Genomic DNA, 57,671 nt, shown 5'->3' on the forward strand with positions numbered 1-57,671 from the left:
AGAACCTGCGCAACCAGATCGACGTGGTGAAGGAGGAGATTCGACTCAACGTGCTGAACCGGCCGTACGGGGGGTTCCCGTGGATCCTCCTGCCACCGGTCCTGTTCCAGACCTTCCCGAACGCGCACAACGGCTACGGCGACTTCACCGACCTGGAGAACGCCACCGTGGACGACTGCGCCGCGTTCTTCGACACCTACTACGCGCCGGGCAACGCCGTGCTGACGGTGGCGGGCGACTTCGACCCCGAAGGGGCGAAGGCACTCGTCGAGAAGCACTTCGGTGACGTGCCCGCCCGTCCGGTGCCGCCCCGGCCGTCGTTCGCCGAGGCAGCGCCGAAGGGCGAGCTGCGCGCCGAGCACACCGACAAGCACGCGCCGATGCCCGCCATCGCCCTGGGCTACCGCATCCCGGACCCGGTGACCGAGGTGGAGGGCTACCTCACCTACCTGGTGCTGGCCGGTGTGCTGACCGACGGCGACGGGTCGCGGCTCCAGCAGCGGCTGGTGCACCGCGACGCGATCGTGGTGGACGTCGGCGCCGGGTGCGGTCTGTTCGGGCCGTTGGAGGCGCGCGACCCCGACACGTTCAGCATCACCGCGATCCACCCGCCGGAGGTCACCTCCGAGGACGTCATCGCGGCGGTGGACGAGGAGCTGCTGAAGTTGGCCGAGGAAGGGCCGACGGAGCAGGAACTGGCGAAGGTCACCGCCCGCTGGGTGTCCACCATGCACCGCGAGCACGACCGGCTGACCAGCCGGACGCTGGGTCTCGGGTCGGCCGAGCTGCTGTTCGGGCGGGCCGAGCTGCTCTACGACCTGCCGGAGAAGCTGTCCCGCATCACCACCGACGAGGTCGCCGCGGCGGCCAAGGCGCTGCGGCCGGACTCGCGCGCCGTCCTGATCCTCAACCCTGCTGACACCGCTGTTGACGGAGGTACCGAGTGAGCGCCCCGACCAAGCACCGCAGTGCCGAGGAGATCGGCCGCACGGCGCTCGGGCCTCGCCCGTTCCCCGAGCTGGGCGAGCAGCGGGCGGCCGCGGACCTGGACACCGTCGACACGACGCTGGCCAACGGCCTGCGCGTGATCGCGGTGCGCCGGTCGTCGGTGCCGCTGGTGGAAGTGCGGCTGCGGATCCCGTTCGGCGACCCGGCGTCGACCAGCGTCGGCTCGACGCACTCGGCGCGCGCCGAGGTGCTGGCGAACACCGTGCTCACCGGCACGTCGACCCGCAGCCGGGTCGACGTGGACACCGAGCTGGCGCTCGTCGGCGGCGAGCTGGACGCGGTGGTCGACCCGGAGCGGCTGGCGTTCTCCGGCAACGCGCTGGTGTCCGGTTTCGGCACCGTGCTGGACGTGCTGCGCGACGTGCTCACCGGCGCGACCTACCCGGTCGAGGAGGTCGAGCGGGAGCGGGCGCGGCTGGTGGAGCGGATCCGGCTGGCGCGGTCGCAGCCGAACGTGATCGCGCGGGAGGCGCTGCAGCGCCACCTGTACGGCGACCACCCGTTCGCCAAGGAGATGCCCGAGGCGGACGAGGTCGCGGCGGTGACGCGGGACGACGTGCTCGCGCTGCACTCGTCGGCCGTGCTGCCGCGCGGGTCGGTGCTGGTCGTCGTGGGCGACGTGGAGCCGGACGCGGCGGTGCGCGCGGTCGAGGGCGCGCTGGGCGGCTGGACCGGTGACGGCACCGCGGTCACGTTGTCGCCGCTGCCGGTCGTGCAGGGCGGCGACGTGCTGCTGGTGCACCGGCCCGGCGCCGTGCAGTCGCAGATCCGGCTCGCCGGGCGCGGCTTGGAGCGCACCGACGAGCGGTACCCGGCGTTGCAGCTGGCGAACCTGGTGTTCGGCGGGTTCTTCTCCTCCCGGCTGGTGGAGAACATCCGCGAGGACAAGGGCTACACCTACAGCGCCCGGTCGCACCCGGAGTTCACGCCGGGTGGGGCGACGCTGCTGGTGGACGCCGACACGGCGAGCGAGGTGACCGCGGCGGCGCTGCTGGAGACCCGGTACGAGCTGGGTCGGCTGGGCCTGGTGCCGCCGTCGGACTCCGAGGTCGACACCGCGCGCCGGTACGCGATCGGGTCGCTGCTGACCGCGACCTCGTCGCAGGGCGGGTTGGCGTCGTTCCTGGTGAACCTCGCCGGCCTGGGGTTGGGCGTGGAGTGGTTCCTCGGGCACCCGGAACGGCTGGCGCAGGTCACCGTCGAGCAGGTCACCGAGGTGGCGCTGGAGTTCTTCGCGCCGAGTTCGTTCACCGGCGTGCTGGTGGGCGACGCGGAACTGCTGGCCCCGCAGCTGCGGGCGCTGGGCGGTGTGACCCTGCCGTGAGCTTCGAGCTGGTGGAACTGCCGGCCCTGTCGAGGTTCACCGTGGACCGCCGGGAGCCGTTGCGCGGCGACGCGCAGCGCATCGCGCAGTTGTGGCCGAAGGCGCGTGTCCTCACGGTGGACGCGCACGGTCGGACGTTGGTGGCCGACCAGGCATCGCGCCTGGTCGACCGCCCCGCCACCGAGTTCGGTGACGGTCCGCCGGACACCGCCGTGCTGCTCGGCGAGCAGGACGGCGTGGCGTACTGGGCGGTTCCGCTGACCGAGGACGAGACGGACGTCTCGGCGCCCACCGGTCGGGCCTGGTTCAACCCGGAGCTGACGGACGAGCCGCAGTGGCTCGACCTGCGGGCGTGCGGCGCGTTGCTGGACGACACCGGCGCGGGCCTGTTCACGTCGGCGGTGTCGTTGTTCCACTGGCACCGGTCGGCGAGGTTCTGCGCGGCGTGCGGCGGGCCGACGGAGTCGGTCAAGGCGGGTTGGACGCGGGTCTGCGCGCAGTGCGGACGCGAGGAGTACCCGCGCACCGACGCGGCGGTGATCTGCCTGGTCCACGACGGCGCGGACCAGGTGCTGCTCGCCCGCGGCGAGGGGTGGCCCGAGGGGCGTTACTCGGTGCTGGCCGGGTTCGTCGAGGCCGGCGAGTCGCTGGAGGCGTGCGTGGCGCGGGAGATCGTGGAGGAGGTCGGCGTCGAGGTCAGCGGTATCCGCTACCTCGGGAGCCAGCCGTGGCCGTTCCCGCGGTCGTTGATGGTGGGGTTCGAGGCGGTGGCCGACCCGACCGACCCGTTGCGGCTCGCGGACGGTGAGATCGCCCAGGCCAGGTGGGTCAGTCGGGCCGACGTGCGGCGGGCGCTCGCCGAGCCGGGCAGCGTGCCGGACCTGCTGCTCGCGCCGGGGGCGTCCATCGCCTACCGGATGATCCAGTCGTGGGCCGCCGTCGGCTGACCCGGCTGGTCAGGCGGGTTGTGCCTGGAGCAGTTCCGGCCAGGCCAACCCGCGCACGAAGTCCGCGTAGCGGTGCCAGGTGATCTCCGGCAGTTCGGCGTGCAGCCGGGGTAGGTCGATGTCGGTGCCCACCTCGGTGAAGTAGCCGAACATCGCGGCCAGGTCCGCCGAGTAGCGCGCCACCACGTCCAACGGCGGGCAGTGGTGGCGGATCGGGTGGCCGATGGCGGCCGTCAGCGCTTCGGCCATGGCCGCCGGGGTGAGGGTTTCACCGGCCAGGTCGAGGCGCCTGCCCGCGAAGCGGTCGGGTTGTTCCAGTGCCAGGGCCGCGACGTCGGCGATGTCGCGCACGGCGACCAGGTGCAGTTCGCGGTCGGACGGCAGGGGCAGGTGGAACGTGCCCTCGCGGAGGCCGTTCAGCGTCCAGTCGCCGAACTTGTCGTCGATGAACGCCGCCGGTCCGAGAACCGTCCACCGCGGACCGGCGGTGACCAGGTGTTCCTCGATGCGCTGCTTGCTGTCGAAGTGCGGGATGCCCGTGCCGCGGTCGGCGTTGGACGCCGAGGTGAACACGATGTGCTCCACGTCCCGGGCGGCGTCGATCAGAGCGATGCCGTGGCGGGTCTCGGCGTCTGTGTCGGTGCCGAACGGTGTGGTGACGGCGAAGACCGAGCGGACGCCGTGCAGCGCCGTGCGCAGTGAGGTCGGGTCCTCGAAGTCGCCGTGCGCGATGTCCGCTCCCAGGCGCTGGAGTTCTTGTGCGGCAGGGCTTTGCGGGTTGCGGGTGAGGGCATGGAACAGCGGATCGAGGCCGTGGCCGGGTGTTCACTGCTCGAACACGAGGCCCTGTACCGGATCGACATGAACGGGCGCCTGCTGATGTCCGAGTTGTCGGACCTGCTCGCGGTCAGCCCCAGCGGTGTCACACGATTGATCGAACGGCTGGTCCGGCGCGGCTGGGTCGCGCGTGAGCAGCCGCCGGAGAACCGCCGGGTCGTGTACGCGGTGCTGACCGACGACGGGCGGCGGGTGTTGGCCGCCACGAGCGCCCCCGCGTACCGCGAGTCGGTGGCCGAGGAGTTCGCCGCGCCGCTGAGTGACCGCGATGTCACGGATCTGAAGCGCATCGGGCGGAAACTGTTGGAGGCGCACGGCAAATGGGACACCAAGCGGTTCGCGACCGACTAACGTCGGCAGTCCGACCCGCCCGTGTGGCGGCCGTGGTCCTACTCGCCCGTTGGGGGTCGCCGTGCACCGCAAGCTGACCGTGCGCGACCTGCGTGCCGGTAACCGGGCGCGGGTGTTGCGCGCGCTGTACTTCGACCAGCCGCGCAGCCGGCAGGAACTCGCGGGCATCACCGGGCTGAGCCAGGCGTCGGTCAGCAACGTCGTCGGCGAGCTCATCTCCGACGGTGTCGTGGTCGAAGCCGGACAGGTCGACTCGGACGGCGGGCGACCGCGCGTCCTGCTGCGGGTCAACCCGGCCTACGCGGCGGTGGTGGGCGTCGACGTCGGCGAGACGCACGTGCTGGTCGAGGTGTTCGACCTGACGTTGCAGCGCCTGGCGGAGGCGACGTTCCCGATGGTGCCGGACGTGCACTCGATCGACGACGTGGCGCGGCGCGTTCTCGAAGGGCTCGATCGGTGCCTCGCGGACAGCGGGGTCGGTGACGTGCTCGGGGTCGGCATCGGTGTGCCCGGCCAGGTCGAGCACGGGCTGGTGTACGCGCAGACCGTCGGCTGGCACGGCGTCGCGCTCGAACAGCTGCTCAGGACCGGCACCGACCTGCCGCTGTTCCTGGACAACGGCGCGAACACGTTGGGGCAGGCGGAGGTGTGGTTCGGCGCGGGCCGCGGCACGGGTGACGCGGTGGTCGCGTTGATCGGGTCGGGTGTCGGCGCGAGCGTCATCGCGGGCGGCGTGCTGTACCGCGGTTCGTCGGGCGGTGCCGGGGAGTGGGGCCACACGACGATCGCGTTGGACGGTCGCGCGTGCCGGTGCGGTGCGCACGGGTGCCTGGAGGCGTACATCGGCGCGTCGGGCGTGGTCGACCGGTATCGCGCGGTCAAGGCCGATGCGCCGGCCGAGCAGGAGGCGGCGTTGGCGGCGCTGGTCGCCGACGACTCGCCGGAAGCGCGGGACGTGCTCGCCGAGACCGCCCGGTACGCCGGGGCCGGCATCGCGAACCTGATCAACCTGTTCAACCCGTCGCAGGTGATCGTCGGTGGTTGGGCCGGGTTGTTGCTGGGCGCGCGGATCCTGGACGACGTGCGCGCCGAGGCCGCCCGCCACGCGCTGCACCGGCCGTTCGAGCAGGCGTCGATCAGCTTGTGCGAACTGGGGCCGGAGTCGGTCGCCCTCGGCGCGGCCACGTTGCCGGTCGCCGCGTTCCTGGCCGCGGGCGGTGTGCGCCGCCGCACGGCCAGTCCCGTCGTCTAGCGAGGTCGCGTACGACCGACTTCCGGGCGACCTCGCCGCCGTCTGCGGAGCAGCGGCCAGGTCACGGGTCGATGCGGTCCAGTGCCGCGCCGTCCCACGTCGTCTGCGTGCACGCCACACCGCGCCCGTTCTTGGGGCGCAGCACGTCGTAGATGTGCATGCGGGGGATCTTGTCGGACACGCCCCAGCCGCTGGGCCAGGTGATCACCCAGTCCATGTCGAGGTCCACGAGCAGGCCGAGCATGCGCGCGATGGTCGGGTCGTCCAGCCGCTCGAACGCCTCGTCCAGCAGCACCAGCCGCAACGGCGAGAACTCGCCGCTCACCGCGTCGTAGAACGAGGCCGCGGCGGCGAACAGCGTGACGTACGAGATCAGCCGCGTCTCACCGGACGACAGCTGCCGAAGCCGGCGTTCACGCGGTCCGCCGTCCGGGCCGGTGTCGGCGACCGTGACGGTGAACTGGTGCCACGTCCGGTAGTCCAGCGCGCGGGACAGGATTTCCGCGTAGTTGCCGGTGTGCGCGTCGCGTTCGGCCTCGATGCGCTCGGTGAACACGCGGCGCAGCGTCGCGTCCTGCTCGGGGTCGCGTTCCGCGTACGGCAGGCGGACCAGCGCCAACGCGTCGCGCGTTTCCTCGTCCAAGGCCGCCGACGGCTTCCACGCCAGCTTCACGTGCACGCCCTGGCTGGACCGCGCCCGGCCGAGCACCTCGTTCATCCGCTTGCACAGGTCCTCGGCGACGGCGATCTGCCCGCGCAGCCACTCGGCCAGGTCGCGGATCAGGTAGTCGGCGAAGATGTTCTGGTACTGCTCGTCCAGGAAACCGCGCTGTTCGGCCAGTTTCGCCGTCACCTGCCGTGCTGCGACCGCGACCGGCCGGGCGCCTTCCTCGCCGGTGACCGTGACGGTGAGCAGGCCGACGTGCTGCTCGGCGGCGATGTCGTGGCTGCCCGCCAGCGAGGTCTGCAACGCCTGGAGTTTCGTGATGACGGTCGCCTCACCCGCGCCGCGCCGGTCGGACGCCATCAGCGCCGCGCGGACCGACGTGACGTCCTCCGGCACGTCCGGCAACGCGGCCACGAGGATCCCCGGAGCCTGCACGGTCGCCTTGAAGTGCTCGGCCGCGCGGGCCAGGGCGTCACGGGCGGAGGTGAGTAGTTCGGCCGACGTCTCCAGTTGCGCGCTCAGCTTCGCGGCCTGTTCGCGTGCCGACGCGACCTCTTCGCGCACACCCCTGAGCTCGTCGCGCATCCCGCGCCGGGAACGCTCCAAACTGGACAGCTGGTCGGCGATTTCCCTTGCCTCGCCGCCGATCGCGTCGGTCAGCTCGGCCAACGTCGAGGCCTGCGACGCGTAGTCCACGCACCGCGCCTCGGCGTCGGACTCCGCCGCGACCCTATCCTCCACCGCCGCGTGGTACCGGTGGGTCGCGTCGGTCAGGTCGGTCACGGTGCTCTGGCACTGGCGGCGCAGCACGTCACCCAGCCGGTCGGCGGTGCGCTGGGCCTCGGCGGCGGCCTGTTGGGCCTGTTGCAGGCCCTCGGTGGTGGCGGGCAGGCCGGCGTCACCGGCTTGGCGCACGACTTCGGCGGCGGCGGCCTCGCCCCGGGCCTGGGCGGTGGCGAGTTCTTCGCGCAGCTCCTCGGCGCGGCGGGCGGCGCGGTCGGCGGATTCCTGGGCCGCCTGGAGGCGTCCGTGCCGGGCGACCAACTCGCGGTCGGCGGGGAAGCGTTCGAGGTGGGCTTCCCACTGCTCGACCAAGCCGTGCGCGGCGGCCAGATCGGCTTCCGCCACGCCGAGGTCCGCGCGCAGGGCGGCCAGTTCGTCCTCGAGTTCCGCGATCCGGCGCCGGCGGGCGGCTTCGCGGGCTCCGGCGCCGATGAACTCCGCCGCGTCCTTGCGCCACGCGCCCGCCAGCACGCCCGCCTGCCAGTGGCCGTCGGGGGACACCGCGAACGCGCCGGACTCCAGCGACACCGACGCCAGCAGGTCGGCCACCACCGCGGCGGACACCGGTGAACTCGGCTCAACGGCCGGTACCAGCACGGACGCCAGGGACGGGCCGTCCACCGGAGTGCCGGGCACGGTCAGCACATCGTGTGCTGTGTGCTCGCCGGTCGTGGTCACCCAGGCGTCCAGCAGGCCGGATGCCTCCAGCGCCGCCTCCAGACCCGCCCGCGCCGCGCCGTCCACACCGGGTTGGAAGTCGACCAGGCGGTAGAACGGCGCCCCTGACGAAGCATCCCGCGAAGCCGACACGAACCGGCCCGGCTCGGGCACCTGCGCCGTCCCCGACCGCAGCCCGGCCAGCTCAGCGTCCAACGCGTTGATCGACGCCGCCAACTCCGCCCGCCGCCGCACGACCGCGTGCGCACCGTCCCGCGCGGCCGTCACCAAGGGGCCGACCCACTCGCGCGCGGCACTCGCCAGGGACCGTGCCGCCGCGGGGTCCACCGACGCGGGCACCGCCAAGGGCGAATCCGGCCGGACCTCGGACAACGGCCCGGACGTGCGCCAAGCCTCCACGTCCGCGAGCCACGCCTGCGCGACCTCGGCCAGCTCCTGCGCCTCCTGGTTGCGCAACGCCGCCGCCTCGGTCGCCGCGTGCTGCGCGTCCCGCGCGGTCTGGCGGAGGGCGTCCACCTGTCGTTGCGCGGAGTCCAGCTCGGCCGCCTGCGCGGCCAGCGCGAGCGCCAAAGCCCCGCGCTGCCGCGCCGACGACGCGATCGACGACGTCCGCGCCACCGCCGGCTCCAACGCCATCTCCTCGACCGCGGGCGGCACGCGGCGTTCGATGGGCAACGGCTCGGCCTCGGGATCGGGCTTCGCCCGCACGGACTCCGTCCGAACCAGAGCATCCAAAGTGGACACACGCGGGACGTCCGGCACCGAAGCCGGGTCGAGGCCGGCCACCCGCAGGTGGTGGCGCAGCGGCTCGACCATCTCCTCCGCCGCGCCGAGGTCCTCGGCCAACCGCCGCAGCAGCCGCAGCACGCCGTCGACCGCGCCGTCCTCCTGCAACCGCTGCTTGTTCGCCATGTCCAACGCCGCCACGGCCGACGAACGCTTCTCCGCCACCAGCTTCTCGCGCGTCTGCAGGTCCTGGAGATCGCGGAACGCGGGCAGTTCCTTCAACGCCCCGATGGTCTCCTCGGCCTGCTGCTCACCGGCCTCCAACGACGTCAACGAGTGCTCCGCCGCCGCACGCGCCGCCAGCGTCTCCTCCAACGACGCCGACAACCGAGCCGACGCACGCTCCAGCTTCCGCACCCCGTCCTCGGCCGCGCCCAACCGATCGGCCGCCGCACGCAACCCGCCGAACGCGTAGTCCGAGTACGTCTTCAGGAACGTCCCCAGCGCCACGTCGGCCGACGACAGCCGCGTGATGTTCTCCCGGATCGACTCCAGATCGTCGAACGACGTCGCCAGCTGCTCGACGAGAGCCTGGTCCAACGGCGGCAGCGCGTCGGACAGGATCTGCTCCAGCTGCCCTTCCAGCACCTTCAGCCCGACGTCCGGGTTGCGCAGCGTGCGCTGGAGGTGCAGCAGGTCGCCGTACCGGGGCGCGGGCACGCCGTACACGGTCTCGGCCACGCGCGCCCGGAACGCGGCCTCCTCCAGCACGCAGTCCGCACCGATGAGGTCCCGCAGCTGCGCCGGCCCCAACGGCGTGCGGTCCGACCCCACCAACGCCAGGTCGTGGCCGACCCGCAACGGCGTGATGAAGCGCCACGAGTCGGTGATCGCCTGCGAGGTCTTGGACGCCTTCACGCCCAACCCGCAGGTCAGGTACTCGCCGTCACGGCACAGCTCCACCCACGCGTACCCGATGCGGTTCGGCCCGCCGTCGTAGTCGTCGAGCATGAGCCGCCGCAGCGACACCGTGTCGAAGCCCTTCGAACCGACCTGCCGCAGGTCGCCGTCCAGGCACAACGGCAGCAGCAGCTCCAGCGTGCGCGACTTGCCGGACCCGTTGGTGCCCTGGAAGATCGCGCGCCCACCGGAGAAGTCGAACGTCTGCTCGGTGTACTGCCAGATGTTGACGATGCCGCCCCTGTGCAGCCGCCACCTGTTCACGCGGTCTCCTCATCGAACAACGACCAGCTGGGCACTTCGGGCACGACGACCACCGGCTCGACCTCACGTTCCGGGTCGCCGTCGGGCGATGGCAGCCACCGGTGCGCGGCGGCGTTGAGCAGCCGACCGCCGTCCGTCGACACCGCCAGCCCCATGCGGCGCAACAGCTCCAGCACCTCGTCGGTCAGCCGGTCCAGGTCGTCGGTGAACTGCTTGGACCACGCGGTCGGGTAGTCCTCCACCAACCGCGAGCACACCGACCGCAGCTCCTCGCGGACGACCGGGTGCCGCCCGTCCGGACGCGGTTCCGAGGACAGCAGTTCCGGCAACGCCAGCAGCGCGATCCGCGCCACGGTGGACGTGCCGGGGAAGTACAGGTCGGTCAGGTAGTCCTCGGGATCGGCCGCCAGCACGCCCTCGACCCGGCACTCGGTGTACAGGCCGAAGCACGTCTCCAGCAGCGCGGACTCCTTGCGCTGGTTGCGCCGCAACCACTCCGCCTGCTCGGGCGGGAGGTCCGCGTACAGCACCACGGGGTTCTCCACCAGCTTGCGCCGCACGGCGTGCTCGACACCGCGCGGACCGGGCCGTGCCGCCAACTCCACCAGCCGATCAGGTGAAGAAGCCTCGGCCACCGGCCCGGTGAGCAACTGCCCGAGGAGGTCGGTGTCGATGGTGATCAACGCCTCGGCGTGCACGTCCACCGTGCCCTCGGTCTCGTGCAGCACACCCAGCGACACCAGGTGCCGCAACGCCGCCGTCAACGCGCGCCGGTCGGCCACGTCGTCCACGACGGTGATCCCGGCCTCCACCGCCGCCGCACGGATGTCCGCCACCAGCCGGGACAGCAACGTCTGCCGCCCGATCCCGGTCAGCACGGCCATCGTCAACGCCACGTACGCGTACCCGCGCGGGGACATGCCGAGCACGCCGCGCGAGTCGTCCCCACCCGGCCCGGACTTGTAGAGCCGGGCGAACCGCCGTTCCACCACCAGCCGGTAGCCGAGCACCCGGGCGAACAGGTCCTGCAACGCGGCCCGGTGCCGGTAGACCAGCGTCAACAGCTCGCCGTCCGGCCCGTCGGCGCGCAGCAACGGCCGCCGCAGCAGGGTGCGCGCGCAGCGCACCACGTTCGCCGCGTCGATCTCGGAGAGGTCGTCGAACATCAGTCGAGCACCAGCGCCGAATCGTGCAGGGTCAACGTGCCCGCGGCCGAGTGGATCCGGGTCGCCTTGCCCCGGGCGTGCTCGACGGTGACCCGCAGCCCGCGCACCGGGTCCGTCGCCGAACCCGAGTCGGACGCCGTGTCGCGCTGCGCCATGGCCAGCGTCAGCAGCTCGCACAAGACCCCGAGCGCTTCACCGGACAACGTCGTCTCGGCCAGCCGGGGAGCCGCCGCCGCCAGCTCGGCCACCGACGCCGCCCGCCGTTCGTCCGCTTCCCGTGCTTCGGCCAGCAACGACTGCTCGGTCATCGGGTCGTCCAGGATCCTCGACGTCCGCCCGCGCGCACCGCGGTCACCACGGCTGCGCACGCTCACCTGGACGTCCACCACCGGTCCGTCCCGCCACGGCGTGCGCTCGTTGTCGCTGTCGTGCTCCGGCGCGGGGGACACGTGCCGTGCCGAGAACAGCCCGAACGCCGCCGCGTACAGCTCGTGCGCCTGCGACCGTGACGCCGAGTCGAACCACCCGGCCAGTTTCAGCAGCTCCGCGCGCCGACTCGGCAGCAGCCCGCCGCCGGACGTGGCCCGCTTCACGCTGGCCAGCAGCGACCCGATCGCCCGCGCGGTCGCCTCGCGCAACGCCGTCACCTGGCTGGGACGTCCGGGGCGGTCCACGAACCAGTCGGTCAGCTCCTGCCAGTCCGGAGCTGTTCGTCCGCGTGCCCGCTCGACCTGTTCGCCCAGGTCGGCGCGCCCCAGCAGGCGCAGCAGCTCGGACCGCGCGGAGTTCACCCGCGCCAGGGCGTCCGCGATCGCCGGGGTGTGCCGCAGCACGTCCTCCACGACCATCTGGATGTACTCGACCAGCAGGTTCCGGAACCCCGAGATCTCCTCCGGCGCCAGGTGGTGCCGCGTCACGACCTGCCCCAGGTACGCGTAGAAGTCGCGCACGGTCGCGGCCAGCTCGGCGTGCTGCAGGAACAGCGTGGTGACCTGCTCGGCCAGCACCTCGCGCGGCCGGCGCGCACCGCTGATCAACGCCTCGGACAGCGACTGCCCCAGCTGACCCAGACCGCGTTCCACGGCCGGCAGCAGCTCCCGGGACACCTCCCGCGCACCCTCGGGCACGCGCAGCAGCTCGTCCACGTCGCGCTGCACCCGGACCGCGAGCTTGCTGACCTGGTAGCGCACGCTGCCGTGCTGGAACTCGGCGATGCTGGACGCCACCACCTCGCGCCTGCCCTGCACCAGGTTGCCCCACTCGACCAGCTGCCGGAGCCGGTTGATCACGTTCTCGATGCGCGACTCGCCCGGCTCGACCCGGCCCTCCCGCTCGGCGCCGGCCAGCGCGCCCGCGACCTCGCCCGCCGACAGGTCCGCCAGCAGCGTCGACGTGAACAGCCGCATGATCGCCAGGTAGGTGCGCTGGTGGTCGCGCGCGTCCAGGTACGCGTAGAGCTTGAGGCGGCCGGCTGGTTCCACGGTGGGCCACCCTAATGCTGCGGTCCGACACGTGCGGGTTACCGTGCCCGTGTGAGTCTGGGGCGCGCGGTGGGGTTGGTGCTGGGCGTGGCCGCTGATGCGGTGTTCGGCGACCCCGAGAGGTATCACCCGGTAGCGGGATTCGGACGTGCGGCGGCGGCACTGGAGCGCAGGCTGTACCGCGACCACCAGGCGGGCGGTGTCGTCCACACGGTGGTGCTGGTCGGCGGCACGGTCCTCGCCGGTGTCGCGGTGGAACGCCTCGGCAAGCGCAGCCAGGTGCTGCAGGCCCTGACCACGGCCGCCGCGACGTGGATCGTGCTCGGCGGGTCGTCGCTGGCCGACGAGGGCACCGCGATGGGCCGCGAGCTGGACGGCGGCGACCTCGACGCGGCGCGCAATCGCCTGCCCAACCTGTGCGGGCGTGAGCCCCAGCGGCTCGACACGCTCGGCCTGGCGAAGGCGACCGTCGAATCCGTGGCGGAGAACACGTCCGATGCCGTGGTGGCCCCGTTGTTCTGGGGTGCGGTCGCCGGCGTGCCGGGTCTGCTCGGCTACCGCGCGGCGAACACCCTGGACGCCATGGTCGGCCACCGCAACGAGCGCTACCGCCGGTTCGGCTGGGCCGCGGCCCGGCTGGACGACGTGGCGAACCTGCTGCCGTCCCGGCTGGCCGCGCTGCTCACGGCGGCGGGCGCGCCGGTCGTCGGCGGGTCGGCCGGCGAGGCGTGGCGGACGTGGCGGCGGGACGCGGCGGCTCACCCGAGTCCCAACGCCGGTCAGGTCGAGGCGGCGTTCGCGGGGGCGTTGGAGGTCCGGCTGGGCGGCCGCACGGTGTACGCGCACGGCGCGGAGGACCGGCCGGTGCTCGGGCACGGCCGCAACCCGGACGCCGGTCACGTGACGCGCGCGGTGGAGCTGTCGCGGGTGGTCGGCGCGTCGGCGGCGGCCGTGGCCGCGGTCATCGCGCTGGTGCGGCCTCGTCTTCGGCGAGCAGTTCGGCGACGGACTTCCGCCTGACCTTGGTCTTGCCGTCCGGGGTCTCGCCGTCCGGTTCGCGCAGCGCGCCGCCGGGGCGGATCTCGCGGACGGTGAAGTACAGCCAGCCGCCGAGCGCCATCGCGCCGAACGCGATCCACTGCAACGCGTAGGAGAAGAACGGTCCCGCGTCGAGCTTCGGCAGCGGCAGTTCCGCTTCGACGCCGGGCTGACCCTCGGTGAGCTGGAAGTACCCCGGTCGGATGTCCAGGCCCGCGGCCCGCCCGACCACGGCGGAGTTCACCGAGTAGACCTGGCGGTGCCGGTCTTCCTGGAACGCGTCGCGGGTGTCCGACTCGTCCCGGCGGACCAGCGCGGTGAGGGTCACGTCCCCGGTCGGCACGGGCTTCAGGTCGGGCACCTTGATGCCGTTGACCGGCCGCACGTAACCCCGGTCGACCAGCACGACGGGGCCGTCGACCAGCTGGAACGGGGTCAGCACCTCGAACGCCGCCTCGCCCTGCACGGTCCGCAGCCGTGCCACCGCCTGGCCCTCGGGCAGGTAGCGGCCGGTCAGCGTGACGCGCCGCCACTCGACGTCGGCGTTCGACCGGTCGAGCAGCGTCGTGACGGGGACCGGGTCGGTGCGGACGGACGAGGTGACCGCGTTGTTCTGCGCCTCGCGCTCCGCGTCGCGGCTGAACTGCCACGGCGCGAGCAGCGTGAAGCAGGCGCCCGCGAACACCCAGACCGCCAGCGTCAACGCCAGCCAGCCGGGCTGCAACAGGAACTTCAACCGCACGTGACCACGGTAAGCCCTAGGCCGTTGTGATCTGCACCCGGTCGAAACGCGCGGTGAAGCCGGGGCCGGTCGGTGCCGCCGCCATCACGCCCACCAGCACTTCCGCGTCGGGCGGGAGGTACGCGAGGCGCAGCATGGTCGTCGGCTCGGCGTCACCCACGCCGTAGCGGACGGTCACCGCGTCACCCTCGCGTGTGGCCGAGATCGTCACCCTTTGGATGGGGCCGCCGGGCACGACCGACCAGTCCGAGAAGTCGCGCGTCACGACGGTGCTGACCTGGAACTCGTCGTCCACCAGTTCGACGCCCGCCTTGATCCAGTTGCGGTCGTCGATCCACAGCGCGATGCCCGCCTGGTCGTACTGGGCGGCGTAGTCGGCGGTGAACGAGGTGGTGATGGTGAAGTCGCCGGTCACGGGGACGCCGAGGACGTGCCCGGAGTCGCGGACGTAGCCGTAGTGGGTGGTGCGCCAGAAGTCGGTGTCCGGGTCGCTGGTGATGGTCAGCCCGTCCTGGCCGCTCCAGGTGCCGGGCTCGTTGAGCCACCGCCAGTCGTCGCGGTCGAACACGGTGATCCCCATCTCGTCATCATGTCAGCGAACGAGCCGCCGACAACGCCTGTTGGGCGTAGCCGCGGCCGAACAGCGCGGCGTGCACGAGCACCGGGAACAGCTGGTGCAGCGGGATTCGTTCGCGCCAGCCGTCGGCGAGCGGGGCGACCTCGTCGTAGGCGGCGACGATGCGGTCCAGGTGGGGGCAGCCGAAGAGGGCGAGCATGGCCAGGTCGCTCTCCCGGTGGCCGCCGTGCGCGGCCGGGTCGATGAGCCACGCGCGGCCGTCGGCGGCCCAGTGCACGTTGCCGTTCCACAGGTCGCCGTGGAGTCGGGCGGGCGGCTCGTCCGGGGCGTCCACCGGCACTTCTTCGATGACGGCGGCTTCGGTGTTCGTCAACGCGCCGGCGTCGACGGCCAGGCGGGCGTAGTAGGCGATGCGGTGTTCCTTGAACCAGTCCGGCCAGGTCGTGGACGGGACGTTGCGCATGGGCGCGAGCCCGATGGCGGCGTCGGCCGGTCCGTCCGGCGGGGGAGCGCCGAACGCGGGGGCGCCGGTCGCGTGGAGGGCGGCGAGCCGGCGTCCGAACTCCTCGGCGGCGTCCGGTGTGGGGTGGCCGCGTTCGACCTGGTCCATCACCAGCCAGTTCCCGCCGTGGCCGCGCACTTGAGGAACCGGTGGTCCCTCCGGCTCGGCCAGCCACTCCAGGGACGCGGCCTCGGCGAGCACCGCGTTCGGGTCGTCGTGCCGCTTGACGACCACCAGGTCGCCGTCGGCCAGGTCCACCTCGTAGACCGAACCGCCGATCTGCCTGGTTTCGACCGCCGGCACGCCGGTCAGTTCAGCCGCCGCCTCCGCCGCTGTCACCACCACTCCTCCCTTGCCCGCTGCCCGCTGCCCGCGAAGCCCTTCTCGTGGCGCGACAGGACGGTCACACCCGCTCGCGCACCCACGCCAGCAGCCCCGGCACGGCGGCCTCCACCATCTCCACCACCTGGTCGAACCCGGCGTCGTCCCCGTAATACGGGTCGGGCACGTCGACGCCGTCCGCGTCCGGGTCGAACGAGCGCAGCAGCCGCACCCGCTCGGGATCGGTGACCATCCGCCGCAACGCGCGGGCGTGCCCGGTGTCCAACGCGACCAGCAGGTCCGCGTCCAGGTGGTCCTCGTCGACCTGGGCGGCGCTGTGTTCGGTCGGGTAGCCGTTGTCGGCCAACGACTTCGCCGCACGCGGGTCGGCCGGGTCGCCGACGTGCCAGCCGCCGGTGCCCGCGCTGGTCACCTCCACAAGATCACCCAGCCCGGCACGGTGCAGGTGCTCGCGGAATATGATCGCGGCTACGGGTGAACGGCAGATGTTGCCGGTGCAGATGAACGAGACGGTGAGCGTCACGGCAGGTGAGTCTGCCAGGTTGGGCGCTCCGGGTGAGGGCGCTGGACGGCGGCGCGCCACGCGCACGACCATCGAATCGACCGGCTCTCGTTGGGGGTATCCGCATGTCCGGGGTCGTGGTCGGTGTCGTCGTGCTGCTCGCGGTCCTGGTGGCCGCCGGGGCGGCGATGGCGCTGCGCCACCGTTCGTGGCCCGAGACGCCCGCGTTCGCCCGTCCCCGCCCGGTGACCTCGCCCGGCGGGCTGGCGCCCGACCCGAACGCCGGATTCTTCACCGACCGCGGTTTCCTGTTCCGGAAAAGGCATTTCTTCGTCGGCACGGGGTGTCCGCCGTCGCTCGTCGTCGATTTCCCGTCACTCGACGTGTCGCGTCGGGAACAGCCCGTGCGCATTGCCCGGCACGGCATTCGAGCGTGGTGGTGGTTCGAGGACGAGTTCTACCGCGAGGCGGCCGGCCTTGGCGCGGACGACGTGCTGGCCTGGGTGCGTGAGCGGGACCGGAGGCGGCGGGCCAGGCAGGACCGGGCCCGGCTGCTGTCCGCCGCGGAGGAGAGTCTGCGAAAGCGAGAGAACGGGTAACGAACGGGTCCGGAATTCCGACGCCAATACGTGTGGGGAATGTGTCGGGAAGGAATGTGAATGAGTCGCACATGTGTCGTGCGCCGGGTTCGTCCGTCCAATTCGGATCGAGTGGCGCCGGGTCGCGTCCGATCCGGGCGACCCAGGAAGGTCGGCGACCGGTGAACGAGCCTTCGCTGCGCCGGTTGGGCAGGTGCGAGATGCCCTCGCTCGCGCACCTGGTCGTCAGCTTCGCGCTGGTGTTCTTCGCGATGGCCAGCTCGATGGTCTAGCGATCTCAGCGCGCTCTCAGGTGCGACGCGGGACGATCACCGGGTGGCCACCGCGCAGTCGTCAAAGCAGTCGTCGAACCAGGGGCAGTCGGCCGTGCCGACCATGCCGGCGCTCGCTCGGGCGCTGCCGAGGGTCGAGGACGAGATCCGGGCCTTGGCGACGTCGTCGTCACTGCCGATCGTGAACACCTTCTCCGGCCGCATCACCGCGGCCGGCGGCAAGCGGCTGCGCTCGGTGCTGATCCTGTCCGGCTCGCTGGCCGTGGCGGGCACCATCACCGACAAGGCGGTCACCGCCGCCGCGTGCGTCGAACTGCTGCACGCGGGCTCGCTCGTCCACGACGACCTGATGGACAACGCCGAGGAACGGCGCGGCGTGCGCACGGTCAACGCGGACTGGGGCCCCGGCCCCGCCGTGCTGGTGGGAGACTTCATGCTGGCCCGCGCCAGCCAGGCCGCGCTGGACCGCATCTCGCCGTTCGCCGCGAGCAGGCTCGCCCGGACCGTGGCGGAACTGGTCGAGGGCCAGGTGCTGGAGGTCATGGACCTCTACGACGCGCACCGCACCCCGGACAACGCCCTGCGGTCCATCGAGCTGAAGACCGGCGCGCTGTTCGAGGTGGGCTGCGTGCTGGCCGCGCACTGCGCCGACGCGGACGAGGAGACCACCACCGCCATGGCCCGGTTCGGCGGGCTGTTCGGGGTGATGTTCCAGATCCTCGACGACCTGCTGGACCTCGCGTCCACCGCGCAGCGGCTCGGCAAGCCGGTCGGAAACGACATCCGCCAGGGCGTCTACACCTTCCCGCTGCTCCGGGCGTTGACCGACGACCAGCGCACGCTCCTCGCCCGACGCGGCCGCGACCTGTCGGACGCCGAGCTGACCGGGCTGCTGGCGGAGCTGCGGCAGACCAGCCTGGTCGCCGACACGCTCGCCCACTGCACGTCGCTGGCCGCGCGGGCGGTGCGCGCGCTGCCGGACCTGCCCGACTCGGAGGCGCTGGGCATCCTGCGCGAACTGCCGGGGGCCTACCTGGACTGGGCCGCCTCCCGGATCGCCTAGCGCAGATCGCCTAGACTCGCGGCGATGACCAGCCAGGATTCCGGCCGGGCGCTGCTGCGCCACCACGGGGACGTCGACGCCGCGCCCGGACTCGCGGACTTCGCGGTGAACGTGCGGATGCCCGCGCCGCCCGCGTGGCTGCGCGACCGGCTGGTCGCCGCGCTGGACCACCTCGGCTCCTACCCGGCCGCCGCCGCCGACGAACGCGCCCGCCGGGCCGTCGCGTCGAGGCACGGCCGCACCGCCGACGAGGTCCTGGTGCTCAACGGCGCCGCGGAGGGCTTCGCGCTGCTGCCCAACCTGCACCCGTGCCTGGCCGCCGTGGTGCACCCGTCGTTCACCGAGCCCGAGGTGGCGTTGCGGGACGCGGGCGTGCCCGTGCAGCGGGTGCAGCTGTGGCCCGAGGACAACTACGCGTTGCGGCCCGACCTGGTGCCCGACGACGCCGACCTGGTGGTGCTGGGCAACCCCACCAACCCGACGTCCGTGCTGCACCCGGCGGAGGTCGTCGCGTCGCTGAGCCGACCCGGTCGGGTGCTGGTGGTGGACGAGGCGTTCGCCGACGCGATCCCCGGTGAGCCGGAGTCGCTGGCGGGCCGCGCCGACGTGCCCGGTCTGCTGGTGCTGCGGAGCCTGACCAAGACGTGGGGCCTGGCCGGTCTGCGCGCGGGCTACCTGCTCGGCGCGCCGGAGCTGCTGGCCCGGCTGGCGCTGCCCCGTCCGCAGTGGCCGGTGGGCAGCCTGGTGCTGGAGGCCGTCACGGCGTGCTGCGAGCCGTCGGCCGTGGCCGAGGCCGAGGCGTTGGCGTGGGAGGCGCGCGAACACACCTCGCTCGCCGTCGCACGGTTGGGTGACCTGGTGGTCGTGCCGCCGGACGCGCCGTTCGTGCTGCTGCGCGTCCCGGAGGGTGAACGGGTGCGCCAGGCGTTGCGGGACAAGGGGGTCGCGGTGCGGCGGGGCGACACGTTCCCCGGCCTGACCGCCGACCACATCCGGGTCGCGGTCCGCGCGCCGGAGGAGTTCGCTTCGCTGGTGGACGCGCTGCGAGTCGTGCTGGAGGACCGGTGACCAGGGGATCGGCGACCAGGGAGCCGGCGACCACGCTCGGGGACGTGCTGGCCGCCCTGGAGGTCGCCTACCCGCCCGCGACCGCCGAGTCCTGGGACGCCGTCGGCCTCGTCTGCGGCGACCGCGCGGAACCGGTGTCCAGGGTGCTGTTCTGCGTCGACCCGGTCGAGTCCACAGTGGACGAGGCGCTGGAGGTGGGCGCGCAACTGCTGGTGGCGCACCACCCGCTCATGCTGCGCGGCGTCACGGGCGTGCCCGCGGACGACCCGAAGGGCGCGCTGGTCCACCGGCTCATCCGGTCGGGCGTCGCGCTCTACACCGCGCACACCAACGCCGACGCGGCCAACCCCGGCGTCTCGGACGCCCTGGCCGAAGCCATCGGCCTCACCGTCACCGGCCCGCTCACCCCCGCACCCGCCCGCAAGCTCGACGTGCTCACCACGTACGCGCCGGTGGAGAGCGCCCAGCAGGTCATCGACGCCCTGCACGCCGCCGGCGCGGGTGCCCTGGGCGACTACAGCGACGCCGCCTGGACCGTCGACGGCACGACCCGGTACTGGCCGCTGACCGGCGCGAACGCGGGCCGGCTCGAACGGCTGCCCGAGACCCGCATCGAGATGGTGCTCGACCGCCGCCGCCGTGCCGACGTGGTGGGCGCGCTGCACGCCGCGCACCCGTACGAAGAAGTCGCGTTCAACCTCAACGAGATCGCCGAACTGCCGTCGGACACCGGCATCGGCCGGATCGGCGAGCTGGGCCGGCCCGAACCGCTGCACGAGTTCGCCCGACGCGTCGCCGACGCCCTGCCCGCGACGGCGTGGGGCGTGCGCGCGGCCGGCGACCGGGACCGGCCCGTCCGCCGGGTCGCGGTGTGCGGCGGAGCGGGCGACAGTTACCTGTCCGCCGCGTCACGCGCCGGCGTCGACGCCTACGTCACCGCGGACCTGCGCCACCACCCGGCGGGCGAGCACCTGGCCGCGGGAGGTCCGGCGCTGGTCGACGTGGCGCACTGGGCCAGTGAGTGGCCGTGGTGCGGGCAGGCGGCGCACGTCGTGCGCAGCGCGCTCGGCGGTACGGTCGAAGTCCTCGTCTCGACCCGCCGGACCGACCCGTGGACCGTCGGCGTGACGAGCCGAACAGGAGGATCCCAGTGAAAGCCGATCCCGCCGTGCAGCGCAGGCTGCTCGACCTCGCGCAGGTCGACGCCGAACTGTCGCGCGTCACTCATCGGCGCCGCACGCTGCCCGAGATCGCGGAGATCGCCGAGGCGGAGAAGCAGTTCCGCGCCAAGCAGGACGCGCTGACCACGATCGAGACGACCCTGGGCGACCTGAACCGCGAGGTCAAGCGACAGGAGACCGAGATCGACCAGGTCCGCGCCCGCGAGGAGCGCGACCGCAAGCTGCTCCAGGCGGGCTCCGTGGGCGCCAAGCAGCTCACCGACCTGGAGCACGAGCTGGCCACCCTCGGCCGCCGCCGCGGCGCGCTGGAGGACGACCTGCTGGAGCTGATGGAACGCCGCGAGGCCGTCGAGGCGGACATCCAGCACGCCCGGGTCTCGCTGGACAAGGCCCAGGAGGCGCTGTCCGACGCGGCACGCCGCCGGGACAGCGCGCTGGCCGACCTGGAGTCGACCGAGACCAAGCGCACCGCCGACCGCAAGCTCATGATCACCCAGTTCCCGGCTCCGCTGCTGACGCTGTACGACCGGGTGCGCGCGCACAAGGGCATCGGCGCGGCACTGCTCCAGTCACGGCGCTGCGGCGCGTGCCGGATCGAGCTGGACCGCAACGCGTTCGCCAAGGTCAAGGAATCGGCGGCGGACGAGGTCATCCAGTGCGAGGAGTGCGACGCGATCATGGTGCGGACCGGGGAATCGGGTCTGTGAGGGTCGTCGTCGAGGCCGACGGGGGCTCGCGCGGCAACCCCGGGCCCGCCGGGTACGGGGCCGTGGTGCTCGACGCGTCCGGCGGGGTGCTGGCCGAGCGGTCCGAGGGCATCGGCATCGCCACGAACAACGTCGCCGAGTACCAGGGGCTCATCGCGGGGCTGCGGGCGGCGGCGGAGGTCGGCGCGTCCGTCGTGGACGTGCGGATGGACTCCAAGCTCGTGGTCGAGCAGATGTCCGGCCGGTGGAAGGTCAAGCACCCGTCGATGCAGCCGCTCGTCGCGCAGGCCCGCGAGCTGGCGCGGGCGTTCGAGCGGGTGAGCTACGAGTGGATCCCGCGCGAGCGCAACCAGCTCGCCGACCGGCTGGCGAACCAGGCCATGGACGACCAGGCGGGCGTCGAACGACCGGAGAAGGACAAACCCGCGCGGCCGGAGCCGCAGCAGCCGGACACGGCGATCACGTCACCCACGTCGTGGACCGGCGCGGTCGGCGAGCCGACCCGGTTCTACCTGCTGCGGCACGGGCAGACCGCGCTGTCGGTGGGCCGCCGGTACTCCGGGCGCGGCAACCCGCCGTTGACCGAGGTCGGACGCGGGCAGGCGGAGGCCGCGGCACGCCGGCTGGCCAAGATCGAGGGCCTGAGCGCCGTGGTGTCGTCGCCGTTGGGGCGGACGCAGGAGACGGCGCGGGCAGTCGCGGCGGCCACCGGCGTCGAGCTCTCGTCGGACGACGACCTGATCGAGACCGACTTCGGCGCGTGGGAAGGACTCACCTTCACCGAGGCCGCCGAACGGGACCCCGACGTGCACCGGCGGTGGCTCGGCGACCCGTCCGTGTCCGCGCCGGGCGGTGAGAGCTTCGACCAGGTGCACCACCGGGTGCGGCGGGCGCGCAACACCATCGTCTCCCGCTTCGGCGGCGCGAACGTCGTCGTGGTCAGCCACGTCACGCCGATCAAGTCGCTGCTGCGGATGGCGCTGGACGTCGGCCCGTCGCTGCTGTTCCGGCTGCACCTCGACCTCGCGTCGCTGTCGGTGGTCGAGTTCTACCCCGACGGCCAGGCCTCCGTGCGGCTGGTCAACGACACCTCGCACCTCGGCTAGCCGGCGGGCCGCAGCCGGGTCCGCTGGAACCGGGCGTCCTCGACGGCCGACGTGAACCGGTCCACCGCGCCGCGAATCGCTTCGGCGGCTTTCGGCGCGATGGTCCCGCCGTCGATGTCCGGGTCGAGCACGAATTCACCGCGCAACACCGAGTCCGCGCCTTTGCCCGCGAGCATGGGGTTCAACGCGTAGTCCATCGCGACGAGGAATCCCTGGCTGCCGCCGGTCGCCAGGGGCAGGATCACCCGGCCGCGCAACGCCTTCTTCGGCAACAGGTCCAACAGCGCTTTGACCAGTCCGCTGTAGGCCGCCCGGTAGACCGGGCTGGCGACCACGATGCCGTCCGCGCGCAGCACGGACGCGACCGCGTCACCGATCTCCGGGTCCCGCAGGTCCTCGGTGAGCAGCGGCAACGTCGGCAGTTGGCGGACGTGCAGGGTGCGGACCCCGTACCCGGCCTCGCGCAGCAGCCCGTCGACGTGCGAGACGACGACGCCGGTTCGGGAGGTCGGGGACGGGCCGCCGGAAATCAACAGAATGGAGGACATGGGGCACTGACACCTTTCGGTAAAAGGCTCGGAGTACGAGGTAAAAAGGGTCAGTGGCAACAGATGGCGGCGGCGGTCCGACCGAAGTCGACGTGCCGGCGGCGGGTGAGTCCCCCGATTCCTGCCATGGTTTCGAGTAGAGCAGCAAGCCCACATCACGACAAGGTTTCGCCTACCTGGTTCCACAGCCTGGGAACACGCCGGTATCCTAGGGGTGCGGATGAGTCGGCAGGGCGGCCGCGTCGACGGATTCGCGTCCGTCGCCGAGGAAAGTCCGGACTCCACAGGGCAGGGTGGTTGTCAACGGCAACCAGGGGCGACCCTCGGGACAGTGCCACAGAGAACAGACCGCCTCGGCGCGAGCCGGGGTAAGGGTGAAACGGTGGTGTAAGAGACCACCAGCGTTCCCGGTGACGGGAGCGGCTAGGTAAACCCCACCCGGAGCAAGGCCAAGAGGGTGCCTCAGGGCACCTGCGCAGGCGATCGAGGGCGGCCCGCCCGATGCCTGCGGGTAGGCCGCAAGAGCCTGTCGGCAACGGCAGGCCGAGATGGATGGCCGCCGAACGGGACCGCCGCAAGGCGCCCGGGAACAGAATCCGGCTTACATGCCGACTCATCCGCCCAGTTCCACCCGGCCCGGGTCCCCGGTCCCCGCTGCCGGCTCGCCCAGGAGCCGAACCGCTGCCGATGAGCGCTTCACAACTGCCGGCTCGCCGGGAGCCGAACCGCCACCCGTGAACGCATGAACGCATGAACGCTTCGCAGGGGTCCTCGCCAGGGGGACCCCTGTTCTTCATTCTGCCGGCGGGGTCCGACAATTCCGCTCGCCGCGTTTGATCGCGGCTGATCCCAGGGGATGCGTGCCGCCGCCGTGAGTAGTGGCGCGATGTGGGTCGTGACCCGTCCGTGGACACATGGGTCCGCCTGTAGATCCCTTGCGCGCCAACAGCGTTACACAAATGGGGCCGTTCGAGTGGTTCCTCGTATCAACCCGATCAGGTGGGAGTCCTCCCCGCAGACCACGGGCCTTGCCCCGAGGTACCACGAGGAGGGAAATCCATGTCCACCACGAGAAGGCGCGCCACCACCTGGCTCGCCCTGACCGGCCTGATGGGTGCCGCGGCGATCACGGGGTCCGCCGCCACCGCCACGGCCGCACCGGCGGAGCTGCCGGTGTACGAGGTCCGGTCCGCCGGCCGCACCCCGGACGAGGCCATCGCGCTGCAACGGGCGTTCGGCCTCAAGGACGTCCGACTCGCCGAGGACGGCTCGGTGTCGTTCGCCGACGAGTCGACCTACTTACGGGTTCCCGGCCTGGACAAGGGCGCGGGCAAACCGGACGAGGACGGCACCGAGACCACGCAGACGCTGCTCGACGTCGAAGCCCTGAGACGTCTGCGCGCCATCCCCGTCGAGGACGCCACCAAGAAGGCCCTCGAAAGCCTGCGCGGCGTCGGCCTGCTGCCCGACAACGCCACGCCGACCGCCAAGCAGACGACGTTCGAGATCGTCGACGCCGACAACAAGGCCGTGGCCTCCGCGCCGCTGGACACCGCCGTGTCGTTCGCCTTCACCCTCGACGGCGTGCCGCTGGAGGGTCCGGGCGCCAAGATCCGGATCGCGTTCGACGGCCAGGGCGCCGTGGCCGGTCTCACCCACAGCACCCGTGACCTGGTGAAGGCCGGCAGCGTGCCGGTGCTCGGCCTGGACGAGGGCAAGGCGCGGTGCGCCAAGGCGCTCGGCGCGAGCGTCCGCCCGACCGGTGTGTCGTACGTGTACGAGGCCCCACCGTTGTCCGAGAAGGTCGACAAGCTGGAGCCCGGCTTCCGCTGCGACGGCGTGAACACCGACGGCGCCGCCGTGCAGTCCGTCATCGTGGGCGCGGCCGTGGACGCGCAACTGCCGCAGCCCGGCCCGGTGCAGCCGCCGCGTTCGGAGAGCACCTTCAGCCCGCAGTGGACCAACCGGATCGACGTCGGCAGCGAGGGCACCGGCCCGTGCTCCGGCCTGCCGTGGACGGCGAACAACGTCGCGTCGTTCAACAACCGGTTCACCGCCGCCGGCGTGCCGGTGCAGTTCAGCTGGCTCGACGGCAACGCGTGGGAGCGGGACTTCAAGGACCCGGCGTTCCCCGGTGGCCAGGACCAGCTGTACGCGGACGACGTGGACATGACCTACTGGCAGGGGCACGGCTCGCCGACCGGCTTCTCGTTCGCCGGGTGCAGCAGCAACACCGACACGTTCCTGTCGAACAACGACGCGCGCTGGGGCAACCGGGACGTCGAGTGGATGAGCCTGTTCACCTGCTCGATCCTGCAGGGCACGTCGGGCGGGCAGAGCTGGGCGACGCGCTGGGGCAAGGCGTTCAAGGGGCTGCACCAGATCAACAGCTTCGACACGGTGTCGTACCACAGCGCCGTGCACGGCGGGAAGTTCGCGAACTACCTGCTGCGGACGCCGTACGGGTGGTGGAACAAGCCGATGAAGGTCCGTGACGCGTGGGCGCAGGCGTCGATCGACACCCAGCCGGCGTCGGTGACGTGGGCGACCATGGGGCCGATCGGCAGCGGCTGGATCGCCAACTTCGACGACTACTTCTGGAACAAGGGCCCGGTCGGCCCGGACACCCTGCCGACCGTCGGCTTCTGGCGTATCTCCGGATCCAGCTGACGCATCTCGTGTGACCGAGGGGTCCCTTCCGTCCTGGGGGTCGGGAGGGGCCCCTCCGCGCGCTTCACCCGACCCGCCTCGCCCGTCCTGAGCGTTGAATTCGGGGGTCCTGAACGTAGGACACACCCGTTCCGAACGTAGGACTCACGCGTCCTGAACGTAGGACACACCGGACTTGAGGGGGCGACTCGCGGGGTCAGGTGCGGCGGGAGGGGCGGCCGGGGGGCATGCGGAAGACCGGGCGGAAGGCTTCGCCGTTGTTGTAGCGGCGTTCGAGCTCGGCCACGTAGGCCGCTACGGCCGGGTTGACGATGTCGGCCAGGCTGCGGACGCCGGCCTCCGCCTCGTACGCCGCCAGGTAGGTGGCCGCCGCCCGCGCCCGCTCCAGCGTGTCCTGGTCGAAGTTGACCGTCCGCTGCACCCGCCGCCCGGTTTGCCGGTCCCCACCGGTAACCTGATCACTGCCCGAGACGGCCACGGAGACGGTGATTTCGTTCACTCCGGTGGCTGGTTCGGGCACGGCCTCGGGCGGCTGGGTCATCGGCGAGCCTCCTCGGCGTCGTCATTCCGGTGTGCGGACCATTCGGGTGCCTGCCGCTCCGCCGGACGGGGTAATCGGAGTGGCCGGCGGACAGAGGGCTGGAGGTCGTGCACACGGTGCGTGACCAGGGGGTTCGCAGTCGGGTGAACTATCTCAGCAATCGGGAGATTCCGGGGAGGTCGGTTCTCCGCCGGCTCCGCCCCAACCATGATGTCTGTGGCCAGATTAGACGTAATCGACTGCCAGGGGAACGGTTATTGATCTACCCACCGCTAGCCGATCGACACACCTCGTGACGAAGACGTGTTCTACTCGATAGCGCACCAACCGGACGGGCACCCCTCGGCTCGCCCGGCGAAGTCCTGCGTACTCAGGAGTACGAGATGACCGCCATGACCCTGGTAACACTCGCCCAGCAGCAGCCGCCCAACCTGGGCACAGGCGGGGTGCGCCAGTGGATCCTCGACAACCTGGTTCCCCTCCTCTTGCTGACCGTTGCCCTGCTGCTGCTCTGGCTGGGCGGCGGCAAGGGCGACAACGCCGGGGTCATGCGCCGCCTCGGCGGCGTCATCATCGCGTTGGCGATCATCGGGCTGGCCGTCGGCGGGAACGCGGGCGCTATCGGCTCGTGGATCGCGGGCCTCTTCACCGGCGGGTGACCCTTGCGGGTACGCACTGACGACGAGGTCTACCGGGTCGACGCCGTCTGGCTCGGCCCGCCCAAAGCGACCTTCCCGTGGCGTGCGAGGTACGTCGCGTGGGGTGTCGGCATCGTGGTGTTCCTGTTGGTGACGGCTGTCCAGCGGCAGGTGGGCTTCGGTTTCGACTTCATCAACACCGGCTGGGGCTTCGTGATCACGATCGCCCTGACCAGGTTCATCTGTTCGCGGATCAGCCACGAGCGCCCGCTGTCGTCGGTCCTGACGATGTGGGCGCGTGAGCTGACCTCGCCGCGCGAGACGACGTCGGGTCGGGGTGGCGCGGCCAGCGCCGCGCGGATCCGGGTCAACCAGCAGCGTCCCCGCAAGCGTCCCAAGAACAGGGCGGCGAAGCGCGAGAGCGCCGCCGCCCGGTCCCAGCACCGCAGGCAGCAAGACCGCCGTCAGAAGGAGGTGCGCGGTGTTCGGACGCCGGCGTGACCGTGACCGACGATCCGCTGCGCACGTGGCCCAGCACGCCGCCGCCGCGCGCGACGACCGGAAGGTCTACAGCAAGCGCGGTCGCCGCCTGCCGGGCGAGCAGGCCGTGCCCAACTACACACCGTCGATCTCCGCCCGCAGCATCGACGGGCACCTGCTGCGCACCGGCCAGGAGGTGTACGCCTGGTACCGGCTCGCGCCGCAGCGCTGGTCGTTCCGGTCGGACTCGCAGCGGCAGGACCTGATCGCGGCGATCGCCGGTCAGTACGCCGAGTTGCAGGGGCGCTGGATGCACCTGCGCGTGACGAACCGCCCGTACCCGATCCGGATGTGGGCCGAGGCGCACGTGCACAACGCCGTGCGCAGGCTCCCGGACACCCCCGGCACGCTGAGCTTCGACGACTACATGGTCGGCGAGCAGCAGCAGCTGATGGGCCGGTCGATGGCCGAGAAGGAGGTGTACCTCGGCGTCCAGGTGCAGACCCGCAACATGATGGACCGCGCGGTCGAACGCGCCGCTCCCGTGCTGCGCAAGGTGTTCCCGGACGCGGTGGACGCCGAACTGGTCGCCATCGAGTCGGAGATCGACCACCTCGACCAGGTGATCGGCTCCGCCGGTCTGGAGGGTCGCCCGGCCACGGCCGAGGAGATGTCCTGGCTGATGCACCGGTCGTGCTCGCTGGGCCTGCCCGCGCCGCGCAACCTGCCCGCCGTGCCCGGCGCGCCGTGGGAGCCGGAGGACCTGGCCAGCTTCACCGACGCGGCGGACTTCCACCAGGAGCCGTACTCGCCGACGGTCACCGTGCGCGGCCGCACGGGCTCGAACGCGGGCATCAAGCGGCACGTCGCGGTGCTCACCGTGGGTCTGATGCACGGTCTGCAGATCCCCGAGCAGGACGACCCGTGGGTGCAGCGCTCGGACCGGCTGCCGGCCGCCGTGGAGTGGTCGGCGCGGATCTACGTGCGGCGTCCCGAAGAGGTCTCCGGCGAGTTGCAGCGGCAGATGAGCAAGGTCCGCTCGCAGGTGCGGCACTACACCGACGAGCACGAGCTGGAACCGCCGCAGTCGTTGGCACGTCAGGCGTCGCGCGTGCTGGAGATCGACGACGAGATGACGTCGGGCTTCACCGCGCTGGGCACGCGGGTGCGGAGCTGGTGGCGGCTCGCGGTGTCCGGGCCGACCGAGCGCGAGGCGCTGCGGCTCGCCCAGGGCCTGCTCGACCTCTACAAGCCGAAGGTGGCCATCGAGCACCCCGAGGCGCAGTACGCGATCGCCCGCGAGTTCATCCCCGGCGAGCCGCTGTCGTCGTCGGCCTACCTGCGTCGCGGCTCGGTGCTGTGGGCGGCGTCCGCCGTCCCGACCGCCACGGCCGAGGTGGGCGACCGGCGCGGCATCCTGCTGGGCGAGACGGTCACCGCGACCCGCCGCCCGGTGGCGTGGGACCCGTGGATGGCGCAGGAACTCCGCGACTCGTCCGGCCTGACCGCGATGGTCGCGGGTCTGGGCGCGGGCAAGTCGTTCCTCGGCGGTGGCATCGTCTACAAGACGTTGCGCGCCGGGGCGCACTGGACGCTGCTGGACCCGTCGGGTCCGCTGGCCGCGCTGTGCGAACTGCCCGAGCTGAAGCCCTACGCCCGGCCGATCAACCTGCTCAACGCGCAGGCGGGCATCCTCAACCCGTACCGGGTGGTGGCCGAGCCGCAACTCGACCACTTCATGGACGAGGAGGACCCGGAACGGGCGTGGCGGCGTGAACGCGCTCTCGCCGCGGCCACCCGCCGTCGCCTCGTGCTGGACGTGCTGTCCGGCCTGGTGCCGTTCGAGGTGGCCCGGTTGCCGCAGACCCGGATCGTGCTGCTGCGCGCGGTCCGCACGGTCGGCGGCCGGCCCGACGCGCACCCCGGCCAGGTGTTCGAGGCGCTGCGGCGGGACGCGAGCGAGCACCACGAGCACGCGGTCGTCGTCGCCGACTTCCTGGACGAGATGCGGGAACGCATGTCGCTGCTCATCCCCGAGCAGGACGCCGACCCGTACAACGAGGCGCGCGACGACCGGCTCACCGTGCTGACCATGGCGGGCCTGAACCTGCCGAAGGACGGCGTCGGCCGCGAGCACTGGACGGACGCGGAAGCGCTCGGCGTGGAGATGCTGAACCTCGCCGCGTGGCTGACCCAGCGGTCGATCTACGAGCGGCCGAAGGACCTGCGCAAGGGCGTCTGGATCGACGAGGCGTTCTTCCTGTCCGAGGTGCCGACGGGCCGCGTGCTGATGAACCGGTTCGCCCGCGACTCGCGCAAGTGGAACGTCCGCGTGCTGCTGTCGTCGCAGATCCCGGCGGACTTCCTGAAGATCCAGGGCTTCGTCACGCTGCTCGACTCGGTGTTCGTCGGCCGGTTGGACGACGACAACGCGCAGGCCGACGCGCTGCGGCTGCTCAAGGTGCCGGTCGGCGCAGGCTACGAGCAGGTCGTGGCGTCGCTCGGCCGCCGCCCCGGCGGCGTCCGCAACAACCTCGAACGCGACCGCGCGCCCCGCCAGTTCATCTTCGGCGACGGCGCGGGCGGCGTGGAGCGGATCCGGATCGACTTCTCCGGACCGCACCTGGAGCACCTGCGCAACTCGCTGGACACCACGCCGGACGCCCTGCGCGAGGGCGCGGAGTCGACCGAGGTCGAGGTCTCCTCCCCGCCGCAGGACCCGTTCGCGTACGCCGAGCAGTACAGCGACGAGTACGACGACGAGTTGGCCGCCGACCTCGAAGTCGGCCTGACCGACGAACTGGTCGACTCGACACACGGCGAGGGAGGAAACCGCCGACCGGGCCGGGAAGGCGTCGCATGAGCACGCTCTTCCTCGTGGCGCTGGTCGCCGCCGCGCTCTACGCGCGGCGGCGTTTCAGACGCGCTCAGGAACACGCGGCGGCGCACGGCAAACCGGGTCGCGCCCGGTGGCGCGCGATGGCCGTGGTGGTCGCGGTCGTCGGCCTCCAGGTCGTCATCGGCGCCACGCCCGCCCAGGCCGCGCCGTGCGGTGAGGCGCCGAACCCGGAACGGCCGGGGTCGGGCATGGTCGGCGCGATCGACCCGCCGATCGGCAACGGCCTGCCGGACACGCCGTACCTGACCTACGGGTACGCGGGCATGGTCTGGCACACCTACCAGGAGAAGTGCTCCATCCCCAACGCCACCCCGGTGCTGGACACGTGGATGGGCAACGAGCTGTTCAACGTCGGCAAGAACATCGTCGGCGCGACGAACGCCCTGCACTACACGGTCGTCGGCCAGGGTCTGCTCCAGCCGCTGGACGAAGCGGTGAAGGACGGCGTCCAGAGGGTCTACGACAACGTCTACCTGCGCTGGTTCGGCCTGGTCGCGTTGATCCTGGCGGTGTTGATGTTCCGCCAGATCTGGCAGGGCGACCTGGCCTCGATCAGCAAACGCGGGCTGTGGGCGCTGGCCGCGATGTGGCTGGCGACCTCCACGCTGGCGCTGCCCCAGTTCTACAACCTGCTGGACAACACGCTGGTCACGAAGACCTCGGAGATCCAGGCCGGGTTCATCAGCGTGGACGCGGGCCAGGACCAGCTCGACGTGCTGCCGTCGCGGCTGCACGACTCGGTGGTCTACCAGTCGTGGCTGCGCGGCGAGTTCGGCACGCCGGAGGCGCCGCAGGCCACCCAGTTCGGGCCGCAGCTGCTGGCCGCGCAGGCGTGGACGGTGCAGGAACTCACCGAGCACAAGGACGGCGACCAGGCCGCGCTGAACGCGAAGAAGGCCGAGTACAAGAGCATCTACACCCAGCTCGGCCCCACCCAGGGCTACTTCACCGGCGACGACGGCGGCCGCACCGGCGCCGGGTTCCTGTCGCTGCTGCAGGCCGTGGCGTTCTCGTTGTTCCAGCTGTTCGCGAAGGCCGCCGTGCTGCTGGCCCAGCTGCTGCTGCGGGTGCTCACGCTGGCCGGGCCGTTGATCGGCCTGGTTGCCTTGGTGCACCACGAGTTGCTGCGCAAGGTCGCCCGCGCCGCCGCCGTGACGGTGTTCAACGTGCTGGTGCTGGCGGTGCTGGCGGGCGTGCACGCGTTGCTGCTCCAGGCGATCTTCAACGCGACCGGGCTGACGCTGCTGACCAGGACGCTGCTCGGGCTGATGCTCACGCTCGTCTGCTTCATGGTCGGCAAACCGCTGCGTCGGATGTGGCAGATGGTCGAGATGTCGGTCGGTTCGGCGAGCAACGCGTTGCCGATGCGCGGCGGAGTCCTGTCCAGGCTGCGCAAGAAGAAGGAAGGCCCCTCGCCGCAGGAAGAGTTCTGGGACACCGTGCGCGAGACGGATCCGGACGGCCCCGAGGTGCCGCAGCGGGACCGGCGGCGGGTGCGGCCGGAGGCGGCCAACCCGGTGGCGGCGACCGCGCAGCGGTTGGACCGGGCCGGGAACAGCGTGGGCGAGTTGGGCTCCGGTGTCGGCGGGAACGGTGTCGCGGCGCTGCCCGCGGGCGGGTACAGCGGGCCCGCGGCGTTGCCGTCCGGGCGGTCGAGGGTGGTCGACGCGCCGCCCATCGCCGACCGCAACTACGACCGGATGGACGACGCGGTGCTCGTGCCGTCCCGGGCCAACGGGTTCAACAGGGTCGTGGACACGCCGGTCGTGCCGGGGCCCAGGCGTGCTGAGACGGAGGTCGTGGCGGGACGGCAGGTCCACGTGATCTACCGGCCGTCACGCGGGCTCGAGGTCAGGGACAGCTGATGCCGATTCGGACCAACCGCGGCCGAGCGGCCGTGTACCGACGCCTGTGGGGCTGGCCGTTGCGGTCGCCGAAACACCTCGTCGCCACGATCGTCGGCGTGATCGTGGTCGTCACGACGATCAGCGTGGTGGTCCCGAACGCCGTCGGCCCGCGGACGAGCGGGGGCCAGGTGGGCGCCACGTCGTCCACGCAGACCCGCACGAGTGGGGGCAACCAGATCGGCGTGCTGCCGACCGCCACGACCTCGCCGTTGCCGACGAAGGCGCCGAGCCCCACGGCCGCGCCCAGTTCGGCCCCGGTGAACCCGGGCGCGCAGCTCGTCGCCGACGGGTGGGTGGACGCGTTCAGCTCCTACGAGCCGGGCAAGACGACCAAGGAGAAGTGGCTGGCGGGTCTCAAGCCCTTCACGTCGGACGAGCTGTTCCCCCGGTTGGAGTCGATCGAACCGGCGAACGTCCCCGTGGTGATCGACCAAGCGGTCAAGCCGATCAAGTCGTTCACCGATTCGGCGGAGTTCGAGGCGAAGCTCGAGGACGGCAGGCTCGTCGTGACCGTGGTGAAGCTCCCCGAGGGTTGGCGCGTGCACGAGTTCGACAAGGTGGGGTGACATGCTGAAGATCGGGTTGGTGGTGGTCGCGGTCGTCGCCGTGGTCGCCGTGGCCGTGGCCAACGGCGTGTCCACCGTGATCAACGAGAACACCCCGTCGGAGGAAACCGCCGGCATCCGCATGGCGAGCTGCAACGCCTCGATCGGCCCGTGGACGGGCGGCGGCGAGGAGAAGGGGCGCGGCGACGCGGACCGGCTCACCGAGGAGCAGCGCACCACCGTCGCGAACATCATCTCCATCGGCCGCGAGCTCAAGCTGCCGCCGTTGGCGTGGCAGATCGCCATCCAGGCGGGCATGACCGAATCGGGTCTGCGCAGCCTCGACTACGGCGACCGCGACTCGCTGGGCATCTTCCAGATGCGGCCGTCGATGGGCTGGGGCACGCCCGCCCAGGTGACCAACCCCGACTACGCGATCCGCAAGTTCTACGACGTGCTGCTGAAGCTGCCGAACTGGGAGGAGCAGCGGCCCGGCGACTCGGCCCAGGACGTGGAGCGGTCGGCGTTCCCGGACCGCTACCACAGGTGGGAGGCCATGGCCGCCTTCCTGATCAGCAAGGAAGGCGACGTCACCGACCCGGCGGGCTGCGGCGAGGGCGCCGGCGAGTACCTGCTGGCGTCGAACGCGGCGGGCACCGCGATCGACTTCACCAAGGAGCAGTTGGGCGAGCCGTACCTGTGGGGCGGCAACGGTCCGGACCAGTGGGACTGCTCCGGCATCCTGGTCAAGGCGTTCGCCAAGGCAGGCGTGAAGATCCCGCGGGTGGCGAACGACCAGTACATGGCCGGTGGCGCGTACCTGCCGGTGCGCGAGGCCAAGGCCGGTGACCTGATCTTCTGGGCGACCAACCCGGCGAACCCGGTCACCGTGCACCACGTGGCGATGTACCTGGGCAACGACGAGTACATCCACGCGCCGCAGACCGGTGACGTGGTGAAGATCAGCAAGATCAACTGGGATTACCACGAGTTGATGCCACTGGCCGTCCGGCCGGGCGTGTAGGGGAGGCACGACGGTGTTCAACCACGAACCCATCCAGCGCCCGGCCGGGCCGCCCGCGTCGAGCACGCCGACGCGGGACTACCTGAACACGCGGCCGCCCGGCACCGACCAGTCGTACGCGGTGCTGCCGCGGTCGCTGGTCGAGGCGATGCCGCTGCCCTGGCAGCAGCAGATGGCGCACCTGCTGGCCGATTTCCACCGCACGTTCGCGCACCTCAACTGGCCGGTGTACCGGGTGGTGCCGTCCCGCATGGAACGGCTCGTCGACCTGGACGAGGACCAGTTGGCCGAGGTCGGCGCGATCGTGGAGATCGACTCGGACGGTGAGCTGGTGTACCGGGACCGCAGCGGCGCGCTGATCACCGACCCGGAGCACAAGACGGTGCTGGTGTCGGTGCTCGACCCGATCCCGGGCGACTTCGCCAACGCCAACCAGAACACCCCGCCGCGCGGGTTCCCCCAACCGCCGATGGTGCCGCAGCCGACGTACCCCCAGTCGGGCCCGCTACCGGTGCAGGCGCCACCCGTGCAGGCGCCACCGCCACCCCAGTGGTGAACATGACATGCGCTCCCGCGCATGGAAACCTTGACTCATGGCTGCTGATCCGAACGCGTGGTACTACTGCCTGACGCACCGCACGGTCGAGCACGGCGTGGGCTGCCGGGGCGCGGACCGCATGGGCCCCTACCCGGACGAGGCCACCGCCCAGCGCGCGCTGGACTTGGCGCGCGAGCGGACGAAAGCCGAGGACAAAGCCGATAAGGAGTGGGGCAAGCGCTGAGGCCGGCTTAGGGTTCAGCACATGGTGATCCGCACCGGTCGAGCGGACCTGGACTTCGGCGGCATCCGGACCGAGTTCGGCCTGCCCGAGGAGTTCCCGGCCGCCGCGCTGGCCGAGGCCCAGGCCGCGGTGTCCGGCGACGTCGGCCGGGAGGGCCGCGAGGACGCGACCGCGCTGCCGCTGGTGACGATCGACCCGCCCGGTGCGAAGGACCTGGACCAGGCCCTGCTGGTGGAACGGGTCGGCACGGGGTTCCGGGTGCACTACGCGATCGCCGACCTCGGCGCGTTCGTGGTGCCCGGCGGCGCGCTGGACACCGAGGTGCGCAAGCGCGGCCAGACGCTGTACCTGCCGGACGGCAACGTGCCGCTGCACCCGCCGGTGCTGTCGGAGGGCGCGGCGAGCCTGCTGCCAGGTCAGACGCGGCCGGCGGTGCTGTGGACGTTCGACTGCGGCCCGGACGGCGAGCCGGTCGAGGTGCGGGTGCGCCGGGCGGTGGTGCGCTCGACCGCCCAGTTCGACTACGAGGGCGTGCAGGCGTCGTTCGACGCGGGCACGCCGCACCCGTCGATCGAGGCCCTGCCGGACTTCGGCAGGCTGAGGCGGGAACGTGCGGCCGACCGCGGTGCGGTCGAGCTGCAACTGCCGGAGCAGGAGATCGTGCCGAACGGGGACGGCGACTGGAAGCTCGTGGTCCGCCCGCGCGCCGACGTCGACTCGTGGAACGCGGAGATATCGCTGCTCACCGGCATGGCGGCGGCGAAGATCATGCTGACGGCGAAGGTCGGTGTGCTGCGCACGCTGCCCGACGCGGACGACGGCGCGGTGGACGCGTTGCGGCGGTCCGCGCACGCTTTGGGCGTCCCGTGGCCGGAGGGCGTGACCCCGTCCCGGCTGCTCGCGGGCCTGGACCCGAGCCGGCCGGAGGCGCTGGCGCTGTTCGTGGACGCGACCCGCCTGCTGCGCGGCGCCGGCTACACGGCGTTCAACGGCGAGCTCCCGTCGATCTCCACGCACGCCGGCCTGGCCGCCCCGTACACCCACGTGACCGCACCCCTGCGCCGCTTGGTGGACCGCTTCACCACCGAGGTCTGCCTGGCCGTGACCGCGGGCCAGGAGGTGCCCGAGTGGCTGGCCAAGGCGCTGCCCCTGCTGCCGGGCCTGATGGGCGGTTCGGACGCGCTGGCGAGCAAGGTCGACCGGGCGTGCCTGGACCAGGTCGAGGCGTGGGTGCTGGCCGACCGGGTGGGCCACGAGTTCGAGGCGATCGTGCTGCGCGCCGATGCGAACGGCGCGGACGTCTTCGTAGCCCAACCGCCCGTGATGGGCCGCTGCACGGGGGAGAACCTGCCGGAAGGCGAGCGCGTCGCCGTGCGGCTGGTGGAGGCCGACCCGGAGCGCCGGAAGGTCGTCTTCGAACGCCTGTGACCCGGACAGCCCGCGGGAGCGGCCGGGTTCCGGCGGGTGTGATGTGATGGCTTGGTGACTGATATTCGTGAGCTCACCGTCGGGGTCCTGGGTGGTACCGGTGCGCAGGGCAAGGGGTTGGCGGTGCGGTGGGCCAAGGCGGGTTTGAAGGTCGTCATCGGGTCGCGCAACGTCGAACGCGCCGAAGCCGCGGCCGAGGAGGTGCGGGAGCTGACCGGGGTCGGGCACGTCAGCGGCGCGGACAACGAGGGTTGCGCGGAGCAGGCGGACGTGGTGCTGATCGCGGTGCCGTGGGACGGGCACGCGGACACCGTGGCCTCCCTGCGCGAACCGCTCAAGGGCAAGATCGTGATCGACTGCGTGAACCCGCTCGGCTTCGACAAGCAGGGCCCGTTCGCGCTGCCCGTGCCGGAGGGCAGCGCCGCCCAGCAGGCCGCCGCGCTCCTGCCGGACTCCCGCGTCACGGCCGCGTTCCACCACGTCTCCGCGGTCAACCTGGCCGATCTGAGCATCGACGCCGTGGACAACGACATCCTGGTCCTCGGTGACGACCGCGAGGCCACCGACCTGGTCCGCGCGCTGGCCGAGACCATCCCCGGCTTCCGGGGCGTCTACGGCGGACGGCTGCGCAACGCCCACCAGGTGGAGGCGTTCACCGCGAACCTCATCGCGATCAACCGCCGGTACAAGGCGCACGCCGGCCTGAAGATCACCGACATCTGATGCTGCCCGTCGACGACCTCGGTGAGCCGGTCCCGCTGCCCGGACCGCCGAACCGCGTGGTCAGCCTGGTGCCTTCGCTCACCGAGGCGCTCGCCGAGGCCGTCGACCCGGCGGTGCTGATCGGCGCCACCGACTACTGCACCCACCCGCCCGACCTGGACGTGGCGCGGATCGGCGGCTCGAAGTACCCGAAGGTCGACCGGGTGCTGGCGCTGCGGCCCGATCTGGTCGTGGCCAACAGCGAGGAGAACCGACCCCAGGACGTGGAACGGCTGCGTGCCGACGGCATCCCGGTGTGGGTGACGGCCGCGCCCGCCACCGTCCCCGCCGCCCTCGGTTCCCTGCGCCGCCTGTTCGGCACGGCGTGGGACGTGGAACCGGGCTGGCTGGTCGAGGCGGAACGCCTGTGGCGGGACGTGACGCCGCCGTGGGCGCGGGCCGTGGTCCCGGTGTGGCGCAAACCGTGGGTGGTGCTGGGCCGCGACACGTTCGCCGGTGACGTCCTGCTGCGCCTCGGCGTGGTCAACGTCTTCGCCGACCACACCGAGCGCTACCCGCGTCCGAAGCTCGACGAGCTCCAGGACGCCGACATCGTCGTGCTGCCCGACGAGCCGTACCTGTTCACCAAGGACAACGGCCCGCAGTTCTTCCCGAACCTGCGCCCGGTGCACGTCTCGGGCCGCTACCTCACCTGGTACGGCCCGTCGCTGGTGCACGCACGGAAGTCGCTGGAGACCGCGCTCAGACCTTGAACCGGTCGGTCGCGGCCAGCAGCGCCCGCAGGGTCCCCGGCTCGTCGAACGCGTGCCCGGCGTCCGGCACCATCACCAGCTCCGACCCCGGCCACGCCCGGTGCAGGTCCCACGCCGACGTGGCCGGTGTGGCGATGTCGTACCGGCCCTGCACGATCACGCCGGGGATGCCGGCGAGCTTGCCGGCGTCACGCAGCAGCTGCCCTTCCTCCAGCCACCCGGCGTGCCGGAAGTAGTGGTTCTCGATCCGCGCGAACGCCAGCGCGTACCGGGGCTGCGCGAACGCCTCCACCAGCTCGGGCCGCGGCAGCAGCGCCACCGTCGACCCCTCCCACACGCTCCACGCCACCGCGGCCGGTTCGTGCACGGCGGGATCGGGGTCGTTCAGCAGCCGGGCGTAGGTCTCGATCACGTCGGCGCCGTCCGGCACGAGCGCCGCCACCCGCTCCCACAGCTCCGGGAACAGGAACCCCGCCCCGCCGCCGTAGTACCAGTCGAGTTCCTTGCGGCGCAGGGTGAAGATGCCGCGCAGCACCAGCTCGGTGACCCGTTCCGGGAACGTCTCGGCGTACGCCAGCGCCAGCGTCGACCCCCACGACCCGCCGAACACCTGCCACCGGTCCACGCCCAGGTGCTCGCGGACCTTCTCCAGGTCCGCCACGAGGTGCCAGGTGGTGTTCGCGGACAGGTCCGCGTTCGGCTCGGAGGCGTGCGGGATCGACCGCCCGCAACCACGCTGGTCCACCAGCACGATCCGGTACACGGCCGGGTCGAACAGCCTGCGGTGCACGGGCGCGCAGCCGCCGCCGGGGCCGCCGTGCAGGAACACCACGGGCTTGCCGTAGGGGTTGCCGCAGACTTCCCAGTACACGCGGTTGCCGTCGCCGACGTCGAGCAGGCCCTGGTCGTAGGGCTCGATCTCGGGGTACATGCGCACCACTCTGCCCGAGACCGGCGGCGAGTGGATCAACCCCGAAGCCGGGAGCCGCGTCAGCCGGTGATGTCCACGTCGCCGTTCAGGGTGCCCGTCTGCAGGACGCCACCGGTCACCGTGCCGCCCTCGGCGATGGTGACCGTGTTGACGGTGTTGTTGACCACCGACTGGACCTGCTGGTCGAAGGACGCCGTGTGGTAGCCCGCGTTGCGGAGGATCTCCGCCACGGCCAGGGTGACGCGGGTGCGCAGGAGGTGCGTGTAGCGCTCCACGTCGGCCTGCTGGAAGTAGCTGTGGAGTTCGACGTCGGCCGCCATCTCGCGCAGGGTGAGCAGCGAGCCGTACCGGTCCGCGTTGACGCGGCCGCGGTCACGGGGGAGGGCGCGCGGGTGGGTGGCCAGGCGCACCGCGCGGGACAGCGTGCTGGCGGGCAGCAGGACCAGGTCCTTGACGGCACGGCCCACCGGGACCCACGCCGAGGCGGGTTCGGCGTCGACGGACTTGAGTTCGGCGCTGATGGGCCGCAGCACGCACGGGGTCCACTCCAGGTAGAGGGTGGAGTCGTCCATCGCCACGTGCACGAAGACGGACAGCACGAGGTCGTGGTCCCAGGTCTCCAGGGAGAAGCGGCGGTAGAAGCGGGACCATTCGAGCGGGCTGTCGCGGAGTTCGCGCGCGTGCCGCACGGGCACGTGCGTGTACGGCGGCTCGTCGGGCCTGCGCAGGTAGGGCCTCGACGTCACGTCGGACAGGTGGTCCACCAGGCCCTGGGCGGCGACCACCACGTAGTCGTCCACCCGGAGGCCGCCCAGCCGGCCGCTGGGGGCGAGGAGGGACGCGGCGCGCAGGTCGACGACCTTGGACGTGATGCCGTCCAGGAGCATCGCGGTGTCGAGGGAGCCGTCGGTGGCCGGCGCGTCGGGCCGCCGCTCCAACGGCACGGCGATGGTCCACGGTTCGTGGATGTCACCCGCGCCCACGAACGGCTTGTAGCCCCGGTGCACCAGGAGCGGGACCAGATCGTCCTCTTCGGACACACCGGGAGCGAGGCGCATCGCGGTGCCGTGGTGCTCGTCGATGCGCTCGGCGAGGCCGGGGGCCAGGCGCAGCAGGACGCGGTCGACGGGAGGCGAGGCGCTGCGGCGCAGCGGGCCGAACCGGTCCGTCACGTGGTGGGCGATGACCAGGCGGTTGGCCAGCAGGACGACCAGCGCCACCGCGAGCAGCACGAGTCCGGTGACGTTCTCGAACGCGTCCTCGGCGGTGCCCGTGGTGTCGGCGTCGGTGCCGATCGTGCTGATCAGCGGCCCGACGGAGAACACGATGGTGAGGAGGGTGACCACGGTGCGGATGGGACGGACCGGGCGCGTGGTGCCGAGCCGTGTCCGCATCGCGAGCCAGAACCGGATGAGCTTCGGCAGGCTCAACAGCAGGGCGACCGTGATCCACAACACGGCCAGCGACATGGCGAAGTAGAAGGTCAAGCCCAGCAGTACCAGCACGAGCACGTCGACGACGTTCGTGCGGATCCGGGCGGCGAGCGCCTCGGTGAGCACGGCCGAGGTGTCCACGTCGGACGCGGGCGCGGCCGGGCGGGTCGGCTCCACCAGCAGTTCCCGCAGTGCCGCGTCGGCGAAGTCGCGGCTGAGGTGGGCCGCGGCGCACAGGTGGCGCGTGCCCTCGGTGCGGTCGGGCTCGGTGTGCCGGCGGGACCGCGCCCACCGCGTGTCGGCCAAGAGCATCTCGGGTGTCGCTCCTCAGGGGGTTCCGCTGTGTTCGATCATCGTGTCGAGCAACTGCGAGGCCTCGTACCAGCGGTTCGGCGGGGCCGCCACCAGCAGGACGTACTCGATGCCGCCCACCCGCCAGTGGTGCGAGCGGGACCGGCGGGTCTCGCCGTCCGGGGTCGCGTACTCGAATTCCCAGTCCACGGCGTCGCGGTTCCCGTGCTCGGTGCGTTCCAGCGCCAGTTCCCGGTAACCGGGCTTGCCTGCCGCGTCGCGGGCGTGCCGGGAGATCGTCTCGAAGAGGCCGTAGGGCTCCGGCGCGGCGCCACCGAACCGGACCTCGACGTCGTCGTCCAGCTGGTTCCTCGCCGTGACGGTGCCCGTGCTGCGGGGCTCGACGACCGCGAACGAGTTGGGCAGCACGGTGACGAGGTCTTCCGGGCCGGTGTAGCGGAAGAACCCGGCCGGCGTTCCGCTGGACGTGGTGCGCGTCGTCGTCGGGTAACGGGTGGTCGTCCACGACGGCGGCGTCGTCGTTCCGGACGGCGGGGGGCTGGTGGTGGGAGGGCTCTCCAGCAGTTCCGGGACGTAGATCGTGCCCAGACCGAGGCCGAGGCTCGCCGCCAGGCAGGGCACCGCCACCGCCGCGGCGAATCCGAGTGACCCGGGCGCCGAAGGGCGTTGCGCCCTTTTGGGGCCCGACTCGCGCGGACGGTGCTTATCGCCGCCGTCCTCGGCTATGTTCGCGCCGAGCGGATCGCTCATGGAAACCTTCTCCCGAACCGATAATCGGAGGTCGACGTGGGGAATCGGATCGACTTGGCGGTCGCCGAGCGGTGGGCCGAGGTGGCCGGGGCCGAGCGGGACGTGGAGGCATCGCCGTCGCCGGAGGCCGTCGACCGGCTCGTGGAGCGGCTGCTCGCGGTCGCGGACGCGTGCCGGTCGGTCACGCGCGACGACGACCTGGAGATCACCAGCGCGGCCCAGTTCGTCGAGTGCGCGAAGGCGGCCGAGCGCCTGGCCGGGCTGGAGCCCGCCGACGCGGACCTCGCCCGGCGTGCGCGGGCGCTGGTCGAGCAGGTCGAGGCCGGACGGGCTTTCCGCTGGTCGGACCCGGTGCGCACGTCGGCGCTGTGCACGGCCGCCGTGGTCGTCGCCTTCGGCGGGGCGCTCCTGGGTGCCGGCGCCGACGACGTGGCGTTGGTCGTCGTCACGGCGGTCGTGGGCAGCGTGCTGCTGTTCGCCACCGTCCTCACCGCCCGGCGGCCGGTGTGGCGGACGCGCGCCGAGCTGATGGCGCCGATGGTCCGCCGGCACGGGCTCTGAGCCCGACGGGCGGGCCGGGGTGCGACCGCTCGTCGCTCGACAGCATTCTCGAACCGCCCCGAATCCGCGCGTGGCCATCGCTTTTCGCCGCGATGGTGGCACACGCGCACGGCGGTCGACCCGCACAAATTCGGACAGCGCCGAAAACAACCCGAAAGCGAATACCGCTCGCTCTGATTACCGGCGAACGGCTCGGGGAGGGAATTCGAGTGGGCGGGAGGCCGCCGCGCCGACCGAGGGCCCGCGCGGCGGCCACACGATCAGGTGATCAGTGGAAGGTGTGCTCGGGGCCGGGGAACTGGTGGCCCTTCACCTCGGCCGCGAACTGCTCCGCCGCCGACTTCATCACGCCCGCCACGTCGGCGTACCGCTTCACGAACCGCGGCGCGCGGCCCCGGCGCAGGCCCATCATGTCCTGCCAGACGAGCACCTGCGCGTCCGTGTCCGGACCGGCGCCGATGCCGACGGTCGGGATGTGGAGGTCGTGCGTGATCTGCTTGGCGACCTCGCCGGTCACCATCTCCAGCACCACGGCGAACGCGCCCGCGGCCTCGACGGCCCGCGCGTCGTCCACCACGGAGTCGAACGCGTCGTTGCGGCCCTGCACCCGGTAGCCGCCGAGCTGGTGCTCGCTCTGCGGGGTGAACCCGATGTGCGCCATGACCGGGATGCCCGCCCGCACGATGGCCTCGATGTGCGGTGCGAAGTGCTTCCCGCCTTCGAGCTTCACCGCGTGCGCGCGGCCTTCCTTCATGAACCGCACCGAGGTCGCCACGGCCTGTTCGACCGAGACCTGGTACGAGCCGAACGGCAGGTCGGCCACGACCAGCGCCCGCTTCACGGACCTGGTCACGCCCCGGACCAGCGGGATCAGCTCGTCCACGGTGACCGGCAGCGACGTGTCGTAGCCGTAGACGTTGTTGGACGCGGAGTCGCCGACCAGCAGGACCGGGATGCCGGCCTCGTCGAAGAGCTCCGCGGTGTACATGTCGTAGGCGGTGAGCATGGGCCACGGCTCGCCGCGTTCCTTCATCTCCCGCAGGTGGTGGATGCGCACCTTCTTGCCAGTCGCGGCGGCGTTCTTGCCTGCCCCGCTGCCGTAAGGCGCGGCTACCTCGTTGGATGCCTCGACAGAGGTCATCGTCGACCGTCCTCCCTCGGGGCCTGCCTCGTCGCGGGTCCCCGGGCCTTGTTGCACGGTTACCGGACCAGCGTGACACCGGGAGGCCATCGAACCCACCGAGTGCGAGCGGCTTCACATCCCCGACCGGACTTCACATCCCCGACAGGGCGTTCCGCACGGCCAACGCCACCGCGTCCGGCCGGTCCACCGGCAGCATGTGGCGGCTGCCGGGCACCAGCACGTTGCGCCCGACCGGCGTCAACGCGGCCAGCGCCACGTGCGCCGGGAACTCCCGCCGCCCTGCCGTGAGCACGGTGAACGGCACCGGCGGCAGCGGCCGGAAGGCGCGCAGCCGCTCCACCGCGCCCACCTGGGCCGGGTACGACGCCAACTCGTCCAGCACCGCCCGCGTCACCGACCCCCGCCCGTACACCGACCGCAGCACCGCGGCCGACGCCGGATCCCGCCGCCCGAGCGTCGAACCCCGCACCGCCCACCGCCGCAGCCGCAACCCCTGGACGGCCACCAGCGGGTCCAGCCCGGTCCGCAGCACCCACCGCGCCACCAGCGCCGACAGGTCGAACGGACGCCCGGCGCCCGGCAGCTCCGGATCGGGGTCGACCAGCACCAGCCCGCGCACCCGCCCCGGTCGCAGCCGTGCCCACGCCTCCACGTGCAGCGACGCCATCGAGTGCCCCACCAGCACCGCCGACGGCACCCCGGCCAGCACCGCGTCCAGCACGGCCACCTCACGTGCCAGCGACGCCGGTGCCAGCGCCGCGTCGGACAACCCGGTGCCCGGCCGGTCGAACACCAGCACGTGCGCGTCCGGCAGCAACGCCACCACAGCGTCCCAGTCGAACCACGCCCCGCCCAACGCCGAGCTCAGCACCACCACCGGCCCGTCGACACGTCCGGATGCCTGGACGTGCACGCGACCGGCAAGTGAGGCGATCATGGTTGACAACCGAATCCCCTTGGAGCGTGTCGTGGCGGTGTCCAGGTGGAAGTGGCGGACGGCGGGAGTCGTCGCCACGGTCGTGCAGCTCGCGGCCCTGGCGTCGATTCTCCTGTTCGCGATCGACGAGGAGTCCGACCTCGCCCGGGGCATTTTGAGGGTGTCGTACCTGCTCGGCCTACCGGTAGAGGCGAACCTGTTCATCGCCCTGGTGCTGGTCGTGCTCGGCGCGGCCCTGCGCCGGCGCAAGAGAGCCGCGCTGTGGACCTTGCTGCTGTTCGAAGCGCTCAACGCGGCCTGGGTGCTGCTCCTCCTCGTCCGCTTTTGGATCGATCCGGAACCGTTCCTCGGCGGTGACGAGTCACCCGATCGGCTACAGGTGGCCATCGATCTCGGCAGTTTCGTCGTCTTCACGGTCGCGGTCATCGTGCTGTTGCTGGCCATCAAGGACGCTTTCCCGGCCAAGTTGGCGCCCGGCGCGTGGCGGCAGGCGCTCGTCGTGTTCCTCGGCGGGGTCGTGGCGTTGTGCCTGGTCGGCTGGGGTCTGACCGAGCTGTTCCCGGGGCACCTGCACGGCACGTGGCACAAGCTGGCCTGGGCGGCGAACCAGATCACCGGCGAGGTGCTGCCGCAGCGCCGGGGCGGTGAGGGCCCGCCGTGGCTGGGCGTCCTGCTCGGCTTCGGCGGCATGCTCGTCGCCATCGCCGCGCTGTACGTGTTCTTCCGCGGCGTGCGGTCCAGCCGGTGGCTCGACGACACCGAGGAGCTGAACGTGCGGCGGCTGCTGGCCACGCACGGCGAACCCGACTCGCTCGGCTACTTCGCCACCCGCCGGGACAAGAGCGTGGTGTTCGCCCCGAACGGCCGCGCCGCGCTCACCTACCGGGTGCTCGCGGGCACCACGCTGGCCAGCGGCGATCCGATCGGCGACGAGGAGGCCTGGCCGCAGGCCGTGCAGGCGTGGCTGGCCGAGGCCAGGCGGTACGGGTGGCTGCCCGGCGTGCTCGGCGCCAGCGAACGCGGCGCGCACGTCTACGCGACGGCGGGTTTCAAGGCGTTGGAGATCGGCGACGAGGCCGTGCTCGACGTGCGCGAGTTCACCCTGACCGGCCCCGAACGCCGTGCCGTGCGGCAGGCCGTGAGCCGGGTGGAACGCGCCGGCTACACCTCCCGCGTCCGCCGGCACGCCGAGGTCCCGCCCGACGAGATGGCGTCGATCCTCGACCTGGCCCAACGGTGGCGCGGCGCGGAGACCGAACGCGGGTTCTCCATGGCGCTGGGCAGGCTGGGCGACCCGACCGACGGCCGGTGCGTGATGGTCGAGGCCTACGACGCGCAGGGCGAGCTGCGCGGCCTGCTGTCGTTCGTGCCGTGGGGCAGGCGCGGGCTGTCGCTGGACCTGATGCGCCGCGACCGTGCCGCCGAGAACGGCCTGAACGAGTACATGGTCGCCGAACTGGTCGCGGCCGGCACGCGGCTCGGCGTGCACCGGGTCTCGTTGAACTTCGCCATGTTCCGCGCGGTGTTCGAGGAGGGCGAGAAGATCGGCGCGGGACCGGTGCTGCGGGCGTGGCGGCGGGTGCTGAGCCTCGCGTCCCGGTTCTTCCAGCTCGAATCGCTGTACCGGTCGAACGCCAAGTACGGCCCCGAGTGGCTGCCCCGGTACCTGTGCTTCACCCGCACCCGCTACCTGCCCAGGGTGAGCATCGCGGCGGGCGTCGCCGAGGGGTTCGTGCCGAACCTGAAGTCCCTGTTCCAACGCGGCTCGTCCCGCGCGCTCCACTACGAGACCGCGGACGTCGGCTTCGCTGCGGCCGTGGCCGAGATCGACGCCATCAAGGTCGAACCCCGGCAGGTCCGCCGTCCCGAACAGGTGCGCGTCCGCATCGCCAAACTCGACCGCCTGCGCGCCGACGGCATCGACCCGTACCCGGTGAACTACCCGCGCGACCACTCCGTGGCCCGGGCGCGGGACCGGTTCGGCGACGTCGTCTCGGTGACCGGCCGGGTCGTGGCCCTGCGCGTGCTCGGCGGCCTGTGCTTCGCCCGCATCCGCGATCTGACCGGCGAGATCCAGCTCATGCTGGACGCGCAACGGGTGGACCTCGCCGCGTGGAAGGCGGGCGTCGACCTCGGCGACCACGTCGGCGTGCACGGCGAGGTGATCTACTCGCGGCGGGGCGAGCTGTCCGTGCTGGCCGACTCGTGGACCGTCACCGCGAAGTGCCTGCACCCGTTGCCGGACAAGCGGAAGGGCCTGTCCGACCCGGAAGCCCGCGTCCGCAGGCGGTACCTGGACCTGGTGGTGAACGAGGACTCGGCGCGGATGCTGCGGCTGCGCAGCGACGTCGTGCGCGGCATCCGGGACTTCCTGCACGACCGCGGCTACCTCGAAGTCGAGACGCCGATGCTGCAAGCCGTGCACGGCGGCGCGAACGCCCGGCCGTTCGTCACCCACATCAACGCCTACGACATGCGCATGTACCTGCGCATCGCGCCCGAGCTGTACCTGAAGCGGCTGTGCGTGGCGGGCGTGGACCGGGTGTTCGAGCTGAACCGCAACTTCCGCAACGAGGGCGCGGACGCCAGCCACAACCCCGAGTTCACCATGCTGGAGGCCTACCAGTCGTACGCCGACTACACGACGATGCTGCACCTCGTGCGCGAGCTGGTGCAGCACGCCGCCGTCGCCGCGCACGGCCGCTCGATCGCCCTCCGGGACGGTGTCGAGGTGGACATCTCGGGGGAGTGGCCGATCATCCCCGTCCACACGGCGGTCTCCCGCGCGTTGGGCGAGACGGTCACGCCGGACACCCCGTTGCCCGAACTCCGCGCGCTCCTGGCAGGCCACGGCATCGAGCTGGGCGACGACGCCGACCACGGGGCGCTGGTGCAGGAGGCGTACGACAAGCTGGTCGAGCCGAACACCGTCGAACCCACCTTCTACACCGACTTCCCGACCTCCGTGTCACCCCTGACCCGGCAGCACCGCGCCGACCCCCGCCTGGCCGAACGCTGGGACCTGGTGGCGTTCGGGGCGGAGATCGGCACGGCCTACTCGGAGCTGACCGACCCGCTGGAACAGCGCCGACGGCTGGAGGCGCAGTCGTTGAAGGCGGCCAGCGGTGACGTCGAGGCGATGGAGCTGGACGAGGACTTCCTCGACGCCCTGGAGCACGGAATGCCACCCACCGGCGGCCTCGGGATGGGCGTGGACCGGGTGCTGATGATGCTCACCGGCACGTCGATCCGGCAGACCGTGCTGTTCCCGTTCGTCCGGCCCGACCGTCAGACCTGAACGGTCGGCAGCACGATCAGCTGCCGCAGGTTCACCTGCTTGGGGCGGCTGGTGGCGAACCCGATCACGTCACCGATGTCGGCCGGGGACAGCGGCGGCACCTGCTCCCGCCACGCCTCCAGGTGCGCGTCCACGTCCGGGTTGTCCATGTGGTCGCCCAGTTCGGTCGCGACCAGGCCGGGTTCGACGTTGGTCACCCGCACGCCCAGCGGACCGAACTCGGTGCGCAGGTTCGTCGACAGGTGCGTCACGGCGGCCTTGGTCGCGGTGTAGACGCCGTAGTTGGGGAAGGCCAGGTGCGCGCCCACGGACGAGATGTTCACCAGGTCGGCCGTGCCGTTCGCACCGGCCTCCACCAGGTCCTCGGTGAATGCCTTGGTCACGTTGAGCAGGCCCTTGACGTTCGTGTCGATCATCCGGTGCCACTCGTCGTCACGGCCCTCGGTGATGGGGTTGGCGAGCATGACGCCCGCGTTGTTCACCACCAGGTCGACCCGGCCGAAAGCGGTGTGGATGATCTCCACGGCCTCGGTGAGGTCACCGGTCACGTCGGCGGACACCGCAAGCGCTTGCCCACCCTCGGCGACGATCTTCTCGGCCAGTTCGGCAAGCCGGTCCGCGCGGCGGGCCAGCAGCGCGACCTTCGCCCCGGACCGGGCGAGGACGAGCGCGATCTCGGCGCCGATACCGCTCGCGGCACCGGTGACAACGGCAGTGCGGTCGTTGAGGTCGTAAGTCATGCCAAGAACACTGGACCTGGTTGTCGTGGGTACCAGAGGCCCTGGTCAGCCTGTGGAACCGCGTTCCCTAGGTCTGGCAGTACCCAGGCTCGGCGCGCCTCAGGCGGCCATACTGGGCAGGTGAACCACGATCTCGGCGAATTCCTCCGCAGCCGGCGGGCTCGCGTGCGCCCGGACGACGTGGGCCTGCCCGGAGGTGGCCGTCGCCGCGTCCCCGGCCTGCGCCGCGAGGAACTGGCGTTGCTGGCGGGCGTGAGCGTGGACTACTACATGCGCCTCGAACAGGGCCGCACCCCGGCCGTCTCCGACTCCGTCCTGGACGCCGTCGCACGGGTGCTGCAGCTCGACGAGACCGAACGCGCCCACCTGCGCAACCTCGTCCGCCCGGCGCCGTCGAAACGCCCCGCGCCGCAACGCGTCCGGCCCGGTCTGCGGCGGCTGCTCGACATGGTCGACGACGTGCCGGCGTTCGCGATGGGCCGCCGCTCCGACATCCTGGCGTGGAACCCGCTGGCCGACGCCCTGTACGGCTTCACCGCCATGGCGCCGGACGAGCGGAACTCGGCCAGGCACACGTTCCTGCGACCCGACTCGCGCACGTTCTACCGCGACTGGCCCACGGTCGCCGCCGACATGGTGGCGTTCCTCAGGCTCGACGCCGGTCGTTACCCCGACGACGCGAGGCTGGCGGCGTTGGTGGGGGAGTTGTCGGTGAAGGACGAGACGTTCCGCAAGCTGTGGGCGCAGCACAAGGTCCAGGAGAAAACCCACGGCACCAAACTCGTCCACCACCCGACCGTCGGCGACCTGGACCTCGACTACGAAACCCTGGCCCCGACCGGCGACCCGGACGTCGTCCTCGCCGTCTACACCGCCAAAGTCGGCTCCCCCACCGAGGAACGCCTGAAACTCCTGGCCAGCTGGACCGCCTCGATCCCCACCTGACCCCACGCGAGCCGAACCCCAACCCGCGTGTGTCCTACGTTCAACCGGCGTGTGTCCTACCTTCAGAACGCGAGAGTCCTACGTTCAGAACGCGAGAGTCCTACGTCCAGGACCCCCGAATTCAACGCTCGGAACACGTCCGGCGGCTACGAGCAGCGCGTTCCCTCGGCCGGCAGCTTCAGGTCGATCAGGTACTCGTGCCCCGCGTCGTCCACGCACGAGTTGCCGTGCAGGTACACGGTGTGCTGGTTGCCCTCGAACGTCAGCAGCCCGCCACCCAGCTCCTTCGCCAGGCTCACACCCGCCTCGTACGGCGTCGCCGGGTCACCGGTCGTCGAGATCACCAGCACCGGCGGCAGCCCGGTCACGGCCTTGTGCTCCTGCACGCTCGGCGGCACGGGCCAGAACGCGCACGCGTCCAACGCGGCGGCCGGCGGCTGACCGTCGTCCAGGAACGGCGCCGCGGCCTTGTACCGCCGCGCCACGTCGTTCAAAACGTTCTTGTCCGTCAACCGCGGCTCGTCCACGCACTTCACGGCCACGAAAGCGTCGGTGATCGTCGAGTACCGACCCTCCTTGTCGCGGTCGAAGTAGTTGTCCGCCAACAGCATCAGCACTTCACCGCGGTTGTTCTTCAACTCGGTCAACCCGGCGTTCAGCGGCGACCACAGCTCCTCGGAGTACATCGCCTGGATGGCCCCGGTGATCGCGTCGTTGTACGACAGCTTCCGCTCGCCCACCGCCACCGGCCGCTGCACCAGCGGCAACGTCAGCTCCCGGAACGCCTGGTTGGCCTTCGCCGGATCGGCGCCCAGAGCGCAGTCCTGACGCGTGGCGCACCAAGCCGCGAACGCGTCGAACGCCTTCTGGAACCCGGCGCCCTGCGCGATCAGCGACTCGACCTGGTTCTGCGTCGGGTCCACCGCGCCGTCCAGCACGAGCGCCCGCACGTTGCCCGGGAACGCCTGCGCGTACCCGGCGCCGATGTGCGTCCCGTAGGAGTACCCGAGGTAGGTCAGCTTCTCGTCGCCGAGCGCGGACCGCATCACGTCGAGATCGCGCACGACCTCCCTGGTGCCGACGTTGGCCAGCACGTCGACCCCGGTCACCGAGGCGCACTTCTCCGCGTACGCCTTGTTCTCCGACTCGGTCTGCGCCACACCCGACGGCGACGTGTCCACGTCGTTGTCCAGCCGGTCGGCGTCCCGTTCCGCGTCGGTCAGGCACTTGACCTGCGGTTCGCTCGCCCCGACACCGCGCGGGTCGAACCCGATCAGGTCGAACCGGTCACCCAGCGCCGACGACTTGACCTCCGTGCTCAGGCTCGCCGCGGCGGCCATGCCGGACGCGCCCGGACCACCCGGGTTGATGACCAACGACCCGATCCGGTCCTTGAGCGCGCGTTGCCGCAGCAACCCGATCTTGATCGTGCGGCCGTCGGGCTTGGTGTAGTCGAGCGGCACTTCCAGCCGCGCGCACTCGATCGACTTCTTGCTCTTGAACAACGTCGTCGTCGGCCCGGTCGTGGCGTACGGCGCGCAGTCCTCCCAGCCGAGCTGCTGGCCGTAGAACCGCTCCAACCCGGCGGGCACGACCCCGGCCGGTCCACGCTGCTCCAGCGCGGTCCCGGCGGTGGGTGACCCGGTCACCACACTCGTGCACGAGGCGAGGAGCGGGAGGGCGAGGAAGAGCATCATCCGACGGCGCACACCTTCGATCGTAAGTGTGACTCGTGTGCCACAACGCCAACCAAGGTTGCTCCGAGTGAGCGAGAATGCCTTCATGCCACAGCTCCGACTCGCCCTCGCCCAGGTCAACGCCTGTGTCGGCGACCTGGCGGGCAACACCGAACTCGTCGTCGAGTGGTCCCGCAAGGCCGTCGAGGCCGGCGCCCACCTGGCCGTCTTCCCCGAGATGGTGCTGACCGGGTACCCGGTCGAGGACCTGGCGCTGCGCGTGTCGTTCGCGGAGGCGTCCAAGGAAGCCCTGACGAAGCTCGCGACCAGGCTCGACGAGGCGGGGTGCGGCGAGCTGGCGGTGTTCGTCGGCTACCTCGACCGCGACGAGCGCGGTATGCGCAACGCCGCCGCCGTGCTGCACGGGGGCGAGGTGGTGGCGCGGCAGAACAAGCACCACCTGCCGAACTACGGCGTGTTCGACGAGCGCCGGTACTTCACGCCGGGCGACACGCTGGACATCGTGCGCGTGCACGGCCTCGAAGTGGGCATGGTGATCTGCGAGGACCTGTGGCAGGACGGCGGGCCGATCGCCGCTCTCGGTGAGGCCGGCGTGGACCTGGTGGTCTCGCCGAACGCGTCGCCGTACGAGCGGAAGAAGGACGACGCCCGGCTGCCGATGGTGGCGCGTCGCGCGGTCGAGGCGGGTGCGCCTCTCGCGTACGTGAACATGATCGGCGGGCAGGACGAGCTGGTGTTCGACGGCGACACGATGGTGGTCACCGCGGACGGCTCGCTGATCACCCGGGCGCCGCAGTTCGTGGAGCACCTGGTGGTGCTGGACCTGGACCTGCCCGGTGGCGCACCGCGGGCCGAAGGTGGTTACGGCGGGTTTATGGTCCACCGCCGATCCTTGTCCCATGACCCACTCCCCGCCTACGACCCGCTGCCCGTGCCGGAGCCCGCCGAACCGCTGTCCGACGAGGCGGAGGTGTGGCACGCGCTCGTCACCGGCCTGCGCGACTACGTGCACAAGAACGGCTTCCGCTCGGTCGTTCTCGGGCTGTCGGGCGGCATCGACTCGGCGGTCGTCGCCGCGTTGTCGGTCGACGCGCTCGGCGCCGACCACGTGTACGGCGTGTCCATGCCGTCGGTGTACTCGTCGGACCACTCGAAGTCCGACGCGTACGACCTGGCCCAGCGCACCGGCTGCCACTACTCGGAGCAGCCGATCGCCGGCATGGTCAGCGCCTTCGTCGACCAGCTCGGGCTGACCGGGCTGGCGGAGGAGAACGTCCAGGCGCGGTGCCGTGGCGTCACGTTGATGGGGTTGTCGAACCAGCACGGCCACCTGGTGCTGGCCACCGGCAACAAGACCGAGCTGGCCGTCGGCTACTCGACCATCTACGGCGACGCGGTCGGTGGGTTCGCGCCCATCAAGGACGTGCTCAAGACGCTGGTCTGGGACTTGGCGCGGTGGCGCAACGCGCAGGCCGAGAAGCTCGGCGAGCTGCCGCCGATCCCGGAGAACTCGATCAGCAAGCCGCCGTCGGCCGAGCTGCGTCCCGGCCAGGTCGACACCGACTCGCTGCCGGACTACGAACTGCTCGACTCGGTCCTGGACGACTACGTGGAGGGCGACAAGGGCTACCGCGACCTGATCGCGATGGGCTTCTCGCACGAACTGGTCGACAAGGTCCTGCGCATGGTCGACAAGGCGGAGTACAAGCGCCGCCAGTACCCGCCGGGCACCAAGATCACGTTCAAGGCCTTCGGCCGCGACCGCCGTCTGCCCATCACCAGCGCCTGGCGCGAGGGCTGACCGTTCACGTCACCAGGTAGCGGTCGCCCCACCCGGCGCGACCGCTACCTGCTTTCGGCCCACCTCTGGACACCTCCGGGCCCCGCCCGACCACAGGCGCATCGCGGCCACCACCAACCGGACCGTTGCCTTCACCGATCCTCGGACCGAGGACGAGACGGAACCGAACTCGTGCGGGGCAGCAGCAGCGACACCACCGCGCCCACCGCGCAGATCACCGCCGTGATCCAGAAGATCTCGTGGTACTCCGTCAGCAACGCCGAAGTCAGCGCCTCCCGATAAGCCGCCGCCTTCTCGGCGAACTCCTCCGGCGACATCCCGAACGGCAGCGGCGTGTCCAGGTCAGCCGTCAGCTCCCGGAACCGGTGCAGCCCCCAGGCCGACAACCCGGCCACGCCGACCAGCATCCCGGTCATCCGCGCCACCACCACGGCGGCCGACGCGACACCGTGCTGCGAAGCCGGCACGGCCCGCAGCACCGCCGCCGACACCGGCGCGATCACCAACCCCAACCCGAACCCGGCCACCGCCAGGTCCCGCCCGACGACGAACGACGACACCGAAGCCGGCCACTGCGCGATCAGCACGTACGCACCGGCGGCCACCAGCAACCCGGCGAACGACACCCACCGGTCACCGATCCGCGCCGCCAACCACCCGCCGACCAGCGCACCCACCGGCAACGCGATCAGGAACCGCGCCAACATCCCCGCCGCCGCGGCCGAGTCACGCCCCAGCACGGTCTGCGCGAACAGCTCCACGTCCACCAACGTCACCATCAACGCCGCACCGGCCGCCAACGACACACCCAGCGACGCCAGGAACGGCCGCATCGCCACCCCCGTCGGGTCCAACAGCCGCACCGACGACCGCCGCTCCCACCACACGAACCCGACGAACACCACCAAAGACGCACCGAGCACCGGCAGCCCCCACGAAGGCAGCACCGAACGCGACGGATCGGGGTTGTAGAGCCCGACGACCAGCAACGACAGCGCCAACGCCAGCAACCCGCCGCCGACGAAGTCGATCCGCACCGCCGACGCTGAAGCGGATCCCCCGGCAGACCGCGGCACGGTCAACTGCACGACCACCATCGCGATCACGGCCAACGGCAGGTTCACCCAGAACACCCACCGCCAGCTCTGCGGCTCCACCGACTCGAAGAACGACCAGGCGTTGAACAGCGAAGCGACACCGACGCCGTACAGAGTGCCCAGCACACTGCCCAACTCCTGCGCCGCGCCCACGACCCCCAGCGCCGAAGCCCGCCGTTCCGAGGACCACAGATCCGCGACCAACGCCATCGTCACCGGCAGCAACGCCCCACCGGCCAGCCCTTGCACCACCCGCCCGGCCACCAGCAGCGGCAGGTCGCCGGCCAACGCCGTCACCGCCGACCCGACCGCGAAGAACACCAAGCACAAGTGCAGCACCAACCGCCGCCCGAACCGGTCGGACAGCTGCCCGAGCAACGGCATCCCGGCGACGTACCCGAGCAGGTACCCCGTCACCACGGGCGTCGCGCGTTCCAGGTGGTTCACCGGAATGCCCAGGTCACGCACCATGTCCACGAGCACGCCGACGACCACGTACGCGTCCAGCGCACCGAGCAGCACCGAGATCGCCCCGGCGCCGATCGCCAACCGACGCGCCTTGACCGCCGAGTTCACCACCGAGTTCACCACCGAGCTCACGCGGGCGGCGTAACGGTGACGGTCTTGTTGAAGTCGGACAGCTCCACGGTGACCTTCGCCCCGGTCGGCAGCTCGAACAGCGCCTTCTCCAGCTTGTTCTCACGCACCGTGAACGTCGAGGCGACGTCGGAGTCGATGCCCGGCACCAGCCCGCCGACCACGTCACGCGGCACGGTCGCGGTGACCACCGAAACGCCGTCCGCCGAACTGACCGTCTTCGCGTCACGCGCTTCGGCCAGCACCCGGGCGACGCCCTTGTCCGGGTCGAGGATCGCGGTCGGGTCGTACACCTGGCCCGCGAGCGCCGCGGGCAGCTTGGTGAACCCGCCGGTCGGCCCCTTGAAGTGCAGGTCCTGCCCGACGAGCACGTACTCGACCTCGATGAGCTGCCCGAACTGGTCGATCTTGGCCCGGCCCTGCGACTCGCCGGCGGCGTTCAGGTCGCCCTCGGCGTCCTTCACGGTCACACCCGGCAACTCGCCGTCGACCTTGATCAGGAAGTGGGTGCTCGCCACCGACTTCATCTCCTCGGCGGCCTTGGTCAGCAGTTCCGACCCGGCGGGCAGGTCACCGCCGCCACCTGACGACGTGCAGCCCGCCACGAGGGCGAGCACGAGCGACCCGATCAGGGCGCGACGAGGGAGCATGGGTGAATCGTAGATCCCACCGGAACGGGGCAGGACGAAACGCCCGAACAGGGCCGCGACCTGCGGTTTCTCCTCGAGACGGCAAACAGCGGAGCGCGTTCGGCCGAGTCGGCAACGCGAGGTTAACCGTCCTTACCTAGGCTTCGTGTCATGAACCGCCAGCAGGAGTTCGTGCTCCGCACCCTCGAGGAACGCGACATCCGGTTCGTCCGGCTCTGGTTCACCGACGTCTTGGGCTTCCTCAAGTCGGTCGCCATCGCGCCCGCCGAGCTCGAAGGAGCCTTCAGCGAGGGCATCGGCTTCGACGGCTCCGCCATCGAGGGCTTCGCCCGCGTCTACGAATCGGACATGGTGGCCAAGCCGGACCCGTCGACGTTCCAGGTCCTGCCGTGGCGGACGCCCGACAAGAGCCACTACTCGGCGCGGATGTTCTGCGACATCGCCATGCCGGACGGCTCGCCGTCGTGGGCGGACCCCCGGCACGTCCTGCGCCGCACCCTGGCCAAGGCCAGCGAGGCGGGCTTCACCTGCTACGTGCACCCCGAGATGGAGTTCTTCCTGCTCAAGGGCCTGCCGGACGACGGGACCGAGCCCATCCCGGCGGACAACGGCGGATTCTTCGACCAGACCAGCCACGAGACCGCGACCCACTTCCGCCGCCACGCCATCGAGGCGCTGGAGGCGATGGGCATCTCGGTCGAGTTCAGCCACCACGAGGGCGCGCCCGGCCAGCAGGAGATCGACCTCCGCTACGCCGACGCGCTGACCATGGCCGACAACGTGATGACGTTCCGGTACGTGATCAAGGAGGTCGCGATCACCCAGGGTGTGCGCGCCTCGTTCATGCCGAAGCCGTTCTCCGACCAGCCCGGCAGCGGCATGCACACGCACGTCAGCCTGTTCGAGGGCGACCGGAACGCGTTCTACGACGCCGAGGACCCGTACCAGCTGTCCGACACCGGCAAGATGTTCGTCGCCGGGCTGTTGAAGCACGCCCGTGAGATCTCCGGTGTGACCAACCAGTGGGTGAATTCCTACAAGCGCCTGATCGTGGGTGGCGAGGCGCCGACGGCGGTGTGCTGGGGTCACGCGAACCGGTCCGCGCTGGTGCGCGTGCCGATGTACTCGCCGGGCAAGTCGTCGTCCCGCCGGGTGGAGATCCGGACGCTGGACTCCGCCTGCAACCCGTACCTCGCGTACGCGGTGATCCTCGCGGCCGGCCTCAAGGGCATCGAAAAGGGCTACGAGCTGCCGCCGCCCGCCGAGGACGACGTGTGGTCGCTGACCGACCGGGAACGCCGTGCGGCCGGGTACGACAACCTGCCGCAGAACCTCGGCGAGGCGTTGACCGAGATGGAGAACTCCGAACTGCTCCCCGAGGCGCTCGGTGAGCACGTGTACGACTTCTTCCTGCGCAACAAGCGCACCGAGTGGGACGCGTATCGGCGCAGCGTGACGCCGTACGAGTTGCGCACCCTGTTGCCGGTCCTGTGAGGGACACACCCGTGCGGGTGGTCCACACCGGGCACTCGGAGAAGCTAGGTTTGCAGACCGTGACCGAGGTGCCCGCACGTTCGGAATCCCGTCCCACGTTCATCGCGTGCACGGTGGCCACCGCCGCCGAACTGCCCGCCGTGAAGGTGCTGTCCAGTTCCTTCCTGGCCAACCACCCCCAGGCGAGGTTCATGGCGCTGGTGGTCGACGCCCTGCCGGAGAACTCCGGTCCGGGCCTCGTCACGCCCGCCGACCTGGGCGTGAGCCAGGAGGAACTGGCCGAGCTGGCGACCGGCTGCACCGCCGCGCAGCTGTGCGGCGTGCTGCGGCCCAAGCTGCTCGAACAGCTGCTGGGCCAAGGCGTGCCGGTGCTGTACCTGGACCCGTGGGTGCAGATCCTGAACCCGCTCACGGACCTGGTCGAGGCCGCCGTCAAACGCGGCCCGCTGGTCCTGCTGCCCAGGTCACTGCGCCCGTTGCCGGACGACGGCCTGCGGCCCACGCCGAACGAACTGCTGGAGACCGGCGTCTTCGACCCGGGGTTCCTGCTGGTCGCGCCCGGTGCCGAGCCGTTCCTGCAGTCCCTGGGCGACCAGCTGCGCCGGAGGCCCGACGCCACGAAGGCCGTGCTCGACATGGCGCCCGCGCTGGTGAACCTGCACGTCCTGCGTGACGCGACGGTCGGCCTGTCGGTGTGGAACGCACCGCAGCGCGACCTGCACCGACGCCCGGACGGGACGTTGACGACCATCGGCGAGCCGGTGCGCAGCGTCCACTTCGCCGGCTTCGACCCCCAACGCCCCTGGCTGCTGTCCGCGGACTTCGCCGACCGGCCGCGCGTGCTCTTGTCGGAACACCCCCAGCTGGCGGAACTGTGCACCACGTACCGGGCGGAGCTGGTGCGCAAGGGCCACACGCCGCAGAAGGTGCGTTACGGCTTCGGACAGCTCGCCGACGGCACCCAGATCCCGGACGAGCTGCGCGCGGACTACCGCGAAGCCGCCAGACCCCACCCCGGCTCGGCCTTCAGCCCAGAAGGCTGGACCCCCACCACCCCGCCCACCGTCACGACTTCCGCCGACACCCCGGCCGCCACGACGCCCGCCGACCCCGCAGTCGCTGGATCTGCCGACTCGGCCACCGCTGCATCGACCTCGGCGGACGCTGCCGAGTCGGGTGTCGAGTCCGCCGACCAGGGCGCGCCGGTCGCAGGTGCCGCGACTTCCGCAGGTAGCCCCAACGCGGACACCTCCCCGTCGGTCGCGGCCGACTTCAACCAGCCGGACGCCGAATCCGCCGACGAGAGCGACGCGGCCGTCACCGAGCCGGCCTCCGACCTGCCCCAACCGGACCGCGTCGAGCGCACCGCACAACCCCCGGCCCCCACCCCCAACCACACGCAACCCCCGGCCTCCGGCACCACCCGCCCGACGGCCCCGGCCCCGGCTCCTGCCCGCACCACCCCACCCCCCGCCTTCGGCCCCGACGGCGGAGCGGGTTTCGTGGCCTGGGCGAGCGAGCCCGCGCCCAACCTCCCGGGCAGCACCCGCTGGGCCGCCGCCCTCTGGCGCTCCGACCCGGCCCTCCGCACCCAGTTCCCAGACCCGTTCGGCGCGGACACCACTGCCTTCCGCGACTGGTGCGCCAGCGTGGGCGTGGCAGCAGGCCGGTTGCCGGTGACCGCGATCCCGCGTTCCCGAGCCGAAGCCCCCGTCCTGCACGACCAGCTCGGCGTCTCCGTCCTCGGCACCGGCCCGATCGCGCGACTCGTCCACGCCGCCGCCCGCGCTTCCGGCCTGCCGACCTCCACCACCGCCGGCTACCCGGTCGTGGTCCGCGTCGGCACCACCGAGCAAGTCCCGGACAGCCGTTTCGTGGTCGACTACCTCCTGGACGACGAGCAGCCGACCGACGCCAACGAAGTCTGGGTCCCCTCCGAGACGACCTGCGCCGCCTTCGAACGCCAAGGCGGCCCGATCATCCGCGTCCTCCCGCTCCCGGTCCCGGAAGCCGACGCCAAGGACCCCGAGGACCACGAAGGCGTGATCTTCGGTGCCCTCGCCGACCACGCCGTCGACCGCGCGGGCAACGTGCTGGGCGCCGTCTCGGCGTTCCTCTCCGCCTTCCCCGACCGCACCGACGTGACGCTGCGCATCGAGGTCACCCACGCGAAGGCCCACCCCGAGGCCGCCGAACGACTGCGC

Annotated in this window: 49 protein-coding genes and 1 other RNA gene (2 of these 50 cut by a window edge); 31 read left to right on the forward strand and 19 right to left on the reverse strand. The window is 71.6% G+C overall.

Annotated features, from left to right (window positions below; genetic code table 11):
* The 3 genes in view from FM051_RS30340 to nudC are tightly spaced (each overlapping or abutting the next) and all read left to right on the forward strand, a layout consistent with a single transcriptional unit that may run on beyond the window.
* A protein-coding gene (locus FM051_RS30340) for a M16 family metallopeptidase (protein ID WP_158849319.1) crosses the window boundary here: on the forward strand, nt 1-947 show its 3' portion. 352 nt of this gene lie to the left of the window's left edge; 947 of the gene's 1,299 nt are visible here — the last part of the coding sequence; its start codon lies beyond the left edge, outside the window; its stop codon occupies nt 945-947.
* Nucleotides 944-2,332, forward strand: coding sequence for a M16 family metallopeptidase (locus FM051_RS30345; protein WP_158849321.1), 1,389 nt, complete (start codon nt 944-946; stop codon nt 2,330-2,332). Before FM051_RS30340 ends, FM051_RS30345 begins: the two co-directional genes overlap by 4 nt.
* The gene (nudC, locus tag FM051_RS30350) at nt 2,329-3,279 is read left to right on the forward strand and encodes an NAD(+) diphosphatase (RefSeq protein WP_158849323.1); all 951 of its coding nucleotides are present in this window, start codon (nt 2,329-2,331) and stop codon (nt 3,277-3,279) included. Before FM051_RS30345 ends, nudC begins: the two co-directional genes overlap by 4 nt.
* A gap of 9 nt (nt 3,280-3,288) precedes the next feature.
* Here the strand turns inward: nudC and FM051_RS30355 are convergent, their stop codons facing one another.
* Nucleotides 3,289-4,080, reverse strand: coding sequence for an NmrA family NAD(P)-binding protein (locus FM051_RS30355; protein ID WP_158849429.1), 792 nt, complete (start codon nt 4,078-4,080; stop codon nt 3,289-3,291).
* On the opposite strand from FM051_RS30355, the gene FM051_RS30360 reads away from it, so the two are divergent.
* Both FM051_RS30360 and FM051_RS30365 read left to right on the forward strand, forming a co-directional pair.
* Nucleotides 4,072-4,467 (forward strand): MarR family winged helix-turn-helix transcriptional regulator, encoded by a 396-nt coding sequence (locus FM051_RS30360; RefSeq protein ID WP_158849325.1) that lies wholly within the window; start codon nt 4,072-4,074, stop codon nt 4,465-4,467. The two genes, FM051_RS30355 and FM051_RS30360, sit on opposite strands and share 9 nt — an antisense overlap.
* Nucleotides 4,468-4,516: 49 nt before the next feature.
* Nucleotides 4,517-5,719 carry an ROK family transcriptional regulator gene (locus FM051_RS30365; RefSeq protein WP_238412750.1) on the forward strand — a complete coding sequence of 401 codons (1,203 nt, stop codon included), beginning with the start codon at nt 4,517-4,519 and terminating at the stop codon, nt 5,717-5,719.
* 61 nt (nt 5,720-5,780) lie between these two features.
* Here the strand turns inward: FM051_RS30365 and FM051_RS30370 are convergent, their stop codons facing one another.
* The 3 genes from FM051_RS30370 to FM051_RS30380 are packed head-to-tail and all read right to left on the reverse strand — an operon-like array spanning nt 5,781 to nt 12,444.
* Nucleotides 5,781-9,797, reverse strand: coding sequence for a TIGR02680 family protein (locus FM051_RS30370; RefSeq protein WP_158849327.1), 4,017 nt, complete (start codon nt 9,795-9,797; stop codon nt 5,781-5,783).
* On the reverse strand, nt 9,794-10,963 hold the full coding sequence (locus FM051_RS30375) for a TIGR02678 family protein (RefSeq protein ID WP_158849329.1): 1,170 nt from the start codon (nt 10,961-10,963) through the stop codon (nt 9,794-9,796). The genes FM051_RS30370 and FM051_RS30375 overlap by 4 nt, the downstream gene beginning before the upstream one ends.
* Nucleotides 10,963-12,444 (reverse strand): DUF2397 domain-containing protein, encoded by a 1,482-nt coding sequence (locus FM051_RS30380; protein WP_158849331.1) that lies wholly within the window; start codon nt 12,442-12,444, stop codon nt 10,963-10,965. Before FM051_RS30380 ends, FM051_RS30375 begins: the two co-directional genes overlap by 1 nt.
* A 51-nt stretch (nt 12,445-12,495) precedes the next feature.
* On the opposite strand from FM051_RS30380, the gene FM051_RS30385 reads away from it, so the two are divergent.
* Nucleotides 12,496-13,464, forward strand: coding sequence for a cobalamin biosynthesis protein (locus FM051_RS30385; RefSeq protein ID WP_158849333.1), 969 nt, complete (start codon nt 12,496-12,498; stop codon nt 13,462-13,464).
* Here the strand turns inward: FM051_RS30385 and FM051_RS30390 are convergent.
* The 4 genes from FM051_RS30390 to FM051_RS30405 are packed head-to-tail and all read right to left on the reverse strand — an operon-like array spanning nt 13,406 to nt 16,168.
* On the reverse strand, nt 13,406-14,224 hold the full coding sequence (locus FM051_RS30390) for an SURF1 family cytochrome oxidase biogenesis protein (protein ID WP_158849335.1): 819 nt from the start codon (nt 14,222-14,224) through the stop codon (nt 13,406-13,408). The genes FM051_RS30385 and FM051_RS30390 overlap by 59 nt on opposite strands.
* A 16-nt stretch (nt 14,225-14,240) precedes the next feature.
* Nucleotides 14,241-14,804 carry a DUF1349 domain-containing protein gene (locus tag FM051_RS30395; RefSeq protein WP_158849337.1) on the reverse strand — a complete coding sequence of 188 codons (564 nt, stop codon included), beginning with the start codon at nt 14,802-14,804 and terminating at the stop codon, nt 14,241-14,243.
* 7 nt (nt 14,805-14,811) lie between these two features.
* A complete protein-coding gene (locus tag FM051_RS30400) occupies nt 14,812-15,648 on the reverse strand; it encodes a fructosamine kinase family protein (RefSeq protein WP_158849339.1) in 837 nt (278 codons plus the stop codon).
* A gap of 58 nt (nt 15,649-15,706) precedes the next feature.
* Nucleotides 15,707-16,168 carry a low molecular weight protein-tyrosine-phosphatase gene (locus FM051_RS30405; protein WP_238412751.1) on the reverse strand — a complete coding sequence of 154 codons (462 nt, stop codon included), beginning with the start codon at nt 16,166-16,168 and terminating at the stop codon, nt 15,707-15,709.
* Between the two features lie 104 nt (nt 16,169-16,272).
* Between FM051_RS30405 and FM051_RS30410 the strand changes: the two genes are divergently transcribed.
* The 6 genes from FM051_RS30410 to FM051_RS30435 all read left to right on the forward strand — a co-directional run bounded on the left by FM051_RS30410 (nt 16,273) and on the right by FM051_RS30435 (nt 22,143).
* Entirely contained in the window at nt 16,273-16,746 is a 474-nt protein-coding gene (locus FM051_RS30410) for a hypothetical protein (protein ID WP_158849343.1), read from the forward strand.
* Nucleotides 16,747-17,061: 315 nt separating this feature from the next.
* The gene (locus FM051_RS30415; RefSeq protein ID WP_238412752.1) at nt 17,062-18,081 is read left to right on the forward strand and encodes a polyprenyl synthetase family protein; all 1,020 of its coding nucleotides are present in this window, start codon (nt 17,062-17,064) and stop codon (nt 18,079-18,081) included.
* A gap of 24 nt (nt 18,082-18,105) precedes the next feature.
* Nucleotides 18,106-19,149 carry an Rv2231c family histidinol phosphate aminotransferase CobC gene (cobC, locus tag FM051_RS30420; RefSeq protein WP_158849345.1) on the forward strand — a complete coding sequence of 348 codons (1,044 nt, stop codon included), beginning with the start codon at nt 18,106-18,108 and terminating at the stop codon, nt 19,147-19,149.
* Between the two features lie 44 nt (nt 19,150-19,193).
* Nucleotides 19,194-20,303, forward strand: a complete 1,110-nt coding sequence (locus FM051_RS30425; RefSeq protein ID WP_202919090.1) for a Nif3-like dinuclear metal center hexameric protein — start codon at nt 19,194-19,196, stop codon at nt 20,301-20,303.
* Complete coding sequence (locus FM051_RS30430) at nt 20,300-21,037, forward strand: zinc ribbon domain-containing protein (RefSeq protein ID WP_158849350.1); 738 nt, start codon at nt 20,300-20,302, stop codon at nt 21,035-21,037. The genes FM051_RS30425 and FM051_RS30430 overlap by 4 nt, the downstream gene beginning before the upstream one ends.
* Nucleotides 21,034-22,143 carry a bifunctional RNase H/acid phosphatase gene (locus FM051_RS30435; RefSeq protein WP_158849352.1) on the forward strand — a complete coding sequence of 370 codons (1,110 nt, stop codon included), beginning with the start codon at nt 21,034-21,036 and terminating at the stop codon, nt 22,141-22,143. The genes FM051_RS30430 and FM051_RS30435 overlap by 4 nt, the downstream gene beginning before the upstream one ends.
* On the opposite strand, the gene FM051_RS30440 is transcribed toward FM051_RS30435, so the two are convergent.
* The gene (locus tag FM051_RS30440; RefSeq protein ID WP_158849354.1) at nt 22,140-22,691 is read right to left on the reverse strand and encodes an NAD(P)H-dependent oxidoreductase; all 552 of its coding nucleotides are present in this window, start codon (nt 22,689-22,691) and stop codon (nt 22,140-22,142) included. The two genes, FM051_RS30435 and FM051_RS30440, sit on opposite strands and share 4 nt — an antisense overlap.
* A 221-nt stretch (nt 22,692-22,912) precedes the next feature.
* Between FM051_RS30440 and rnpB the strand changes: the two genes are divergently transcribed.
* Together rnpB and FM051_RS30450 are read left to right on the forward strand one after the other, a co-directional pair.
* Nucleotides 22,913-23,311, forward strand: an RNA gene (gene rnpB / locus FM051_RS30445) — RNase P RNA component class A.
* Between the two features lie 439 nt (nt 23,312-23,750).
* Entirely contained in the window at nt 23,751-25,361 is a 1,611-nt protein-coding gene (locus tag FM051_RS30450; protein ID WP_158849356.1) for a DUF6345 domain-containing protein, read from the forward strand.
* Between the two features lie 196 nt (nt 25,362-25,557).
* Here the strand turns inward: FM051_RS30450 and FM051_RS30455 are convergent, their stop codons facing one another.
* Nucleotides 25,558-25,902, reverse strand: coding sequence for a ParB family protein (locus FM051_RS30455; RefSeq protein ID WP_158849358.1), 345 nt, complete (start codon nt 25,900-25,902; stop codon nt 25,558-25,560).
* A gap of 383 nt (nt 25,903-26,285) precedes the next feature.
* Between FM051_RS30455 and FM051_RS30460 the strand changes: the two genes are divergently transcribed.
* The 11 genes from FM051_RS30460 to FM051_RS30510 are packed head-to-tail and all read left to right on the forward strand — an operon-like array spanning nt 26,286 to nt 37,080.
* Nucleotides 26,286-26,561, forward strand: a complete 276-nt coding sequence (locus FM051_RS30460) for a hypothetical protein (RefSeq protein WP_162470754.1) — start codon at nt 26,286-26,288, stop codon at nt 26,559-26,561.
* Between the two features lie 3 nt (nt 26,562-26,564).
* The gene (locus FM051_RS30465; protein WP_158849360.1) at nt 26,565-27,041 is read left to right on the forward strand and encodes a hypothetical protein; all 477 of its coding nucleotides are present in this window, start codon (nt 26,565-26,567) and stop codon (nt 27,039-27,041) included.
* 25 nt (nt 27,042-27,066) lie between these two features.
* Nucleotides 27,067-29,883: an ATP-binding protein gene (locus FM051_RS30470; protein ID WP_238412753.1), complete on the forward strand. Its 2,817-nt coding sequence runs from the start codon at nt 27,067-27,069 to the stop codon at nt 29,881-29,883.
* The gene (locus FM051_RS30475) at nt 29,880-31,784 is read left to right on the forward strand and encodes a hypothetical protein (protein WP_158849364.1); all 1,905 of its coding nucleotides are present in this window, start codon (nt 29,880-29,882) and stop codon (nt 31,782-31,784) included. Before FM051_RS30470 ends, FM051_RS30475 begins: the two co-directional genes overlap by 4 nt.
* Nucleotides 31,784-32,392 (forward strand): hypothetical protein, encoded by a 609-nt coding sequence (locus tag FM051_RS30480; RefSeq protein ID WP_158849366.1) that lies wholly within the window; start codon nt 31,784-31,786, stop codon nt 32,390-32,392. Before FM051_RS30475 ends, FM051_RS30480 begins: the two co-directional genes overlap by 1 nt.
* Before the next feature lies 1 nt (nt 32,393).
* Nucleotides 32,394-33,395, forward strand: coding sequence for a C40 family peptidase (locus tag FM051_RS30485; RefSeq protein ID WP_158849368.1), 1,002 nt, complete (start codon nt 32,394-32,396; stop codon nt 33,393-33,395).
* A gap of 13 nt (nt 33,396-33,408) precedes the next feature.
* Nucleotides 33,409-33,951 (forward strand): hypothetical protein, encoded by a 543-nt coding sequence (locus tag FM051_RS30490; RefSeq protein WP_158849370.1) that lies wholly within the window; start codon nt 33,409-33,411, stop codon nt 33,949-33,951.
* 37 nt (nt 33,952-33,988) lie between these two features.
* Nucleotides 33,989-34,177, forward strand: a complete 189-nt coding sequence (locus FM051_RS30495; protein ID WP_158849372.1) for a hypothetical protein — start codon at nt 33,989-33,991, stop codon at nt 34,175-34,177.
* A gap of 21 nt (nt 34,178-34,198) precedes the next feature.
* A complete protein-coding gene (locus FM051_RS30500) occupies nt 34,199-35,605 on the forward strand; it encodes an RNB domain-containing ribonuclease (RefSeq protein ID WP_158849374.1) in 1,407 nt (468 codons plus the stop codon).
* Between the two features lie 54 nt (nt 35,606-35,659).
* Nucleotides 35,660-36,328, forward strand: a complete 669-nt coding sequence (gene npdG / locus FM051_RS30505; protein WP_158849376.1) for an NADPH-dependent F420 reductase — start codon at nt 35,660-35,662, stop codon at nt 36,326-36,328.
* Nucleotides 36,328-37,080: a helical backbone metal receptor gene (locus FM051_RS30510; RefSeq protein ID WP_158849378.1), complete on the forward strand. Its 753-nt coding sequence runs from the start codon at nt 36,328-36,330 to the stop codon at nt 37,078-37,080. The genes npdG and FM051_RS30510 overlap by 1 nt, the downstream gene beginning before the upstream one ends.
* Here FM051_RS30510 and pip read toward each other — a convergent pair.
* The 3 genes from pip to FM051_RS30525 are packed head-to-tail and all read right to left on the reverse strand — an operon-like array spanning nt 37,070 to nt 40,506.
* Nucleotides 37,070-38,011 (reverse strand): prolyl aminopeptidase, encoded by a 942-nt coding sequence (gene pip / locus FM051_RS30515; RefSeq protein WP_202919083.1) that lies wholly within the window; start codon nt 38,009-38,011, stop codon nt 37,070-37,072. The two genes, FM051_RS30510 and pip, sit on opposite strands and share 11 nt — an antisense overlap.
* 59 nt (nt 38,012-38,070) lie before the next feature.
* Nucleotides 38,071-39,756: a hypothetical protein gene (locus tag FM051_RS30520; protein ID WP_158849380.1), complete on the reverse strand. Its 1,686-nt coding sequence runs from the start codon at nt 39,754-39,756 to the stop codon at nt 38,071-38,073.
* A 15-nt stretch (nt 39,757-39,771) separates the two neighbouring features.
* Nucleotides 39,772-40,506: a hypothetical protein gene (locus FM051_RS30525; RefSeq protein ID WP_158849382.1), complete on the reverse strand. Its 735-nt coding sequence runs from the start codon at nt 40,504-40,506 to the stop codon at nt 39,772-39,774.
* 36 nt (nt 40,507-40,542) lie between these two features.
* Between FM051_RS30525 and FM051_RS30530 the strand changes: the two genes are divergently transcribed.
* Complete coding sequence (locus FM051_RS30530) at nt 40,543-41,067, forward strand: hypothetical protein (RefSeq protein ID WP_158849384.1); 525 nt, start codon at nt 40,543-40,545, stop codon at nt 41,065-41,067.
* A gap of 268 nt (nt 41,068-41,335) precedes the next feature.
* On the opposite strand, the gene panB is transcribed toward FM051_RS30530, so the two are convergent.
* Together panB and FM051_RS30540 are read right to left on the reverse strand one after the other, a co-directional pair.
* On the reverse strand, nt 41,336-42,208 hold the full coding sequence (gene panB / locus FM051_RS30535; RefSeq protein ID WP_158849385.1) for a 3-methyl-2-oxobutanoate hydroxymethyltransferase: 873 nt from the start codon (nt 42,206-42,208) through the stop codon (nt 41,336-41,338).
* Nucleotides 42,209-42,341: 133 nt separating this feature from the next.
* Nucleotides 42,342-43,148 (reverse strand): alpha/beta fold hydrolase, encoded by an 807-nt coding sequence (locus tag FM051_RS30540; protein ID WP_158849387.1) that lies wholly within the window; start codon nt 43,146-43,148, stop codon nt 42,342-42,344.
* On the opposite strand from FM051_RS30540, the gene lysX reads away from it, so the two are divergent.
* Nucleotides 43,147-46,446 (forward strand): bifunctional lysylphosphatidylglycerol synthetase/lysine--tRNA ligase LysX, encoded by a 3,300-nt coding sequence (gene lysX, locus FM051_RS30545; RefSeq protein WP_158849389.1) that lies wholly within the window; start codon nt 43,147-43,149, stop codon nt 46,444-46,446. The two genes, FM051_RS30540 and lysX, sit on opposite strands and share 2 nt — an antisense overlap.
* Here the strand turns inward: lysX and FM051_RS30550 are convergent.
* On the reverse strand, nt 46,437-47,186 hold the full coding sequence (locus tag FM051_RS30550) for an SDR family oxidoreductase (protein ID WP_158849391.1): 750 nt from the start codon (nt 47,184-47,186) through the stop codon (nt 46,437-46,439). The genes lysX and FM051_RS30550 overlap by 10 nt on opposite strands.
* 120 nt (nt 47,187-47,306) lie before the next feature.
* Here FM051_RS30550 and FM051_RS30555 point away from each other — a divergent pair, with 120 nt between their 5' ends.
* Nucleotides 47,307-48,131, forward strand: a complete 825-nt coding sequence (locus FM051_RS30555; protein ID WP_158849393.1) for a helix-turn-helix transcriptional regulator — start codon at nt 47,307-47,309, stop codon at nt 48,129-48,131.
* Between the two features lie 146 nt (nt 48,132-48,277).
* Here the strand turns inward: FM051_RS30555 and FM051_RS30560 are convergent, their stop codons facing one another.
* The gene (locus FM051_RS30560; protein WP_158849439.1) at nt 48,278-49,825 is read right to left on the reverse strand and encodes an alpha/beta hydrolase; all 1,548 of its coding nucleotides are present in this window, start codon (nt 49,823-49,825) and stop codon (nt 48,278-48,280) included.
* 88 nt (nt 49,826-49,913) lie between these two features.
* On the opposite strand from FM051_RS30560, the gene FM051_RS30565 reads away from it, so the two are divergent.
* Nucleotides 49,914-51,629: an NAD+ synthase gene (locus FM051_RS30565; RefSeq protein ID WP_158849395.1), complete on the forward strand. Its 1,716-nt coding sequence runs from the start codon at nt 49,914-49,916 to the stop codon at nt 51,627-51,629.
* A 131-nt stretch (nt 51,630-51,760) separates the two neighbouring features.
* Here the strand turns inward: FM051_RS30565 and FM051_RS30570 are convergent, their stop codons facing one another.
* A complete protein-coding gene (locus FM051_RS30570) occupies nt 51,761-53,326 on the reverse strand; it encodes an MFS transporter (protein ID WP_238412754.1) in 1,566 nt (521 codons plus the stop codon).
* On the reverse strand, nt 53,323-53,973 hold the full coding sequence (locus tag FM051_RS30575; RefSeq protein WP_158849397.1) for an LppX_LprAFG lipoprotein: 651 nt from the start codon (nt 53,971-53,973) through the stop codon (nt 53,323-53,325). Before FM051_RS30575 ends, FM051_RS30570 begins: the two co-directional genes overlap by 4 nt.
* Before the next feature lie 150 nt (nt 53,974-54,123).
* Here FM051_RS30575 and FM051_RS30580 point away from each other — a divergent pair, with 150 nt between their 5' ends.
* Both FM051_RS30580 and FM051_RS30585 read left to right on the forward strand, forming a co-directional pair.
* Nucleotides 54,124-55,467 (forward strand): glutamine synthetase family protein, encoded by a 1,344-nt coding sequence (locus tag FM051_RS30580; protein ID WP_158849399.1) that lies wholly within the window; start codon nt 54,124-54,126, stop codon nt 55,465-55,467.
* A 59-nt stretch (nt 55,468-55,526) separates the two neighbouring features.
* Nucleotides 55,527-57,671: the 5' portion of an FkbM family methyltransferase gene (locus tag FM051_RS30585; RefSeq protein WP_158849401.1), read on the forward strand. Its footprint extends 1,881 nt past the window's final position; the window shows 2,145 of its 4,026 coding nt (coding positions 1-2,145); it begins with the start codon at nt 55,527-55,529; the stop codon falls past the right edge of the window.

Origin of the sequence: Saccharothrix deserti (assembly GCF_009769385.1) — a bacterium.
In the GTDB taxonomy this organism is placed as follows: domain Bacteria; phylum Actinomycetota; class Actinomycetes; order Mycobacteriales; family Pseudonocardiaceae; genus Actinosynnema; species Actinosynnema deserti.

Coding starts and splice junctions, on each gene's coding strand:
- FM051_RS30360 (WP_158849325.1), top strand. CDS start 4,072: ATGGAACAGCGGATCGAGGCCGTGGCCGGGTGTTCACTGCTCGAACAC.
- FM051_RS30375 (WP_158849329.1), bottom strand. CDS start 10,963: ATGTTCGACGACCTCTCCGAGATCGACGCGGCGAACGTGGTGCGCTGC.
- FM051_RS30395 (WP_158849337.1), bottom strand. CDS start 14,804: ATGGGGATCACCGTGTTCGACCGCGACGACTGGCGGTGGCTCAACGAG.
- FM051_RS30410 (WP_158849343.1), top strand. CDS start 16,273: ATGTCCGGGGTCGTGGTCGGTGTCGTCGTGCTGCTCGCGGTCCTGGTG.
- cobC (WP_158849345.1), top strand. CDS start 18,106: ATGACCAGCCAGGATTCCGGCCGGGCGCTGCTGCGCCACCACGGGGAC.
- FM051_RS30440 (WP_158849354.1), bottom strand. CDS start 22,691: ATGTCCTCCATTCTGTTGATTTCCGGCGGCCCGTCCCCGACCTCCCGA.
- FM051_RS30450 (WP_158849356.1), top strand. CDS start 23,751: ATGTCCACCACGAGAAGGCGCGCCACCACCTGGCTCGCCCTGACCGGC.
- FM051_RS30455 (WP_158849358.1), bottom strand. CDS start 25,902: ATGACCCAGCCGCCCGAGGCCGTGCCCGAACCAGCCACCGGAGTGAAC.
- FM051_RS30460 (WP_162470754.1), top strand. CDS start 26,286: ATGACCGCCATGACCCTGGTAACACTCGCCCAGCAGCAGCCGCCCAAC.
- FM051_RS30475 (WP_158849364.1), top strand. CDS start 29,880: ATGAGCACGCTCTTCCTCGTGGCGCTGGTCGCCGCCGCGCTCTACGCG.
- FM051_RS30480 (WP_158849366.1), top strand. CDS start 31,784: ATGCCGATTCGGACCAACCGCGGCCGAGCGGCCGTGTACCGACGCCTG.
- FM051_RS30485 (WP_158849368.1), top strand. CDS start 32,394: ATGCTGAAGATCGGGTTGGTGGTGGTCGCGGTCGTCGCCGTGGTCGCC.
- FM051_RS30495 (WP_158849372.1), top strand. CDS start 33,989: ATGGCTGCTGATCCGAACGCGTGGTACTACTGCCTGACGCACCGCACG.
- FM051_RS30500 (WP_158849374.1), top strand. CDS start 34,199: ATGGTGATCCGCACCGGTCGAGCGGACCTGGACTTCGGCGGCATCCGG.
- FM051_RS30510 (WP_158849378.1), top strand. CDS start 36,328: ATGCTGCCCGTCGACGACCTCGGTGAGCCGGTCCCGCTGCCCGGACCG.
- pip (WP_202919083.1), bottom strand. CDS start 38,011: ATGTACCCCGAGATCGAGCCCTACGACCAGGGCCTGCTCGACGTCGGC.
- FM051_RS30520 (WP_158849380.1), bottom strand. CDS start 39,756: ATGCTCTTGGCCGACACGCGGTGGGCGCGGTCCCGCCGGCACACCGAG.
- FM051_RS30525 (WP_158849382.1), bottom strand. CDS start 40,506: ATGAGCGATCCGCTCGGCGCGAACATAGCCGAGGACGGCGGCGATAAG.
- panB (WP_158849385.1), bottom strand. CDS start 42,208: ATGACCTCTGTCGAGGCATCCAACGAGGTAGCCGCGCCTTACGGCAGC.
- lysX (WP_158849389.1), top strand. CDS start 43,147: ATGGTTGACAACCGAATCCCCTTGGAGCGTGTCGTGGCGGTGTCCAGG.
- FM051_RS30540 (WP_158849387.1), bottom strand. CDS start 43,148: ATGATCGCCTCACTTGCCGGTCGCGTGCACGTCCAGGCATCCGGACGT.
- FM051_RS30550 (WP_158849391.1), bottom strand. CDS start 47,186: ATGACTTACGACCTCAACGACCGCACTGCCGTTGTCACCGGTGCCGCG.
- FM051_RS30560 (WP_158849439.1), bottom strand. CDS start 49,825: ATGCTCTTCCTCGCCCTCCCGCTCCTCGCCTCGTGCACGAGTGTGGTG.
- FM051_RS30565 (WP_158849395.1), top strand. CDS start 49,914: ATGCCACAGCTCCGACTCGCCCTCGCCCAGGTCAACGCCTGTGTCGGC.
- FM051_RS30575 (WP_158849397.1), bottom strand. CDS start 53,973: ATGCTCCCTCGTCGCGCCCTGATCGGGTCGCTCGTGCTCGCCCTCGTG.
- FM051_RS30580 (WP_158849399.1), top strand. CDS start 54,124: ATGAACCGCCAGCAGGAGTTCGTGCTCCGCACCCTCGAGGAACGCGAC.